General features: G+C 59.2%; 55 protein-coding genes, 1 tRNA gene and 2 pseudogenes (2 of these 58 running past the window's edge). 32 read left to right on the top strand and 26 right to left on the bottom strand.

What is annotated here, in order from left to right; all coding sequences use genetic code 11:
* Positions 1-1036: the 5' portion of a coenzyme-B sulfoethylthiotransferase subunit beta gene (gene mcrB, locus R6Y96_RS02980; protein ID WP_318622036.1), read on the bottom strand. The gene continues 269 nt to the left of window position 1, outside the view; only the first 1036 of its 1305 coding nucleotides appear in the window; its start codon is at positions 1034-1036; the stop codon falls past the left edge of the window.
* 1049 nt (positions 1037-2085) lie between these two features.
* On the opposite strand from mcrB, the gene R6Y96_RS02975 reads away from it, so the two are divergent.
* The 5 genes from R6Y96_RS02975 to R6Y96_RS02955 are packed head-to-tail and all read left to right on the top strand — an operon-like array spanning position 2086 to position 7605.
* Positions 2086-2502 carry a molybdopterin dinucleotide binding domain-containing protein gene (locus tag R6Y96_RS02975; protein WP_318622034.1) on the top strand — a complete coding sequence of 139 codons (417 nt, stop codon included), beginning with the start codon at positions 2086-2088 and terminating at the stop codon, positions 2500-2502.
* Entirely contained in the window at positions 2502-3872 is a 1371-nt protein-coding gene (locus tag R6Y96_RS02970) for a formylmethanofuran dehydrogenase subunit B (protein ID WP_214022632.1), read from the top strand. The genes R6Y96_RS02975 and R6Y96_RS02970 overlap by 1 nt, the downstream gene beginning before the upstream one ends.
* Positions 3873-3875: 3 nt before the next feature.
* Positions 3876-5582 carry a formylmethanofuran dehydrogenase subunit A gene (locus tag R6Y96_RS02965; protein ID WP_318622033.1) on the top strand — a complete coding sequence of 569 codons (1707 nt, stop codon included), beginning with the start codon at positions 3876-3878 and terminating at the stop codon, positions 5580-5582.
* 13 nt (positions 5583-5595) lie between these two features.
* Positions 5596-6396 carry a formylmethanofuran dehydrogenase subunit C gene (locus tag R6Y96_RS02960; protein ID WP_318622031.1) on the top strand — a complete coding sequence of 267 codons (801 nt, stop codon included), beginning with the start codon at positions 5596-5598 and terminating at the stop codon, positions 6394-6396.
* A gap of 33 nt (positions 6397-6429) precedes the next feature.
* Positions 6430-7605: a molybdopterin-binding protein gene (locus tag R6Y96_RS02955; protein ID WP_318622030.1), complete on the top strand. Its 1176-nt coding sequence runs from the start codon at positions 6430-6432 to the stop codon at positions 7603-7605.
* A 3-nt stretch (positions 7606-7608) separates the two neighbouring features.
* On the opposite strand, the gene R6Y96_RS02950 is transcribed toward R6Y96_RS02955, so the two are convergent.
* Positions 7609-8439 (bottom strand): hypothetical protein, encoded by an 831-nt coding sequence (locus R6Y96_RS02950; RefSeq protein ID WP_318622028.1) that lies wholly within the window; start codon positions 8437-8439, stop codon positions 7609-7611.
* A 111-nt stretch (positions 8440-8550) separates the two neighbouring features.
* Here R6Y96_RS02950 and R6Y96_RS02945 point away from each other — a divergent pair, with 111 nt between their 5' ends.
* From R6Y96_RS02945 to R6Y96_RS02905, 9 genes are all read left to right on the top strand, one after another.
* Positions 8551-9258: a ribonuclease III family protein gene (locus tag R6Y96_RS02945; protein ID WP_318622027.1), complete on the top strand. Its 708-nt coding sequence runs from the start codon at positions 8551-8553 to the stop codon at positions 9256-9258.
* A gap of 142 nt (positions 9259-9400) precedes the next feature.
* Positions 9401-9715 (top strand): DUF362 domain-containing protein, encoded by a 315-nt coding sequence (locus R6Y96_RS02940; protein WP_318622471.1) that lies wholly within the window; start codon positions 9401-9403, stop codon positions 9713-9715.
* 46 nt (positions 9716-9761) lie between these two features.
* Positions 9762-10313, top strand: coding sequence for a DUF362 domain-containing protein (locus R6Y96_RS02935; protein ID WP_318622026.1), 552 nt, complete (start codon positions 9762-9764; stop codon positions 10311-10313).
* A 93-nt stretch (positions 10314-10406) separates the two neighbouring features.
* Positions 10407-12257 carry an NADH-quinone oxidoreductase subunit 5 family protein gene (locus tag R6Y96_RS02930; RefSeq protein ID WP_318622025.1) on the top strand — a complete coding sequence of 617 codons (1851 nt, stop codon included), beginning with the start codon at positions 10407-10409 and terminating at the stop codon, positions 12255-12257.
* Positions 12254-13120 (top strand): respiratory chain complex I subunit 1 family protein, encoded by an 867-nt coding sequence (locus tag R6Y96_RS02925; protein WP_318622023.1) that lies wholly within the window; start codon positions 12254-12256, stop codon positions 13118-13120. The genes R6Y96_RS02930 and R6Y96_RS02925 overlap by 4 nt, the downstream gene beginning before the upstream one ends.
* A gap of 5 nt (positions 13121-13125) precedes the next feature.
* A complete protein-coding gene (locus R6Y96_RS02920) occupies positions 13126-13590 on the top strand; it encodes an NADH-quinone oxidoreductase subunit B family protein (protein WP_318622470.1) in 465 nt (154 codons plus the stop codon).
* Entirely contained in the window at positions 13587-13967 is a 381-nt protein-coding gene (locus R6Y96_RS02915; protein ID WP_318622021.1) for an NADH-quinone oxidoreductase subunit C, read from the top strand. The genes R6Y96_RS02920 and R6Y96_RS02915 overlap by 4 nt, the downstream gene beginning before the upstream one ends.
* Positions 13952-15031 (top strand): hydrogenase large subunit, encoded by a 1080-nt coding sequence (locus tag R6Y96_RS02910; protein ID WP_318622019.1) that lies wholly within the window; start codon positions 13952-13954, stop codon positions 15029-15031. Before R6Y96_RS02915 ends, R6Y96_RS02910 begins: the two co-directional genes overlap by 16 nt.
* Before the next feature lie 22 nt (positions 15032-15053).
* Positions 15054-15431 carry a 4Fe-4S dicluster domain-containing protein gene (locus R6Y96_RS02905; protein WP_318622018.1) on the top strand — a complete coding sequence of 126 codons (378 nt, stop codon included), beginning with the start codon at positions 15054-15056 and terminating at the stop codon, positions 15429-15431.
* A 42-nt stretch (positions 15432-15473) separates the two neighbouring features.
* Here R6Y96_RS02905 and R6Y96_RS02900 read toward each other — a convergent pair whose 3' ends face one another.
* Complete coding sequence (locus R6Y96_RS02900; RefSeq protein ID WP_318622017.1) at positions 15474-16211, bottom strand: YkgJ family cysteine cluster protein; 738 nt, start codon at positions 16209-16211, stop codon at positions 15474-15476.
* Positions 16212-16611: 400 nt separating this feature from the next.
* On the opposite strand from R6Y96_RS02900, the gene R6Y96_RS02895 reads away from it, so the two are divergent.
* A complete protein-coding gene (locus tag R6Y96_RS02895; RefSeq protein WP_318622016.1) occupies positions 16612-17544 on the top strand; it encodes a calcium/sodium antiporter in 933 nt (310 codons plus the stop codon).
* A gap of 143 nt (positions 17545-17687) precedes the next feature.
* Here the strand turns inward: R6Y96_RS02895 and R6Y96_RS02890 are convergent, their stop codons facing one another.
* Both R6Y96_RS02890 and R6Y96_RS02885 read right to left on the bottom strand, forming a co-directional pair.
* Positions 17688-20426 (bottom strand): cation-translocating P-type ATPase, encoded by a 2739-nt coding sequence (locus tag R6Y96_RS02890; RefSeq protein ID WP_318622015.1) that lies wholly within the window; start codon positions 20424-20426, stop codon positions 17688-17690.
* A 131-nt stretch (positions 20427-20557) separates the two neighbouring features.
* Positions 20558-20893: a cupin domain-containing protein gene (locus R6Y96_RS02885; RefSeq protein ID WP_214023362.1), complete on the bottom strand. Its 336-nt coding sequence runs from the start codon at positions 20891-20893 to the stop codon at positions 20558-20560.
* A 118-nt stretch (positions 20894-21011) separates the two neighbouring features.
* Between R6Y96_RS02885 and R6Y96_RS02880 the strand changes: the two genes are divergently transcribed.
* Both R6Y96_RS02880 and R6Y96_RS02875 read left to right on the top strand, forming a co-directional pair.
* Positions 21012-22130, top strand: a complete 1119-nt coding sequence (locus R6Y96_RS02880; protein ID WP_318622014.1) for a TIGR04084 family radical SAM/SPASM domain-containing protein — start codon at positions 21012-21014, stop codon at positions 22128-22130.
* Between the two features lie 58 nt (positions 22131-22188).
* On the top strand, positions 22189-22353 hold the full coding sequence (locus tag R6Y96_RS02875; RefSeq protein WP_214023360.1) for a hypothetical protein: 165 nt from the start codon (positions 22189-22191) through the stop codon (positions 22351-22353).
* Positions 22354-22380: 27 nt separating this feature from the next.
* Here R6Y96_RS02875 and R6Y96_RS02870 read toward each other — a convergent pair whose 3' ends face one another.
* From R6Y96_RS02870 to R6Y96_RS02830, 9 genes are all read right to left on the bottom strand, one after another.
* Positions 22381-22662 (bottom strand): hypothetical protein, encoded by a 282-nt coding sequence (locus R6Y96_RS02870; protein ID WP_318622013.1) that lies wholly within the window; start codon positions 22660-22662, stop codon positions 22381-22383.
* A 149-nt stretch (positions 22663-22811) separates the two neighbouring features.
* Positions 22812-23600, bottom strand: coding sequence for an ABC transporter ATP-binding protein (locus R6Y96_RS02865; RefSeq protein WP_318622012.1), 789 nt, complete (start codon positions 23598-23600; stop codon positions 22812-22814).
* The gene (locus R6Y96_RS02860; RefSeq protein ID WP_318622011.1) at positions 23600-24652 is read right to left on the bottom strand and encodes a FecCD family ABC transporter permease; all 1053 of its coding nucleotides are present in this window, start codon (positions 24650-24652) and stop codon (positions 23600-23602) included. The genes R6Y96_RS02865 and R6Y96_RS02860 overlap by 1 nt, the downstream gene beginning before the upstream one ends.
* 11 nt (positions 24653-24663) lie before the next feature.
* Positions 24664-25881: an ABC transporter substrate-binding protein gene (locus tag R6Y96_RS02855; protein ID WP_318622010.1), complete on the bottom strand. Its 1218-nt coding sequence runs from the start codon at positions 25879-25881 to the stop codon at positions 24664-24666.
* A complete protein-coding gene (locus R6Y96_RS02850; protein ID WP_318622009.1) occupies positions 25878-26396 on the bottom strand; it encodes a hypothetical protein in 519 nt (172 codons plus the stop codon). Before R6Y96_RS02850 ends, R6Y96_RS02855 begins: the two co-directional genes overlap by 4 nt.
* A gap of 480 nt (positions 26397-26876) precedes the next feature.
* Positions 26877-27044 carry a hypothetical protein gene (locus R6Y96_RS02845; RefSeq protein WP_318622008.1) on the bottom strand — a complete coding sequence of 56 codons (168 nt, stop codon included), beginning with the start codon at positions 27042-27044 and terminating at the stop codon, positions 26877-26879.
* Positions 27045-27438: 394 nt separating this feature from the next.
* Positions 27439-27511: transfer RNA gene (locus R6Y96_RS02840), tRNA-Asn, on the bottom strand.
* A 39-nt stretch (positions 27512-27550) separates the two neighbouring features.
* The gene (locus R6Y96_RS02835; RefSeq protein ID WP_318622007.1) at positions 27551-27850 is read right to left on the bottom strand and encodes a hypothetical protein; all 300 of its coding nucleotides are present in this window, start codon (positions 27848-27850) and stop codon (positions 27551-27553) included.
* A gap of 31 nt (positions 27851-27881) precedes the next feature.
* Entirely contained in the window at positions 27882-28115 is a 234-nt protein-coding gene (locus tag R6Y96_RS02830) for a hypothetical protein (protein ID WP_318622006.1), read from the bottom strand.
* Between the two features lie 34 nt (positions 28116-28149).
* Between R6Y96_RS02830 and R6Y96_RS02825 the strand changes: the two genes are divergently transcribed.
* From R6Y96_RS02825 to R6Y96_RS02810, 4 genes are read left to right on the top strand one after another with little or no spacing between them, the layout of a single operon-like run.
* A complete protein-coding gene (locus R6Y96_RS02825; RefSeq protein ID WP_318622005.1) occupies positions 28150-29304 on the top strand; it encodes a Xaa-Pro peptidase family protein in 1155 nt (384 codons plus the stop codon).
* Positions 29301-30182 (top strand): type II methionyl aminopeptidase, encoded by an 882-nt coding sequence (map, locus tag R6Y96_RS02820; protein ID WP_318622004.1) that lies wholly within the window; start codon positions 29301-29303, stop codon positions 30180-30182. Before R6Y96_RS02825 ends, map begins: the two co-directional genes overlap by 4 nt.
* Positions 30183-30226: 44 nt before the next feature.
* Positions 30227-31513: an ATP-binding protein gene (locus R6Y96_RS02815; RefSeq protein ID WP_318622003.1), complete on the top strand. Its 1287-nt coding sequence runs from the start codon at positions 30227-30229 to the stop codon at positions 31511-31513.
* 1 nt (position 31514) lies between these two features.
* Positions 31515-32240: an MBL fold metallo-hydrolase gene (locus R6Y96_RS02810; protein ID WP_318622002.1), complete on the top strand. Its 726-nt coding sequence runs from the start codon at positions 31515-31517 to the stop codon at positions 32238-32240.
* 297 nt (positions 32241-32537) lie between these two features.
* Here R6Y96_RS02810 and R6Y96_RS02805 read toward each other — a convergent pair whose 3' ends face one another.
* A complete protein-coding gene (locus tag R6Y96_RS02805; RefSeq protein WP_318622469.1) occupies positions 32538-33125 on the bottom strand; it encodes an IS66 family transposase in 588 nt (195 codons plus the stop codon).
* A 160-nt stretch (positions 33126-33285) separates the two neighbouring features.
* On the opposite strand from R6Y96_RS02805, the gene R6Y96_RS02800 reads away from it, so the two are divergent.
* Entirely contained in the window at positions 33286-34596 is a 1311-nt protein-coding gene (locus R6Y96_RS02800) for a serpin family protein (RefSeq protein WP_318622001.1), read from the top strand.
* A gap of 138 nt (positions 34597-34734) precedes the next feature.
* On the opposite strand, the gene R6Y96_RS02795 is transcribed toward R6Y96_RS02800, so the two are convergent.
* Positions 34735-35490 carry a TrmB family transcriptional regulator gene (locus tag R6Y96_RS02795; protein WP_318622000.1) on the bottom strand — a complete coding sequence of 252 codons (756 nt, stop codon included), beginning with the start codon at positions 35488-35490 and terminating at the stop codon, positions 34735-34737.
* 535 nt (positions 35491-36025) lie between these two features.
* On the opposite strand from R6Y96_RS02795, the gene R6Y96_RS02790 reads away from it, so the two are divergent.
* Together R6Y96_RS02790 and R6Y96_RS02785 are read left to right on the top strand one after the other, a co-directional pair.
* On the top strand, positions 36026-36364 hold the full coding sequence (locus R6Y96_RS02790) for a hypothetical protein (RefSeq protein ID WP_318621999.1): 339 nt from the start codon (positions 36026-36028) through the stop codon (positions 36362-36364).
* A complete protein-coding gene (locus R6Y96_RS02785) occupies positions 36361-38628 on the top strand; it encodes an efflux RND transporter permease subunit (protein WP_318621998.1) in 2268 nt (755 codons plus the stop codon). Before R6Y96_RS02790 ends, R6Y96_RS02785 begins: the two co-directional genes overlap by 4 nt.
* A 91-nt stretch (positions 38629-38719) precedes the next feature.
* Here the strand turns inward: R6Y96_RS02785 and R6Y96_RS02780 are convergent, their stop codons facing one another.
* The gene (locus tag R6Y96_RS02780) at positions 38720-39520 is read right to left on the bottom strand and encodes a 4Fe-4S binding protein (protein WP_404810323.1); all 801 of its coding nucleotides are present in this window, start codon (positions 39518-39520) and stop codon (positions 38720-38722) included.
* A 25-nt stretch (positions 39521-39545) separates the two neighbouring features.
* Positions 39546-39824 (bottom strand): ubiquitin-like small modifier protein 1, encoded by a 279-nt coding sequence (locus R6Y96_RS02775; protein WP_214022456.1) that lies wholly within the window; start codon positions 39822-39824, stop codon positions 39546-39548.
* A 109-nt stretch (positions 39825-39933) separates the two neighbouring features.
* Here R6Y96_RS02775 and R6Y96_RS02770 point away from each other — a divergent pair, with 109 nt between their 5' ends.
* From R6Y96_RS02770 to R6Y96_RS02750, 5 genes and pseudogenes are all read left to right on the top strand, one after another.
* A complete protein-coding gene (locus R6Y96_RS02770) occupies positions 39934-40257 on the top strand; it encodes a transcriptional regulator (RefSeq protein WP_318621997.1) in 324 nt (107 codons plus the stop codon).
* A complete protein-coding gene (gene larE / locus R6Y96_RS02765) occupies positions 40250-41089 on the top strand; it encodes an ATP-dependent sacrificial sulfur transferase LarE (protein WP_318622467.1) in 840 nt (279 codons plus the stop codon). The genes R6Y96_RS02770 and larE overlap by 8 nt, the downstream gene beginning before the upstream one ends.
* A gap of 85 nt (positions 41090-41174) precedes the next feature.
* Positions 41175-42164 (top strand): histone deacetylase family protein, encoded by a 990-nt coding sequence (locus tag R6Y96_RS02760; protein WP_318621996.1) that lies wholly within the window; start codon positions 41175-41177, stop codon positions 42162-42164.
* A gap of 450 nt (positions 42165-42614) precedes the next feature.
* A pseudogene (locus R6Y96_RS02755) lies at positions 42615-42809 on the top strand (energy-coupling factor transporter transmembrane component T); the annotation flags it as partial.
* 122 nt (positions 42810-42931) lie between these two features.
* A complete protein-coding gene (locus R6Y96_RS02750) occupies positions 42932-43330 on the top strand; it encodes a hypothetical protein (RefSeq protein ID WP_214022627.1) in 399 nt (132 codons plus the stop codon).
* Between the two features lie 4 nt (positions 43331-43334).
* Here R6Y96_RS02750 and R6Y96_RS02745 read toward each other — a convergent pair whose 3' ends face one another.
* From R6Y96_RS02745 to R6Y96_RS02715, 7 genes are all read right to left on the bottom strand, one after another.
* The gene (locus tag R6Y96_RS02745) at positions 43335-44036 is read right to left on the bottom strand and encodes a sugar phosphate isomerase/epimerase family protein (RefSeq protein ID WP_318621995.1); all 702 of its coding nucleotides are present in this window, start codon (positions 44034-44036) and stop codon (positions 43335-43337) included.
* Between the two features lie 55 nt (positions 44037-44091).
* Positions 44092-45207, bottom strand: coding sequence for a WD40 repeat domain-containing protein (locus R6Y96_RS02740; RefSeq protein ID WP_318621994.1), 1116 nt, complete (start codon positions 45205-45207; stop codon positions 44092-44094).
* Positions 45208-45237: 30 nt separating this feature from the next.
* Positions 45238-47226, bottom strand: coding sequence for a helical backbone metal receptor (locus R6Y96_RS02735; protein WP_318621993.1), 1989 nt, complete (start codon positions 47224-47226; stop codon positions 45238-45240).
* Entirely contained in the window at positions 47226-50918 is a 3693-nt protein-coding gene (locus R6Y96_RS02730; protein WP_318621992.1) for a DUF4430 domain-containing protein, read from the bottom strand. The genes R6Y96_RS02735 and R6Y96_RS02730 overlap by 1 nt, the downstream gene beginning before the upstream one ends.
* A 317-nt stretch (positions 50919-51235) precedes the next feature.
* On the bottom strand, positions 51236-52303 hold the full coding sequence (locus tag R6Y96_RS02725; protein WP_318621991.1) for an ABC transporter substrate-binding protein: 1068 nt from the start codon (positions 52301-52303) through the stop codon (positions 51236-51238).
* A gap of 70 nt (positions 52304-52373) precedes the next feature.
* Complete coding sequence (locus R6Y96_RS02720) at positions 52374-53630, bottom strand: ABC transporter ATP-binding protein (RefSeq protein WP_318621989.1); 1257 nt, start codon at positions 53628-53630, stop codon at positions 52374-52376.
* Positions 53627-54577, bottom strand: coding sequence for a FecCD family ABC transporter permease (locus R6Y96_RS02715; RefSeq protein WP_318621988.1), 951 nt, complete (start codon positions 54575-54577; stop codon positions 53627-53629). Before R6Y96_RS02715 ends, R6Y96_RS02720 begins: the two co-directional genes overlap by 4 nt.
* Positions 54578-54696: 119 nt before the next feature.
* On the opposite strand from R6Y96_RS02715, the gene R6Y96_RS02710 reads away from it, so the two are divergent.
* From R6Y96_RS02710 to R6Y96_RS10450, 3 genes are all read left to right on the top strand, one after another.
* Positions 54697-55662, top strand: coding sequence for an EF-Tu/IF-2/RF-3 family GTPase (locus tag R6Y96_RS02710; protein WP_318621986.1), 966 nt, complete (start codon positions 54697-54699; stop codon positions 55660-55662).
* A gap of 623 nt (positions 55663-56285) precedes the next feature.
* The gene (locus R6Y96_RS02705; protein ID WP_318621985.1) at positions 56286-56615 is read left to right on the top strand and encodes a hypothetical protein; all 330 of its coding nucleotides are present in this window, start codon (positions 56286-56288) and stop codon (positions 56613-56615) included.
* Positions 56616-56790: 175 nt separating this feature from the next.
* Positions 56791-57063, top strand: a complete 273-nt coding sequence (locus R6Y96_RS10450) for a hypothetical protein (protein WP_449814449.1) — start codon at positions 56791-56793, stop codon at positions 57061-57063.
* On the opposite strand, the pseudogene R6Y96_RS10445 reads toward R6Y96_RS10450, so the two are convergent.
* Positions 56971-57150 (bottom strand): annotated as a pseudogene (locus R6Y96_RS10445) (DUF4277 domain-containing protein); its annotated part runs 74 nt beyond the window's last position; the annotation flags it as partial. The gene R6Y96_RS10450 and the pseudogene R6Y96_RS10445 overlap by 93 nt on opposite strands.

The following is a 57150-nucleotide window of genomic DNA, read 5'->3' as shown; positions in this document are numbered from 1 at the left end:
CGGTGCTCGGGAGACCGGTCTCATGCTCGAGGAGATCGTTGAAGTAGAGGAGCGTCGACGAGACCGCCTGCGCAAACCGTCCGGCGCCACAGTTGACGATGGTGGCTGCCATGGTTCCTGCAGCGGCGTAGGCGTTCCAGAGCATCGGGTCCTTCGTCTCGTAGAACTGGAAGTAGCCGCCCTTCTTGCCGGGGGTGATAACCTTATCCTCGATGGCGCGTTCGACCAGGCTCTGGACGACGGTTCCGATCGTCCCATTCTCACCATTCGCCTTTACGAGGTCGTAGACCAGGTTGTTCGCGTTCAGGCCCTGGTATGCGTAGGCAAGCAACTGGGCGCGCTCAAACGGCCCAATGGCGGATCCCATCTCGAATATCCCGGCGGTCTCGAGGGTGGACGATAGCGCTGCACCCTGGAGAGCGTTCTTGTTGGTCATCATGACGACATGGTTGACCGGGATGTTGCGGAGCGCGTAGCCGATACCCTCATTGTTCTGCGGGATCGTGAGGATGGATGTGACAAGCGCACCCTCCATGTCCTGGGTGTGAGGATAACTGCCCCAGCAGGCCGCTTTGACGGTGGAGGCGTTAAACGCGTCGATGTTGAACTGATCAACGATCGCGAGCGTTGTCGCGGCTGCGACCGAGGTGATCGCGGCATCATATGTGGATGCATTGATCAGGCGTTTTGTCGGGACCTGGACAAGCAGGAGTTTACCCCCATTGAACTCCAGGATCTCGGTGTCGTCACCCTCCTCAACCTGGACCATCTCTTTGATCCTGCTGACGATCGCATCCTTATTCTCCATGATCGGGAGGTCAAGTTCTCTTCCCTTGATCTTGCCCTTTCCAAGTTTTCCTGTCCTGAGCGCATCCTGGATGCCGCCGAGGTTCACACTGATTGTTCTCTTGGTCAGGTCGATGATCTTACCTGTGGCCGGGTTAACCAGCGGGCTGATTCTGTCGAGGGTAACGCCGCTTTTGAGCAGTTTACCATCATCAGAATATAGATCGATTGTTTCTGTGTATTTAGCCATAGTATTTCATCCTTTTACCCTTGTTCAATACGTTCTGTTCATGCAGGATACGGCGGGGTAACGATCCGCGCCGGATTCTCCAAAGACCGCTACTCCACGTCCCAGAAGGGACTATAAGAGTAGATGAGATGTGTTAATAAAATTTGCGAAATAAGATAGATTTAACATTTAAAAAGTATTATTCATTTAAGATTTATTCTCATTGTTATATTTTAAAATCCTGATTTCTGGGTCTAAAATAATTAAATTGGATCATTTAAAAGAGTTTCTATCAAACCGGGTGTTGCAAGACGCAATATCTGGCATGCAGATGTAATACACATTAAATAATATTAAAATATATATAAATAGCAATAGTTCAGATAATAATCACAACTAGTGCTTAACGGCAACCAATCTCATAACTTTAGCCATAAAAATATATAATTTTACCTCTCAGGGCCGGTTTTTGAAAAAGAGGTCTTCTGACCCACCGTTATTGTGCCAAACAGAAAGCATCTCTATTATCATCGGGGGAGCGAGGGGCGTGAACTGCCCCGCGCCTGCCGGGCGGGGCTTCCCGGGGTTCTCGCAGAGGAACGGTGGAACTCGGGCAGGTTCATCCGGGAAACGAACGATCCTGACCCCCTCTGCCGGTGAACTGCCTGCAAACTATAAAGGAGGGGGCGAGGTGGAGGTGGTTTTCCGCTTTCATCCCCGCACAGTTTGGTCGGGGTCTTCCCAGTTCGCCGCCTCACCACCGCAGGATAAATCAAAAAACCTTAATGTAAATGATGTAACATATAATTACTTACATATGCGGAATGGTTAAATACAAACCATTACAAGCTATGATAAAACGATCCGCCCGGAAGTTTCGTTTCCCCCAAATAAGTGGGGCCCCACGTGAGGGAGGAGGACCCGCGTTCCGGGCACGGCAAATCCCGGTAAATCTTCCTGGTATCCAGGGGGCCTGATGAAAAGGGCATTATCGGGATCACCGTGCTCCACATGGCCATCTCACCGAAACTCCGGGAGACCGGCCGTACCAACTAAATCGAGGAAAAACTATGGCGAACAAGATTACGCTGAACATGATCACCCAGCGTTCCATCGAGGAAGGTGTCGCGATGGAAAAGGGCAAAACAACCCCGGAATACTTTGAGGCATGCTCGATCATCGAGATGCATGATGAAGACATCAAGGCGCTCGGCCTGGTTCCTAACCAGGTTGTGCGGGTGACAAGCGAGTGCGGGAGTGTGGTTGTCAAGGTCGTTAAGGGACGCCAGACTCTCTATCCTGGTCTTGCATTCATCCCGCAGGGTGTCTGGGCAAACCAGATCGTCCCACCAAGGACACAGGCAACCGGGGAACCCCAGTACAGCGGTTTTCCTGTGACGGTCGAGCCCGCTGCCAGGGGCGAGAGGCGCAAGAGCGCACTTGAACTTGTCCAGGGGGCCGTTGGAATGTGGAGAGGTGAAGAGTAATGCCAAAGAGAATCGAGAACGTCGGATGCCCATACTGCGGTGTCTGCTGTGACGACCTTGTCGTGACCGTATCGGACGATGGAAAAAAGATACTTGAGGTGGAGAATGCCTGTGCCATTGGCAACCAGATCTACCACCATGCAACAGACAGCGAGAGAGTCAAATTGCCCCGTCTCCGCCAGCCGGACGGCACCTACAAGGAGATCTCCTACGACGAGGCTATCGACTACGCGGCGAGAGTACTATACAACGCCAGGAAGCCCCTCATTTACGGGTTCGGATCGACCAACTGCGAGGGCATGGCCGCAGCGGCCAAGGTCGGCGAGAAAGCGGGTGCCATACTCGACAACTGCGCCTCCATATGTCACGGGAGTTCTCTTCTGGCCATATTCGACAACGGTTACCCGAGTTGCACCCTCGGGGAGGTCAAGAACCGGGCGGACGTCATCCTCTACTGGGGTGCAAACCCAGCCCATGCCCACCCGCGACACATGTCCCGCTACTCGATCTTCCCCCGTGGCTTCTTCACCGGCAAGGGCCACAAGAGCCGCAAGATCATCGTCATTGACCCCCGCTACACCGACACTGCCAGGGTGGCGGACATCTACCTCCAGGTGAAGCAGGGCTACGACTACGACCTCTTCGATGCGTTCCGCACAGTTGTGCGTGGCCACGAGATCCCCGAGGAAGTTGCCGGGATCAAGCGCGAGAAGATCCACGAAGTGGCCGAGATCATGAAAAACGCCCGGTTCGGTACCATATTCTATGGAATGGGACTCTGCCATACTGATGGCCGGAACCACAACATTGACATCGCCATCAGCCTGACGCGTGACCTCAATGACTTCACCAAGTGGACGATCATGGCCATGCGCGGTCACTACAACATCACCGGGCCAAACCAGGTCTGGTCGTGGCAGTATGGCTTCCCCTACTGTCTGGACCTCTCAAAGCGTGACATTGCCCACATGAACCCGGGTGAGACCAGTTCCATCGACCTTGCCATGCGCGGCGAGATAGATGCATTCTTCAACGTGGCGACCGACGCCGGTGCTCACTTCCCGATCGCGGCGGTCAAGGAACTCAGAAAACATCCCTGGATCACCATCGACCCCAACATATGCATGGCAAGCGAGATCTCTGACCTTCACATCCCGGTCGGCATCGTCGGTGTCGAGGTCCCCGGTATCGTCTATCGTATGGATAACGTCCCGATCCAGTACCGCAAGGTCATCGACCCGCCCGAGGGCGTTATCAGCGACGAGGAACTCTTCGAGCGGATCTACCAGAGGCTCTGTGACCTGGAGGCGGAAGATGCCGCGAAAGAGCGGGCTAAGACCACGCCGGAGGGAGTCCCCGCGGAGGATTGAGGCATGAGCGAATTTTTGATCAAGAACGGTTTTGTCTTTGACCCCCTGCAGGGGATCAAGGGCGACCGCATGGAGATCGCGGTCAGGGACGGCAAGATCGTGGAGACAGGCGCTCTGCGGCATCCGGAGACAATCGACGCATCCGGTATGACGGTGATGGGAGGCGGTATTGACATTCATGCCCACGTGGTCGGGCCGAAGGTGAATGTCGGCCGACTCTTCCGTCCGGAGGATAAACTATTCAAAAGTCCTCTGAAACGCTGCAGCCGCATGGAGATGGGTTTCTCCGTTCCCTCCACCTTCAAGGCCGGTTACGACTACGCACGTATGGGCTACGTCTTTGTCAACGAGGCGGCGATGCCGCCGCTCCACTCACCCCACGTCCACGAGGAGATCCGGGATACCCCGATCATCGACAACGCCGCGATGCCGGTCTTTGCTAACAACTGGTTCACCCTTGAATACCTCAAGAACCATGAGATCGAGAACAACGCAGCGTATACTGCCTGGCTACTCCGTGCAACCCGGGGGTTCGCCATCAAGGCCGTCAATCCCGGTGGAACCGAGGCCTGGGGATGGGGGCTGAACTGTGAGAACGTCCACGACCCTGTTCCGTACTTCGATATCACCCCGGCAGAGATAATCAAGGGTCTCATCGAGACAAACGAGCATCTCGGTCTCCCACACTCGGTGCACCTGCACTGCAACAACCTTGGCAACCCCGGCAACTATACCGACACGCTCGACTCACTCAAACTCGCCGAGGGATACACCCCGAAGAACAACTTCGGCCGTGAGCAAGTGCTCCACGCCACTCATCTCCAGTTCCACTCCTACGGCGGTGATTCATGGGGGAACTTCGAGTCGCGGGCACCTGAGGTCATCGACTACGTGAACTCCCACGACAACATCACCATCGACATCGGCCAGGTGACTCTCGATGAGACCACCACCATGACGGCGGACGGCCCGTTTGAGCACCACCTGCGTGCCTTAAACAACCTGAAGTGGGCAAACACCGACGTTGAACTCGAGACCGCTGCAGGCGTCGTGCCCTACATATACAGCCCGAAGGTTAAGGTCTGCACCATCCAGTGGGCGGTGGGCCTTGAGCTTGCCCTTCTCTCGAAGGACCTGATGCGGACGTTCGTCTCCACCGATCACCCGAACGCCGGGCCTTTTACTCGCTACCCACGGGTCATCACCTGGCTGATGAGCAGGGCTGCACGCGATGCGACCATGAAGACGTTCAAGTGGCTTGAGAAGACTATCGATGCAACCTCTATCGACAGCATCGACCGCGAGCTCGATCTCTACGAGATCGCGCAGATGACCCGTGCAGGGCCGGCAATGGCGCTCGGTATCAGCAACACCTACGGCGGGCTTGCACCCGGCATGGACGCTGATATCGCTATCTACCCCCTCAACCCGGAGAATATGCCCTCTGATCCGGCGGAGATCGAGAAGGCCTTCTCCCGCTGCGCCTGGCTTCTGAAAGACGGCGTTGTGACGGTCAGGGATGGCGAAGTCCTCACGGAGCCTGCAAAACGGACAGTCTGGGTCGATGTCAATGTCCCGGAGAATGCGCAGGTGCAGAGAGACATCTACGAGCACTTCCTCCGCCACTACAGCGTGAACCTTGACAACTACTCGCTCTTCGAGGAACACCTCTTCAACCCACGGGTGATCGAGGTCGATACGACACAATGAGGTGATGAGAAGCATGAAGACAGTAATCCTCACCATGACCAATCCCCCCGAGCTCTACCTTGAGGGGCAAAATATCACCCCGGACGCCTTTGCAGGCAAGACTGCAGCCGAGATAGCTGCCATAGACGTCTGGGAGGGCAAGTTGAAGAGCCCGCTCGGCAAGTACTTCACCGTTGAGGGCAACGGTGGTGCAACGGCGGCTGATACGAAGATCATACTCCGTGGAGACTGCTCCCGTCTCAAGAGAGTCGGTCAGCAGATGACTGCCGGTGAGATAGTCATCGAAGGCGACGCTGACATGTACATCGGTGGCTGGATGAAAGGCGGGAAGATCCATGTCAAAGGAAACGTCGACTCTTTCTGCGGCCTTGCCATGGAAGGCGGCGAACTTATCATCGACGGGAACGCAGGACACCACCTCGGATCATCTCCCCGTGGTGAGTGGCGCGGCATGCAGGGCGGAGTTATCCGGGTCGCCGGCAGCGTCGGGAACGATACGGCCACGTTCATGAACGGCGGAACGATCATCATCGGCGGCGATGCCGACATACACGTATCCACCCACGCCGAAGGCGGCACCGTCATCATCAAGGGGAACGCCAAAGGCCGGGTCGGCGGGCAGATGGTGAAAGGCAATATCTACGTCTTTGGAAAGATCGAGAATCCGCTCCCGGGATTCCAGCATATCGGGGAGGTCGAAGAGGAGGTCGACGGTACGAAGGCCCGCTTCATCCACTACATCGGGGATCTCGGCGAGCGCCACCCCGTCTCCAGAGGCAAGCCTGTGTATGGGAACATCTATACCAGGGTCTAACCTTTTTTTCTCCAGTATCGTGGGGGGGGTCGTGTGAGGCAACGCCTTAATCTGGCTCGATTTGCCGATGTACAGGAGTTGCTGCGCTCCGCTTTCCAGGCTGCCGGCCGGAGCATCCAGACTCCGGTTGCTGACGCCGCTGGACGGGTAACAGCAGCCCCGGTTTACTCACCACTGACAATTCCGGCAACGGATATTGCCGCAAGAGATGGTTTTGCCGTCAAAAGCCGTGAGACACTCGGTGCAAGTGGGAGAAACCCGGTGAGACTTCAGAATCCCAAAAGGGTGAATACCGGAAACGCAATCTCTCCCGGCTATGACGCGGTCGTCATGATCGAGGATGTCACCGGTGACGAAGGGGGATGGAGCACCGTGAAGGCGGCGCGCCCGGGTGAACATATCCATCCTGCGGGGGTCGAGGTCCGGCAGGGTGACCTGATCCTCCCGGCAGGGCACTGGATACGTCCCTGCGACATCGGCGTCCTCCTATCCTGCGGCGTTACCGGAGTGGAGGTGCTGGAGGTCAGGGTCGGGCTCATCCCGACGGGGAGTGAGGTGGTTCCTGCGGGTGAGATTCCGGGTCCCGGTGGCGTCATCGAGAGCAACACCGCCGTTGCAGCGGCGATGCTAGGTGAGGCCGGGGCAACATGCACCCGTTACGGGATCGTTGCTGACGACCCCGGGCTTCTGCGGGAGGCCATTGTACGCGGGATACGTGAAAACGACCTGCTTCTGGTCTCCGCAGGGTCATCGGCAGGCACCCGCGACTTCACCGCAGATGTAATCGGAGACCTTGGGGAGGTGCTCGTTCACGGGATAGCAATGAAACCTGGAAAACCGGCAATCGTCGGCAAAATCAACGGTAAACCGGTTATCGGGATCCCGGGCTACCCGATCGCCGCCATTACGGTCATACGGGAACTTGCCCTCCCCCTCCTCGCGGCGTGGGGTCTGGCCCCCCGGCCGCCGCAGCGTCTCAGCGCCCGCCTCACAGAGACGGTCACAGCAGACCCGGGATACGATGAGTTTGTTCTCCTCACCGTCTCCTGGAGCGGCGATCACTACACCGCTGCACCCCTGCCCCGCAGCTCCAGAACGCAGATGGCCCTGGTGCGTGCAAACGCCTTTCTGCATATACCCGCCGGTAGAGGCGGTGTAATACCCGAAGGCACGGTGGTCGAGGTGGAGGTGACAGGGCCACGCGTATAGATTTCACTCCTCACCATTCCCGCCGCCGGTCTCCACCAGGGTTCTGATACGCTCCCCAAGATAGGGCAGGTGCTCCTGGAACTCGCGTGCAACCAGGAAAGTCCGGACGGCGTCGCCCAGTCCACGGTGGGCGCCGAGGAGGTGGCGGTAGCCCTGCGGGACCGGGTACTGGAAATGGGCTGAGGAGATGATGGCGCCGTCGGTGGAGAACCCGATCAGGCAGGCCAGACGGTCCAGGGATAGAAACTGCTTCATCTTCAAACGTCGACGGATCTCCCGCTGCAGGTCGACAAACGCACAGCCGTCAGGGGAGAACCCGGCCGCGCGGAAGGCCCGCCTCTCCATACTCGCTGCAAAGACGATGATTGCTGTGGCCCCCTCCTTTGAAACGATCGATTCCAGGAAGTCTCGCAGGTCGCTGAACGCCTTCTGTGCCGTCATCTCTGCGGTCTCAACCTCGTCGTCGGGGAGCCGGTAGGAGTGGTCGTATGGCATTCCGCACTCACCCCGACTCAGGTTTGAGACGGTCGTCTCGACACCGGCCGTCCTGCCGCAGGGATCGGTCACCTTCTTCCAGATCTCGAGATCGAGGTCGTAGCGGAACTGCTCAGCCGCGTAAGAAAGACTCTCGTCCTCAGGTCGGTGCAGGACAGCACCGATCTCGATCGGCATCATCACCTCCCTGGAGGTGCCATATACGTAACCGAACTCTATGTCCATGTAGACATGCCTGCCTGCCGACTGCATCAGGTGCAGGATCTCTGCGGCGGGAGAGAAAAGGTTTCGCGGCCGGCCGGTCTCCAGCAAAGGTTTATCCTGCTGAACGAAAGTCATTCTATAGAAGAAGAGCGGGATTGCGCCTTCCGACAGATTACCATGAAACTCTCCGTCAACTGGCCCGGATCTCGTATCAGTAGACTTTTCTGGCGATCGCGCCACCTCCGTATGGATCCTCCAGGCCGCGATCGTGCAGAGGAACTACGTGCGCTTCTCGCCCGCCCCCCTTTCGAGGTAACCGGAATCACCGATGCTGCTATCCATCTCTATGACCGTGCGCTGACCCACCGGTCATATTCGAACGGTGGTGAGTATCCGGCAGCGGTGGCTGAGGACTACGAGAGGCTTGAGTTTCTCGGGAACTACATCCTTGATTTTATCATCGCCGAGCACCTCTACACCGGCTACGACCTCCAGCCAGGCGAGATGAACCGGAGGCTCCAGGTGACACGGAACACGAAACTTGCCGAGATCGTGCGGCTGCAGGGGCTCGGTATCGACCGCGCCGTCAGGCGGCGGGGGCAGGTGTTGACCGACTCGATCATCGCCGACGCTTTTGAGGCTCTGATCGGTGCGATCTACCTTGACCGTGGCCTCGATGCGGCCAGGAGCGTGGTGATCGCGATCTTTGAAGATGAGATAGCCGATTGCGACACAGACCGAAACTACCGAGGGAGGCTCCAGGAACACGTCTCAAGGAAGAACCTTGGTTACCTTGAGTATACCTTCCGCCAGACCGGTCCCGGGAGCTGCCCGACCTGGGTTGCCCGGGTGAGCGTCGGTGGGGTCCCATCCGGAGAAGGAGAGGCCCGGACGAAGCAGGCTGCGGCCATGATCGCGGCAAGGGAGGCGCTAATACGCCTCGGGAAGGGCTGAAAGTGCTGCAACCGTCCGGGAGGGACACACGAGTCGCTGTTGTCAGGTGCGAGGGTTACAGCCGGTCTGAGGTCGATGCTGCCGTCAGGCGCGCAATCGACCATTTTGGTGGTATTGGAAGGTTTGTTTCCACGGGGAGAAGATCCTCCTTAAGCCAAACCTTTTACATGGGCTTGAACCGGATCGGTGCGTCACAACCCACCCGGCGGTCGTCGCCGCTATCCCTCGCCTCCTCGTGGAGCACGGTTGCCGTGTTCTCATCGCAGACAGCCCGGGAGGCGGGGTAATCTACAGCGAAGCGAACCTTCGACGGGCTTACGCCCGTGCCGGGTATATGGCGGCGACGGAAGAGACCGGGGCCGCCCTTAACTATGATACCGGTTCAAGTAGCGTCTCCTTTCCTGAGGGAGCGGCGATGAGACAGTTCTCCATCATCACCCCTGGCCGTGGAGGCTGACGGGATCGTGGTCGTCTCAAAGGCCAAAACCCATATGTGGACCAGGATGACCGGCGCCACAAAAAACCTCTTTGGCATAATCCCGGGTCTCGAAAAACCGGTCTTTCACTCCAGGTTTCAGGACGAGCGGAGATCCGGGGAGATGCTTGTCGACCTCAACGAGTGCATGAGACCACGACTTCCGGTTGTGGATGCCGTCATGGGGATGGAAGGAGAAGGTCCCCGGGCGGGAACCCCCCGAAAGATCGGGGCAACCCTGGCCGGGAGCAAATACGCGGCCGTGGACACCATTCTTGCGCGGCTTACAGGGATCGAGCCCCTTGAGATCGGCTGCATAGCAAGCGCAGCCGAACGCGACCTCTTCAACCCTGCAGACGTCAGGACGGTCGGCGATGACCCTGCCGCCCTCGCTGTTCCCGACTTCCGGAAACCCTCTGCATATACTGGCGCCAGGGGTGGCGTCGGGCGGCGGGTTTCGCTCGCTCTCCTCCAGCGGTTCGGTAGAACCTATGCACCCCGGCCCGGTGTGATCAGCGGGGCGTGTATCGGCTGCCGGAAGTGCGAACGGATCTGCCCCGTGCCTATTTGGAATGATTAATTATGTAAGTGGAGCATACTTCCTTTGCGAGGGACAATAGTGCAGACGCTGCTCTTCCTTATCTTATTCCCCATCATCGCCGCATGTCTTTTGTTGTTCGTAAAACGAACGGCATTGCGCTACGTGGTGGTGGTCATCTCCGCTCTTGCCATCGGCGGGGCTACGATATACCTGCTGCTGCGGTATATCTCCGCGGGCGCGGTCTACTTTGCCGTGCCCTCGGGAACAGTCGACCCGCTCATGGTGATCATCGAGATGGGGCTTGCGCTCTTCATCATCTACATGGGTGTAAAGTTCAAGAACTACCTGGCAATCGCGCTGGCAGTCGTCCAGGCTGCTCTGGTGGTATATCTTGAAACGACGTATTCGGGAAGCCTTCATGTGGTCAACAACCTCTTCATCGACCAGTTCTCCATCATCATGGCCCTGATCATCGGGATCATCGGGAGTCTGATAGCCGTCTACTCGGTCAGGTACATGGAGACCTACCACCATCACCATCCGGAGGTGCGTGACCGGCAGAGGACGTTCTTCTTTGTCATATTCATCTTCCTGGCTGCGATGTTCGGCCTGGTCTTCTCCAACAACCTGATGTGGGTCTTCTTCTTCTGGGAGATCACAACGATCACATCGTTCCTGCTGATCGGCTACGCGGAGACCGAGGAGGCAACGAAGAACGCTTTCCTGGCGCTGGTGATGAACCTGCTTGGCGGAATAGCGTTCGTTGCGGCACTCATCATCCTTGCCGCCACCGAACCTTTGAGCGGGGGTATCGACCTTGCCGGGGTGCTCTCATCCGGCGATGCGGCGGTCATCCTGCTCCCGGCGGCGCTGATCGGGTTTGCCGGGATCACAAAGGCCGCACTGATGCCGTTCTCCTCCTGGCTGCTCGGGGCGATGGTGGCGCCAACCCCGGTCTCGGCCCTCCTCCACTCAAGCACCATGGTCAAGGCCGGTGTATACATCCTGGTCAGGTTCGCACCGGTCTTTGCGGGAACGCTTACCGGGTTCTCCATAGGGCTTGTGGGCGCCCTGACATTCGTCCTCGCGTCTGCGATCGCGATATCACAGAGCAACGCGAAACGGGTTCTCGCCTACTCGACGATCGCAAACCTCGGCCTTATAGCCGCATGTGCGGGTGTTGGAACATACATGCTTGTATGGGCTGCGATACTCCTGATCATATTCCACGCCATCGCAAAGGCGCTCCTCTTCCTCGGTACAGGGATGATCGAGCACAGGATCGGTAGCAGGGATATCGAGGATATGGAGGGTCTGATCGTCCGGATGCCCCGTATGGCTGTGATGATGTTCATCGGGATGGCCGGTATGTTCCTTGCGCCTTTCGGGATGCTGATCTCGAAATGGGCTGCGATCGAGGCTTTTGTCCAGGCCCCGTTCGGACTCATCTTCATAGCCCTCCTTGCCTACGGAAGCGCTGTCACAGTCTTTTTCTGGGCGAAGTGGATGGGCAAGCTGGTTGCGGTCACCCGTGAGCAGGAGCGGGTGGAGAGAGGTGTCCTGGAGGAGCCCTGGGCACCCCTCTACATCCTCACGGGTCTCGTGGTGGCGGCCACCCTCCTATTCCCGCTGATCTCATCTGTGCTGATTGAACCATACGTCCTTGCCATCTACGGGGCTACGGCACGCATGGCGCAGGCGAACGTCGCGATCATGCTCCTGATGATGGCCCTGCTTCTCGTGCTGCCGATCTCGTTCATGCTCTTCAAGAGGAGCGCAAAACACCTCCCCGCTTACATGGGCGGGAGACCGGCGACGGCAGACCGCCACTTTGCGGGCTCTCTTGGCCTCACCCGGGAGGCCCAGACCAGGAACTACTACCTGAACGACTACTTCGGCGAGGCAAAACTCTTCCGTCCAGGGTTGGCGGTCTGCACGGCGCTGATAATCATCTCCTGGATCCTTGCGGGGGTGGCGCTATGACCTGGGCATGGCTTATAGGAGCGGTCTTATTCCTTATCCTGGCGCCCCTGGCGGGTGGTCTCATCGCGGGAATTGACCGCAAGATAACCGCCAGGATGCAGGGGAGGGTCGGCCCGCCTCTCCTGCAGCCGTTCTACGATGTCGGCAAACTCTTCGAGAAGGAGCGCGTCGTCGTCACCACGGCGCAGAACTTCTACGTTCTTGCTTACCTCATCTTCATAGCCCTTGCCGGCGCGCTCTTCTTTGCGGGGGGTGACCTGCTGCTGACTATCTTTGCCTTCACACTCGCCCACGTCTTCCTTGTTCTCGGAGCCTATGCGGTTCACTCACCCTACAGCCACATCGGGGCGGAGCGCGAGCTGATCCAGGTGATGGCCTACGAGCCGATGGTCATCCTTGCGGCGGTCGGCCTCTACATGGTCGCAAACAGTTTCTACGTTGCCGATATCGCCGCAGTGGCCGTTCCGGCCATCCTCTACCTTCCCGGAGTCTTCCTCGGGCTTGCCATCATCCTCACAATCAAGCTCAGGAAGTCTCCGTTCGACATCTCGACATCGCACCACGCCCACCAGGAGATAGTAAAGGGGATCACGACGGAGTTCTCGGGCCCGACACTCGGGACGATCGAGATCGCCCACTGGTACGAGAACATATTCCTCCTCGGCCTGGTTTACCTCTTCTTCGCCTGGAACCCGGTGATCGGGGTGGTCGCGGTCGTGCTCACGTATCTTGTTGAGATCTTTGTAGATAACACCACGGCACGCGTGCGGTGGCAGGCAGCGCTTAAGACCGGGTGGTTCGCGGCGCTGATCGGGATCGTGAACCTGGCGATCCTCTCCTATATGATGATTGGAGGTGCATGAGTAGCATGGCATTCCTGAAGCGATCACCATGGATCCTTCACTACGATGCGTCGAGCTGTAACGGCTGCGATATCGAGGTGCTGGCGTGCCTCACCCCGCTCTACGATGTGGAGCGGTTCGGCATCATCAACACCGGGAACCCCAAGCACGCGGACATCCTGCTGATCACCGGCGGGGTCAACGAGCAGAACCGGCAGGTTGTGAAGAACCTCTATGAGCAGATGCCGGAGCCGAAAGTCGTCGTTGCGGTCGGTATATGCGCTGCATCGGGCGGCATATTCCGGGAGTGCTACAACATCGTTGGCGGAGTCGACAGAGTGATCCCCGTGGACGTCTACGTCCCCGGCTGCGCGGCAAGGCCGGAGCAGATCATCGATGGTGTCGTGAGGGCTCTCTCGATTCTGGAGGAGAAGCGAGCGAAGATGAAAGAGACGGCGCAGCATTCAGAAGAGGCGGGTGAGACCGCATGACGATACAGGAGGAGCAGACGATCATCGAGGTCGCGCTTCCGGATCTACTCCGGGAGGTCGAGAGGCTTCATGCCGATGGATACCGCCTTGTCCAGATCGGGTGTACGGATCTCGGCGGTGCTTACGAGATCAACTACTCGTTTGATAAGGGCTACCAGTTCAAGAACCTCCGGCTGAAGGTCGGGCCAGATACAGGGGTTCCAAGCATCTCCGGGATCTACTGGGGGGCGTTCGTCTACGAGAACGAGATGCACGACCTCTTTGGAATCCCTGTTTCCGGGATCAACATCGACTTTAAGGGGACATTCATCAGGACGGCTAAGAAGTATCCGTTCAGCATCACAAGGAAGGGGGAGGACGCATGCCAGAACGAATAATCGTGCCGTTCGGGCCGCAGCACCCTGTGCTGCCTGAGCCGATCCACATCGATCTCGTCCTTGAGGACGAGAAGGTGGTGGAGGCGATCCCATCCATCGGCTACATCCATCGTGGACTTGAGCAGCTCGTGCAGAAGCGCGAGTATCAGGAGTTCGTCTATGTGGCTGAAAGGATCTGCGGGATCTGCAGTTTCATTCACGGCCTCTGTTACTGCCAGGGCATCGAAAAGATCATGGAGATCGAGGTTCCCGACCGGGCACGCTACCTCCGGACGATCTGGTCAGAGTACTCCCGTCTTCACTCTCACCTCCTCTGGCTCGGGCTCTTTGCCGACTCAATGGGCTTTGAGAACCTCTTCATGCGTTCGTGGCAGCTCCGGGAGAAGGTGCTAGACGTGCTTGAGGACACGACCGGCGGCCGGGTCATCCAGGGCACCTGTAAGGTCGGCGGTGTCCGGCGGGATATAGTGCAGGAGAAACTCGACGAGATGCACCGCGGACTTGAGTCTTTCGAGGAGGAGTGCCGGGACCTCGGCGACGTCTTCTTAAACGACAATACGGTGAACTACCGCCTCAAGGGACTCGGGGTCATCTCAAAGGACGAGGCCTACGACCTTGGCGCTGTCGGCCCGACCGCGAGGGGAAGCGGTGTCGAGATGGACCACCGCGAGACCGGCTATGCGGCCTACGGTGATCTCGGTTTCAAACCGGTCATCGAGACCGCAGGCGACTGCTACGCCCGGTGTGCCGTAAGGGTCAGGGAGGTTTACGCGTCCATCGACCTGATCAGGCGCGCGATCGAGGAGATGCCGGAAGGCCCGATCGATGTGAAGGTCAAGGGAACGCCGGACGGGGAGTATTTCTCCCGTGCTGAGCAACCCCGCGGCGAGGTCGTTCACTACCTTCGGGGCAACGGGACAAAGCACCTGGTTCGCGACCGTATCAGGACACCGACGCTCGCGAACATCCCGCCGCTCGTCAAGATGCTCCCGGGTGTCCAGCTTGCGGATGTCCCGGTGGTTGTCCTCTCGATCGACCCCTGCATCGGCTGCATGGAGAGGTGAAGACGAAATGGGAATTTTTCAGATGACAAAGACGGTTCTCCGAAACCTTGCAGGAGGCCCGGCCACCCGGCGTTACCCCGCCGTACCGGCAAGGAAGAGTCCGATAACCCGGGGGCACGTCGTCTTCAACCCGGCCACGTGCCGTTCCTGTGGACTCTGCTCCAGGCGGTGCCCCTCGGGGGCGATCAACCTGGACAAAGAGGCCAACTTCTGGGAGATCGACCGCATGCGCTGCATCGCCTGCGGCGAGTGCGTGGAGGACTGTCCGTTCGACAGCCTCGCGATGGAGCAGGATTACATCCAGCCTGTCGTGGATCGTATGGTTGAGCGCTACACCATCACCTACGTGAAACCAGAGAAACCCGAGAAGAAACCAGATGAAGAGGGCAAGGGCGGCTAGGTCTCACACCGTTGGGGATCCGGGCCGGTGCTGGGTGCCGGCTCACCGCCCATAGAGATCGCGCCTGACCCGATGCTCCACAAACCGCCCGCGGTGGAAGACACGGACATCGACCAAGGCACCGTTGCGGAACTCCCGCATCAGGCGGTCGTATGTCCGCCGGACGTATCGCAGCCCCTCCCGTGCGAAGAGGTCGCGCAGGGCCTGCCGGAACCGGATCTCCTGGTTGAGGAACGCCGCCTCGTAGGCCACGGTCTCCCGAAAGATTCTGGCGCACTCAGCATCCTCGATCGGGTTGTTGTAGGTTCCATGCTCGTTAAGGCCGCTGATCTGCCGCCACTCGACGGCACCACTCTCGTCGGCCTCGCGGTGGAGCATATAGGGGTAGACCCGGCAGATGGAGAACCGCCGGTCGTAGATGCTGCACATGCCATCCTTGAGAAAGATACATGATCCGTCCGGTCTCGTCCTCAAGGCGTACCCCGAGACATAGAACCTCCCCTCCTGGTCGCAAGCATCGAAATACGGTGCAGGAATGACGGCGTCTGGCAGGATCTGGCGGACAATATCGGTGTCGTCCTCCAGCAGAAAGACATGGCCGTTAAACTCGCGGGTGCAGCACCGGCCGCAGCGGTCGCAGGAGAACCCTACGTCCCGGATGATCGCGATGAACTCGTCCTCCGGGAACTGGAGAAGCCGGTCTCGCTCCGCCTCAAGGGCGGCAATCTGTTCATCAAACGTGAACGTAACCCGGGCACCCCCCTTAACCCCGACAGTCAAGCCGGTTCTAGCAGCTATTTGGACGCCGGAGGGGATATCTCCTTCGGCAGATGCGAGTCATTCTTCATCGAGGGCATCGAACCGATACCTCCCTGGTTTGATAAACCTTCCGGGCACGGCTTCCCCCTGGCTATCGCCAGACACTTGCCCCCCTATGAAGGGGGCGGGAGGCCGCGGAGCTGCCAGGTGGTGGGGGGGTCGGCGAGAGACGTTTTCGAGGAGATGTTAGGGGCAGGCAGGGGAGTGGATGGTTCTGCTCCATCCCCATCAGCCTCTCCCTGATTGACGAACTCTCCATCGATACACCGTCCCGTCCGACCCTCTCAGGAACCGGGGCTTCGGAAACGTATTAATCGATCCAATTCAACCATTACCACCGCACGGGGCGTTTCCTGTGGTCGTGACATTCATCCTGTTCATCGTTGGTGTACTCCTCCTTGTCAAAGGGGCCGATCTCTTCGTGGGCGGCGGAAGTGATCTTGCAATCCGGCACCGGATCTCCCCCGCACTGATAGGGTCGACGATAATCGCCTTCGGCACCTCGCTACCCGAACTCGTTGTCAGCACGAGCGCTGCGGTAAAGGGAAACTCGGATATAGCGGTTGGAAACGTTCTCGGGAGCAACATAGCAAACATCGCTCTGGTTCTCGCGCTATGCACCCTCCTCCGCCCAGGCATCTTCGCCGCCTCCGAGAAGTCGCGCCACTTATTGATCCGCTACACCGCGCTGATGCTCGTTGCGACGGCGGTATTTGCACTTCTTGCCCTGGCAGGCACGCTTGACGCCTTTGCCGGTGTAGTTTTCCTCATCCTCTTTGTTGGAATCCTCACAGTTCTCCTGCGGGAGCAGCGTGAGGAGGAGGAGGGCGTCGAACTCAGGTCACACGGCTGGGTTGACGCCCTCTACATCTGTCTTGGGCTTGCCGCGGTCATCATCGGAGCGCAGCTGGTCGTCGACGGCGCTGTCGCGTTCGCGGAGGCCCTGGGGATCCCGGCGTTTGTCATCGGAGTCTCGGTCGTCGCTGTCGGCACCTCCTTTCCAGAACTTGCAACATCGGTAGTCGCCGCTGCAAAGGGGGTGGAAGCCATCTCGGTCGGCAACATCCTTGGAAGCAACATCTTTAACCTGCTCCTGGTACTCGGGATAAGCCTCCTCCTCGCCCCCGCCACGATAGGATCGCCTCTCGATATCATCGCTGTTGTACTCTTCTCTATCGCGGTCCTCCCCCTGCTCTTTGCCCGCCCCGCCGTCATTCGGGGCTGGTCGTGCATCCTGCTCCTTGGCTACGCCGCCTATATCGCATGGAGTTTTGGGGCTGTGCCGGTGGGGTGAGAGGAGTCGTCTCACAGTAAAACATGGCCTGATTCAGGGACCATCGGAGAGAGCACCTGGAACCGGCCGGTAATTCAACGGGGAGGGGGTTAAAGTGGGTGCACCTCTTCACCAGGTGCCCCCTACTCCCGCCTGCGGCCGGATCAATGATTCTCCTCCGGTTTGTGACGTGGCGGTCTGTGTTTTCTGACGGCCTTGAAGATCTCCATCACGATCATCACCGTTGAGGCAAGGGCAAGCAGGAAGACCCACTCTCCCAGGGATATCGGCTGCACCTGGAGCACGTTCTGGAAGAAGGGAATGTGGAGTGCGAGGATGTGTATGCCCTGCGCAGCAATGACGCCGGCAATCAAGAAGTAGTTGCGGCTGATAGGGACACGGAACGCGGAGAAGTACTCCGACCGGCAGTTGAAGGCGTGGATGTTCTCGAAGAGCACCATCAGCAGGACAAGCATGTTTCTGGCCGCGAACTCGTCCCAGCCGTTGCCGAGCATCCAGTGCCAGGCGCCAAGCGCCACCACCGCGATGACGGTGCCCGAGAGGAGCGTCTCCTCTATCATCAGGCGGTTGAAGATCCCCTCGTCGGGCTTTCGCGGCGGCCGTTTCATTACGTCGGGCTCCCCCCCCTCGAATGCGAGCGCCACATCCTGGATCCCGTTTGTCACCAGGTTCAGCCAGAGGAGTTGGACGGCAAAAAGCGGCAGCGGCAGACCCAGGGCCAGGGCGAGCATGAAGAGGAGAACCTCCGCAAACCCGGTCGAGATCAGGAGGTAGACAACTTTGCGGACGTTGTCGTAGGCGTAGCGCCCCTCCTCAATACCTGCAACGATCGAGGCGAAGTTATCATCGGCGATGATCAGCGATGCCGTGTCCTTGGCAACATCAGTCCCCGAGCCCATCGCGATCCCGATATTAGCGCTCCGGAGTGCCGGAGCGTCGTTTACGCCGTCCCCCGTGACCGCAACAAACGCCCCGCTCTCCCGGTAAGCCTCGACGATCCGGAGTTTCTGTAACGGTGTCACCCTTGCAAAGACACGGGCGCGCTTCGCCCGCTCGATAAGCCCGGGTGTGATCGAGTCGCCGGTATCGCCCATTTCCGCGCCGGTGATCACCTGATCCGGCGAATCGGCGATCTCCAGTTCCCGTGCAATGGCAAGGGCTGTTGCGGGGTGGTCGCCGGTCACCATCACCACATCTACCCCTGCCTCACGGCACCGTCGGACGGCATCCGGGACGTCGGGCCGGATCGGGTCGATGAACCCGACCAGGCCGAGGAGTTCAAGGGGAGGAACCTGCGGGTTCTCTCCAGAGATATCTCTCTCCTCCCGACCATGGGCCACAGCAAGCACCCGGTAGCCCTGTGAGGTCAGGAACTCGAGTTCCTCCTGCACGCCGTCAGGATCGAGGGGAAGACTCCTCTCTCCCCCGGTAGCCATACTCTGGCAGAACGGGAGGACGGTCTCAACGGCCCCCTTGACCGCTACCCGGATCCCCTCCCCATCACGGTACCAGACAGCAGCGTAGCGCCGCTCGGACTCAAACGGGATCTCGGCAACGGCTGGCGCACCCTCCCGGACGGTAGCGGGGTCAAGCCCGAGTTTGTATGCGAGTGCGAGAAACGCCACGTCGATTGCATCGCCATGATGTGTCCAGTTGCCATCGTCGGTCCGCTCCAGCGCCGCCTCGTTACAGATCGCCGCCGCCCGGGCAAGTTGTTCCAGTCTGGAGCGGCCGGGGCCGGCCACCGGATCGCCGTCTTCCTCGAGAACCTCACCCTCACCTGCGTAACCGGCCCCGGTTACGCTGAACCTCTCACCGGTGGGGAGGGCGATGACCCTGGCGGTCTGCTGGTTCACGGTGAGCGTCCCGGTCTTGTCGCTTGCGATCAGAGTGCAGCTTCCAAGACTCTCCACCGCTGCGAGGACCCGGACGATGACGTTGCGTGTTGCCATCCGCGACGCCGCGATCGAGAGAGCAACGGTCAGTGCGACCGGCAGCCCCTCGGGGATCGCCGAGACCGCCAGGGCGACGACAAGGAAGAAGACATCAAGGATAGGCATCCCCTGGCCGAGCACGATGATAGCAAGCACCCCTGTGGCAGCAAGGATGGCGATGGCAATCTTGCGCGAGAAGTCTTCCATGCGGATGATGAGCGGTGGTTTGCCGCCCTCTGACTCCGTGACGCTCTGTGCGATCTGGCCAATCTCTGTATTCTGGCCAGTCGAGACCACAACTCCCGTGCAGCGCCCGGTCATGACAGTGGTGCCGGCATACAGCATGCTCCGTCGATCGCTGGTGGGCAGCGACGCGTCCACGGGGTCGGGTGTCTTCTCGACCGCGTGGGACTCACCGGTCAGGAGCGACTCGTCGACGGTGAGTGACCGTGCTCTGATGATTCGGGTATCGGCGGGGACGCGGTCGCCGGACTCCAGGACGACACGGTCGCCTGGAACCAGGTCTTCGGCAGGCACAACCCTCTCCCGGCCGCCCCGTATCACGCGTGCATGGATCTTGAGTATCTCCTGCAGCGCTGCTGCACCCCTCTCTGCCTTCACCTCCTGAAAAGTTCCAATGACAGCGTTGAGCAGCAGAACGGCAAAGATGAAGATGGCATCGGTGAGATCGACGAAGAGGATAGAGATGATCCCGGCTGCAAGGAGAACGTAGATTAGCGGGCTCTTGAACTGGCGGAGGAAGACCTCAAATACAGTCAGTGGGCGCTTCTTAGGGAGGGCATTCTCGCCGAAGACCTCTTTTCGCCGGGCAACCTCCTCTTGGGTGAGGCCATCTGTCGATGATTCGAGCAGTCGTTCTACCTCGTCCACCTGGAGGGCGTGCCACGCGGTCGTCCGGCACTCATCTGGAGAGAGGTTTTTATACATTCTACTACCTCTTTGGTATGCGTTGGAGATTCGATGGTTGCGAGGATGCCCGGCCGTCCTACCGTCCCTGAAGGTATGATCTCTCTCAAAACTACATAAAAGCTTTCAGTCTGCGCTCACCCGGGAGTGGGTCAGGCATGGATCATCGTCAGCATCATCTTGAACTGCGTGATGGCCTGGACAGCGTGGGGCTTCCCGGCGGGCATTATGATCATCTCGCCCGCTGTAAGGGAGTAATCCGTGCCCGCGATGGTGATGAGAGCCTCTCCCTCAAGAACCTCCAGGACGGCGTCATAGGGAGCGGTGTGCTCCGAGAGGCCTTCGTCTGCATCGAAGGCAAAGATCGTTATGGTGCCTGCAGGGGTGTTTATGAGCATCCGGCTGACGATCGAGCCTGGCTGATAGGCAACCAGGCCGCGGGGGTCGATGACACGTTCGGTGAGTCTCTCGGTTTCAGTCTCCGACATAAGAGCCACTTTATCCTGCAGGCTCTTCTGCTTTGCGGCATGGAACGGGGAATGGGGAGCAGGACAGATCAAACCTCACCTTTTTCACGTATACACCCTGAATAATAAGAGACCTTTCGTGTACTACCATCTCATCCTGACCGATGCCTGCAACCTCTGCTGCACCTACTGCCGCGGAAAGGCGTTTGTCGTCGACTCCCCCGACCAACCCGGGATCTCCATCGACGAAGACCTGCCTGTTGACCTCGATATCGATCTCGATGACCTCTACCGGTTCCTGGCAAAGGATCCCGATCCGATACTCATCTTGTATGGCGGGGAACCCCTGCTCGCACCCGACCTGGTCAGCGAGATCGCCCGCAAAGCGCCTGTATCGGCGCTGATCCTGCACACCAACGGCACGCTCCTTGATGATCTCGAACCCGCCATCGCAAACCGGTTCGACACCATCCTGGTCTCGATCGACGGCCCGGAGAGCCTCACCGACGCCCACCGGGGCGAGGGGACGTTTGATCGGGTCATGAGAAACCTCCGCGGTCTCGTGGCCGGCGGGTTTGGAGGCGAACTGATCGCCAGGATGACCGTGACCGAGGATACTGATATCGTTGAGGCGGTCTGCTACCTTACGGAGAACGAGAGGTTCTCCTTCCCGGCAGTCCACTGGCAGATGGACGCAAATTTCTGGAACGACTACGGGATGCGAGACTACGCTGCATGGGTATCAGAAAGTTACAACCCTGGTATCCGCTCGCTTGTGGCCTTCTGGGTCGAGACGATGCGGCGGGAGGCACGGGTGCTCCGGTGGTACCCCTTCATTGACCCGATGGAGGACATGCTGCTCGGCCGGCCAGGCAAACTCCGGTGTGGTTGCGGCCACGCAAACTACAGCATCATGACCGACGGGCATATCGTTCCATGCCCAATAATGGTAGGGATGAAGGACTACTACGCCGGGCATATAGCGACAGCAGATCCCCTCCACCTGCCGGTTACCACTGTTGGGAGTCCCTGCACGGAGTGTGGTATCCTTGAGTTCTGCGGCGGCCGCTGCCTTTACTCAAACATCCTCCGACCCTGGCCGGAGGAGGGGCGGCGGGTCGTCTGCAGCACGGTGGAGAACCTCCATGCCGCTCTCTCAGCGGCGCTGCCGCATGTCAGATCGCTCATCCAGGACGGCAGAATCAGGCTGGAGGATTTCTCCCACCGGCGCTACAACAGTTGTGAGATCATACCCTGAGGGGGGCTCTCCAGGCGAAGATTCATCCGGATGAAAGGGGAACAACTGGAGTGAAAAGATGGCGGGACCCGGACAGATCCTTTGCAGGCTCGGACTCCATCGGTGGGGCCGGAAGCATGGCTACGATGACTACTCCTCAAACGTCATCGAGTGGGAGCAGCGGTGCGAACGCTGCGGGAAGAAGAAGCGCTGGATCGAGGTGAAGCGGGACCGGCGGAGATGAAGAATCATTCGCATCGGCCCGCGACGGTTATCCTGCGTCCTCTCTTCCCCCGAGATCCTCCTGCTGCTCCTCGATCCAGGCCCTGGTCCACATCTGGAGATCGCGTATGCTGGCAGACCCCTGCCGCTCGCGCATCGTTCTCAGGTGGTCTTCAAGTTCGTCTGCAAGGGAGAAGATCAGCGCTTCGGACTCTTCTTCTGATAACGGGCCTTCCGCCTCAAGGCGGGCGGTCCCGAGCTCGAGGAAGTGTTGTAACTCGCCTGTCACCTCCAGGATCCTGGGGAGATCCAGTCTGACTGTATACCCCATGAAGGGGGGTTGACGCACCCTGTAATAATTTAATCCATTTCGTTCTGGCTCCCCTGACTCTCCACGGTACCCCCCTATCGTCCCGGTCGTATCGCGGACCTGGGGGTGTTGTACTGCGCCACATCGTCGTTTTGGGGACGTATGGGCTATTATACGCCGCTTTCCAGGCACCCGGGGCGGAGGGGGACGATGTAAGGCGCCGGGAGGTCCCGTTTTACCACTGCCTCAATCCCGTAGACCGACCTGAGCATATCTTCGGTTAGCACTTCCGCCGGAGCCCCGCAGCCGTATATCGACCCGCCTTCGAGCACCAGAAGACGGTGGCAGTAAGTAGCCGCGAGATTGAGGTCGTGGAGAGCGATGACGATAGCAAGTCCCTTCTTATCGGCGAGGTCGCGCAGGATCTCCATCACCGCCATCTGGTGGCAGAGATCCAGGTTGCTGGTCGGTTCGTCGAGGAAGATAGCGTCTGTCTCCTGCACAAGCGCCCGTGCGATCATAACCCGCTGGCGCTCCCCGCCGGAGAGTTCGGCAACCCTCCGGAACGCGAGTTCCTCGAGATCGAGGAGGGTAAGCGCCTCAACCACCTTATCCTCGTCAGCAGGGCTCACCTTCCAGTTCAGGTATGGCCGCCTCCCCATCAGGACGGTCTCAAACACGGTTGCAGCGGTCCGGTTCCCGGCAGACTGCGGCACGTAGGCCATCGCCCGCGCAATCTCGCGCCGGTGCATGATGCGGATATCCCGACCATCGAGCATCACCCTCCCGCGTCTTGGAGATAGCATCCCGTTGATGCACCGGATGAGCGTTGTCTTCCCGCAGCCGTTCGGCCCCACAAGCCCGAGAACCTCCCCCCTCTCCACCGAGAAGGTGATTTCGTGGAGAACCTCCCGGTCACGGTAGGCAAACGAGAGATCTTCGACCGATATCAGCGGCATCAGGCATCCCTCCGGTGCAGGAAGAGGTAGATGAAGAACGGCACCCCGAGAAACGCGGTCACGATACCGACAGGGATGACCTGCGGTGCAAGGACGCTTCGGGCGATACTGTCTGCCGCCAGGAGAAGGAGAGCACCGATGAGACCGGATGCCGGAAGGAGCGTTCTGAAATCGCTACCTATGATCATGCGTGTGATGTGCGGCGCAACAAGCCCGATGAACCCGATCGTCCCGGTGAAACATATGATCACCGCTGTGATGAGCGAGGCGATAAGCATCATGACCATCATCGAACGCTCGACCGGCACCCCGAGACCGGCCGCCACCTCGTCACCCTCTGCCAGAGCGTTGAGGTCCCAGGCACGGTATACCAGGTAAGGGACGGTGCAGGCAAGGACAAGCGCGACGATCCCGAGTTTCAGCCAGGTTGACTTGTCAACCGACCCAAACATCCAGAATACCACTGCCTGGAGCTCTTCGCTGCTGCCGACGTACTGGAGGAGCGAGGTCACCGCCGAGAAGAGGTACATGAGCGCGATCCCGGCAAGGACCATCGTCTCCGAGCCCACTCCTCTGTATCGGGCCATCCCGTAGATGGCAAACGCGGCAAGCAGGGCAAAGAGGAAAGCGTTGCCTATGATGAGGTACTCCCCGCCGAGAACCCCGGCGCCCATGACTATCGCAACGGCTGCGCCGGTGGCCGCCGCCGAGGCGATACCGAGCGTGAATGGGCTTGCAAGTGGGTTTCGGAGGATCCCCTGCATCACCGAACCCGCCACCGCGAGCCCGAACCCGGCGCAGACCGCGAAGAGCACCCGGTGGAGCCGGTAGTCCCAGACGATGGTGATTGCAAGTTCCGGAGCACTGAACCTGCCGGGGAAGAGACCGGCCAGGATCGCGAGATAGGACTCAGCCACTCCGAGATCGGCCGACCCGAGGGTGACCGCTATCCCGATGAGGAGGATGAGTCCGAAGATGAGGGCAAGCATAAAGGCGGCGCGTGTCCTCTTCAGCCGCGCGTAGCCCTCGTAAAGACTGATATTCTGCTCCATGGCGATGGCTCCTATTCGGGGTAGACGAAACTTCCCATAGACGCGAGATCGAAATCGATCCCCTGGAACTCGCTTAAGTAACGCTGGTGGATGGCGTGCGGGTCGAGGTCGGCGAACCTGTCGGGGTAGAACCACTTCGCCAGGTAAGCCGTCCCGATGAAGTGCTGGGCACCGCCAAGGATATCCGAATGGATGACGTAGACCCGACCGTCCTTCACGGCGGAGATCCTGGACCAGCCGGGGCGTTCAAGCAGCGCCGACCTGATCTCGGCCAGCGCTTCTGTGTCGCGCCGGGCGTAGCCGCCGACGGCCAGGCCCTGCCCGGCCAGTTTCACGATCACCTGCGGGTCAGCGACGATGACCGCCTCAGGGTCGATGATGGGATACTCCCCGCTCTCGCCGGCAAAGGGGTTCAGCCCACCAGCGATCTCGATCTTCTCGTTATACCCGGATCCGGCCGCGACGGTCTTGTAGTCCGTCCAGTACTCGAAGTATACCCGGACACGCTCATCGACCGGTATATCTGCCGTGCCCTCCCGGATCCTGTCCATCGTCGACTCGTAGAATGAGGCAAACTCTTCTCCCTGCCAGGGTTCGTCTACGATCGCGGCGATCTTTCGGATCTCCTCCGGATAGGTTGCGGGCTTAAAGCAGTCGAACCTGAAAACCCGGATACCAGGACAGCTCGCCTCAAGCCTGCGCTGGATATCGTCGCAGGCCGATGTGCTGATACTCGCGTAGAGGAATACGGCGTCCGGCCGGAGGGAGACGACCCTCTCCATATCTGGCGACCAGATCGAACCGACGTTCGGTTTATCCTGGCATTCGGGGAAGAACGTGCTTTTCTCGTGGGTGTACTTGTCGACGGCCACAACCTTCTCCATATCGAACCCGACAGACCGCAGCGTCTCGAGAGCCTCACCGCTGAAGGTCACAACCCGGCGCAGGGGGCGGTAGAGCGTCAGGTCTCTTCCAGATGAGTCGGTGACCAGAAGCGGTTTTCCATCCCAGCGGGCGTAGACCCAGGCGGCGTCCAGGATGTCATCGCGGTCTATCTCTCCGGCACCACCCATGTAGGCGGCGTCGAGATAGGAGAGGGCTGCCGCGGTGTACTCGCTGAAGGTGAGGACGTCATCCCCATCGGCATCTCCCGGTATGCTGCCCTCAGCCGCCGATGCCGGGACGGCGAGGAGGAGGAGGAGAAGGATGAGGATGATACGCCGGTTCATCGCTGACCACCCCACCGCCGGGCGATGATGAGAGCAACTATCGCTGTAAGGAGGGCAAACGGCGGGGCGGCCTCCTGTGTCGGCCTCTCCTGCGGGGTGTTCTCTTCTTCTGTCTCGATACCGTCCACCGCGAGATGTGAGGCGGGGATGGTGCCGTTTGACTCGCCCAGGAAGTCTTCCCAGATGCCGGTTATATCCCCGCTGCCGGAGGAGGGCGCCCTGACCTTGTAGGTTATAAGGGTCTCGTTTATCAGCGCAAACGCGACCTGCCTGTCTCTGGCCAGGATGCGGTCAGCCGGGTGGTCGGTTCCCGCGAAGGTGTAGCCGGGCGGCAGAGTCTCCACGACGCCGCCGAGGGTGATCCCCTCGATAGAGAGCGAGACCTCAAAGACCTCGCCCGCCCCCGGCTCGGCGGTGGAGAGCGTCCGGGTGACCGTGGCGCCCCATGCTGCGGCCGGAACGAGCATTAGCAGCAGGATGAGGCAGATGAGCCGATCTGGCGGGGAGCCTCTCATAAGGTTTTGTTGTCGATCGAGTAATATGAATGTTTCCTATTGTGCTAACAAATCAGAAATTCAGTGTATTGGTGTATATCAGGGTTTCTCCGGTCTTGTTGGGGCTGACGGGTGACGTAGTATGACCCGGGGCTGCCTGACAATACAACATTGCCCGCCTACAACATCCATTCAAGCCCCATTGCGACGAGGAGCATCATCGCTGCCGCCGATAGCGAGATTATCGTCACCGCCCAGATCGCCAGACCAGGTAGAATCATGAAGAAGAGGCCAAACCGCTCCCAAGCAGCACCAGGATCCCTTCTGCAAACTGGCCGCTGTAGGCCTTGTCAGAGGCCATTGAAGAGGAGGGGGCCCTGCAACCCCACCGCCAGGTTCTTCAACATCCCTGCGTGAGAGAGATCCCAGCGTATCACGCAGCAGGTTCTTCAATGCGCCTGCTGAAGGTATCATATCCCCTCTGAGCCCGCTTTACCTACCCTATCGCCTGAACTCCTTCTCGATCCGAACACGGCGCCCGAGGGCTGCCTCGTACCACTCCTGCTGCTTTAAGGCCTGCTTCATATTCCTGATACGGTGTCTGATCCGCGTTCCTGTCACCGTGTCGACCAGCACCAGTCTCGCTATCTCAACCTCCTCCTTACACATCGAGATAGACCTCGATGTTTACGAACGTTTCCATTCGAGATCGCCGCGAGAGACCGGGACGGGTTCGGGTTCGGGTTCGTGGGTAGTTGACAGTTGTTTGCGCAAGGGCGGGCAGGTTGTGGGTATAGGAGATCGGTCGCACCATCTTGATATCTGTCTGTGGCTCCCCTCGCCAATGATGCTCTGGCAAAGGTTTCCGTCACAACCCTGGACGCGGTTCTGCACGCTGTAGTGCAGAACGCTGAAAGGGGAACCTCCGATGCACAAACAATGGTGAATGAACGTTGATCCGGATACTTTGCTCCGATAGACTGCAGGGTTATAGGGGTCTAGAGGGTGGTTTCTCCAGAACCAATGGAGGTGCCACAACAGGCAAAGATACCTAAAAGGAAAGCGCCGCCAACAGGACTCGAACCTGTGACATGCTGGTTAACAGCCAGCCACTCTACCAACTGAGTTATGGCGGCACCGGAACAGTTGCCCTATACAGTCTTGACTGAATCATATTAAACGTTACGGGAATTATTCTTCCGGATGGCCTGCAGGAGTTCAATCAGTTCGTCTACCTCATCATCAAGGCTGGAAAGAAGATCCGCTGCCAGGGGTGTTGCTACCGCACCTGCCGGCGAAGCGTGGATGTAACCCTCCTGTTCCAGGATCCGCAGTGAGTAGCGAACCCGGTGGTAGGGAAGACCCAGGATTTCAGAGAGCCTCATGATTCCGATGGGCTGATGCTCCACGACCACCCGGATAACCTCAAGATGCCTTGAGACGAGCTCGATCTCGGATTTGATCTTTGACAGCATGGTTGCCGCGCGGGCGAAATACCCACGCCCCTTATGGTTGTTCGCTCAGCCAGACCTTCATCCGGATATACCGCTTCCGGAACGATATGGAGACGACCGCTCCTGCAGCCAGGAGAAGAAGGCCAATCACAAGGCCGGGCGTCCCTTCGGGCGCAAACCGGAGGAGGACAAAGATGCCTATCGCGAAACAGAGTATGATGATGTTGAGCATGATTGTCAGCTTGGTGAACCTGGTCTTGAAATCCTTCTTCGTTGCCTCATCCATCACTCATACTTGAACGCGTGGAATAAAAGTACTTGTGGTATCCTCAGAGACTGATAGAACGAACTGGCTGGATTCGGCCATACAGGATGCTGGTGCGGCGGCATACGTGGCTTACGGCTCGTCTGCAGACGCCAATGTGCGTTACCTGACCCGGTTTCGCACCACCGACCCTGTGGTGTATGTCCACAAACCCGGGGAGCGCGGGTTGATCGTGGTCTCGCAGATGGAGTATGAACGTGCGGTGCGCGAATCGACGGCAGCGGTGGTCACCCGTGCCGACGTCGGGTTCCTCGACTGCATCAGGGCAGGGGAGTCCCGCTGGCGGGCGACAGCGCACGTGATCGCAGACATGGCCGGCGGCCCTCTCCTCGCCCCCTCTTTCTTCCCGTTTGCCCTCGCCAGGCACCTGGAGTCGTTTCAACCGGTCATACTCGACGAGAAAGGTGTTGTTGAGAGGATGAGGGCGGTCAAGACGCCGGAAGAGATCCAGTGGATACGCGGTGCCCAGCACGTTACCGAGGCTGCGATGGACAGGGGTATAGCGCTTATCCGTTCATCCGTCCCGAAAGATGGCCTCCTTTATCGGAATGGTGCACCCCTCACCTCCGAAGCCGTCAGAACGGAGATGCACACCACTCTCCTTGCTCATGGTTACCGTGGGATCGATACCATCGTCTCCTGCGGTCCTGACACCGCGCTTCCCCACCACCAGGGTAGGGGGCCGCTCCTGGAGGATGAACCCATTGTCATAGATATCTTCCCCCAGGACGAAAGAACCGGTTATCATGCCGACATGACACGCACGGTCGTGAAAGGCGAACCATCTCCGGCGATCAGGGAGATGTATGACGCTGTCAGGGCTGCAAAAGAACATGCGATATCGATGCTTCGTGCCGGTGCGCACGGCGCCGACCTGCATCGTGAGGTAGTGGAGTTCTTCCGCGACCGCGGATACGAGAGCAACATGCGGGGGTTCACCCACAGCCTCGGTCACGGCGTAGGGCTTGAGGTGCACGAAGATCCGTCCCTAGGTCCCGAGGGCGGGGAACTTTGCGCAGGCAACGTGGTCACCGTTGAGCCCGGGCTCTACTACCCGGGCATCGGCGGTGTCCGCCTTGAGGATATGGGCGTGGTTACAGAGACCGGGTTTGACCGGTTCACCCAATACGAAGAGAGGCTTACAGTATGAGCATGGATGACAGAGTCTGCGACGCCTACCGGGAAGCCGGGGCGCTGGCAAGGAAGGTCCTCCGCAGGGGGGCGGGGCTCGTGAAAGAGGGGGTCTCTCTCCTTGAAATGGTTGAAACGACGGAGAGAATGGTGGTTGAGGAGGGTGCACAACTTGCCTTCCCCTTAAACGTCTCCTTCAACGAGGCCGCAGCACACGACACCGCCATGCCGGGCGATGAACGGACCTTTGCCAGGGGAGACCTGATCAAGGTTGATCTCGGTGTCCACGTTGACGGCTATATCGCCGACACCGCGATGACCGTCGACCTCGGCAATCACGGCCCGCTCGTCGAGGCATCCCGTGCGGCCCTCGATGCAGCGATCGCCGCCGTTCGACCGGGGATTGCCGCTGGTGACCTGGGGACGATCATCCAGTCGAAGATCGAGGGGCATGGCTACAAACCGGTTGCAAACCTCACGGGGCACGGTCTTGAACGCTACGATCTACATGCAAAACCCATGATACCTAACATTGCCATGAACGGCGGGGCGATCCTTGTGGAGGGGATGGTCTTTGCAATCGAACCTTTTGCCACAACGGGATCGGGGAGGGTTGTAGAGGCGCCCAGGGTGGAGATCTATAAACAGGTTGCGGCCCGCCCCGCACGATTGCCGTCGGCCAAACGGATCCTCGAGATCGCCCGGCCGCGGCGAGGACTTCCGTTCTCGCGGCGCTGGGTGCCGGGGGACAAGGTCGATCTGGGGTTATCCACGCTGGTGCGAACCGGGGTCATTCACCCGTTCCCTGTTCTGCACGATATCCAGGGTTCGTTCGTCTCTCAGGCCGAACATACCCTGATAGTTACAGCGGATGGGTGTGAGGTCACCACCCGCTGAGTTATACTTATTGATGTCGCGTGCAAATATGTCAGTTCACAGATATGACCGGCGATACTGGTATGCGTGATCTCCTTGCTATCATGGAACTCCTGCTGACCGCTGAGATATTCAATCGGAACGAGAACCTCGACATCAACGATCTCCACCCGCTCACCCGAGAGTTTTTTGGGGTCGGGGTCGGCGGGAGCCCCGAGGTGAAAAGACCCCTGATCGTTAGCGAAGGGGCGATCAAGAAGGTTCTTGGCGTCCCGGAGACCGTCTGCCAGGCTGTTCGCGCCAACCCCTTCGTCGGTTACGAAGAGTTCGGGCAGCGCCTCCGCCTGCTCTCGCTCGATGCGGCGGCGGGATGGTTCATCAAAAGGGGCGGGAAGGATCGGATCGGGGAGAACCCCGTGCTTGCATTCTATTTTGAAGGGATGGACAGCATCGATCTCCGCTACCAGGACGTTCGGGCGAAGAACCCACGGTTTGAGGATACAAAGGAGTACATCGAGGCGAAGGTCTCCCGCGTCGTCGGGGAGAGTGAAGAGATGCGGGAGGCCCGCGATCTCATCATCATCAGCGCTCCGGCGGAGGTTGAGTACAATCTTGAAAAACTGGTCTGCACCCCCCGACAGGAGGAGGTCATCAAGAAGATCGGTGTCGCCCTCGAGCACCGTGATTTCTTAAAGCAGCATGGGATCTATGAGTTCGGCCGCCTCCTCTTCGTCGGTCCACCTGGCACCGGAAAGACGTCGCTTGCGCTTGCGATGTCCCCGGAACTCCATATGCCGGTTCTTGAGGTCCGCCTGGCAATGGTCACCTCCCAGTACCTTGGTGAGACCTCAAAGAACATCGACCGGATCTTTGAACTTGCAAAGAGGCTCGCTCCCTGTATTCTCTTCATTGACGAGTTCGATTTCGTCGCAAAGACCAGGGTCAGCGACGACCACGGCGCGATGAAGCGCGCGGTGAATATGCTCTTAAAGAACATCGACCAGATCAGTTTCGTGAGGAACGGTGTTCTCCTCATCGGGGCAACGAACCATCCCCACATCCTTGACGAAGCGGCCTGGCGACGTTTTGACGAGGTTGTGGAGTTCCCGCTTCCTGACCGGAAGATGAGGCAGGCGATCCTGGAGAAGGTTGCTGCCACGATCGAGTGCGACTGCGATTTTGCAGACATCGCCGCCAGGACGGAGGGGTTCTCGGGATCCGATCTGCGGATGATGATGAAAGAGGCTGTGATATCGGCGCTGATGGAAGGTCGGCACCGGATCAGCCCGGTGGATATCGAACAGGGGCTCCTCCGGGTCGAGGAGCGCAACCTCATCCGGGCCGGGCATTGAGATGCGGATCACGCTCCTCGGGACGGGGGATGCCATCGGGACGCCGAAGGTGGGTTGCAACTGCAAAAACTGCAGGGAGATGGTCGCAAGAGGGTGGTCGCGACTGCGGACATCCTTCATCATCGAGATCGGAGGCAAGCACATCCTTGTAGAGTCTTCACCCGACCTGCGGCAGCAGTTACTCCGGGTAGGTTCGCCTCATATCGATGCGGTCATCTGGTCGCACGGTCATTACGACCATTTTATCGGGTTCGGGGAGTTTTACAGGGTTCAAAAAGTGCCGCCGGCATACGCGGCTCCGCCGGTGATGGACTACTGTTCGGATTACCTCCACTTTCTCTCGTTTGAGAAGCATGCCGTCCCGGCCTTTGAGTCATTCGGCCTCTTTGGTCTCACCTTTACGTTCTTTCCTGTGAACCACCCGCCGGTCTACACCTGTGGCCTCCTCCTCGAGCATGATGACATGACGATCGCCTACACCAGCGATACGAGGGAGGATATACCGGCAGATAGCCGGGAACTCGTGGCGGGGAGAGAGATCGATCTCCTCTTTGTCGACGCCATCGCTCCCGAGGGGCACAATATCAGCAAGCACATGAACTACGCCGAAGCCGTCAGGTTCGCCGCCGATGTAGGCGCGAAGGACTATCGGTGCGTCCACATGAGCCACCTGGTTCCGCCGGGGATGCCGCACGCCGGGTATGATATGGAGAAGTTCTGCTGGTGATTATCCGGCTCTCCCCCTGCAGCCCGGGATATACGAAGGATAGGCCTCATAGGCGGCAGAAACCCTGCACGAATCGTTAACCTGGACCACGATCATAGGAGCGGTCATGCGGTCATCGCGGTCCTGGTCATCCAGGCGGAAGACCATCTCGGTGTAACTCGAATTGTAACAGGTCAGGTATACCTGTAAGCCGCAGTTGGTATGAAGGGTTCTCCCTCGAATGCTCTCCGGATGGCCGTGATTACCGACCCTCCATTCTTCCTCACTGTTGAGATATACCCCCGAACTCTGCAGAAGTTAGATGCCCCCTCCACACAACTGAGACGTCCCCGAGATCTTCTGCTGAACCTTAACCATCCTGATGTCACGCTCCGCAAGGTTGTTCGTAAAGGGCATCCTGAAATCGGTCATGAACCGGAGGATCTCTACACGATATCTCTGACACCGGTCAATGAGGTTCTCAGCAGGAGTTCGTCTCTTCCGACTACGTCTCCCTCCTTGAACCGGCAGAGGAGAGGAGGGGTTCTCTGCCTTCCCGTTCTCGAGGATCAGATCAAATCGTCTTTGAAACTCTTCGATCTCAATCGGTGTGAGAGAACCCGCTGATTCCGGGGCTCCATCAACAGCGGCGTAGATCTCAAGAAGGAGATCATGCATCTCATCAGACCAACGTTGACCGGCATTCTCCGATATCCCTTTGAGATCGCGGAGGATATGGGCATTACAGACCGCATGCTCGCATGCATACCCGAAGTATGGCGACCAGCAGTCATGGACCATGATCCCTTTGAACGCGGGAAGTACACCGATCGCATCCATCGCCGCCGATCCTCTTTTCGGATGATGACCATACAGCGTGAGGAGATCCGTACTGGTTGTATGCAGCCATTCTTGCCGTTCACCCGGAATCCGGTTTCATCAGCATGCAGAACGGCCCCGGTAACAGGCAGGCAAGCCGACCGCAACTGATGCACCCCCGGGAAGACTTAGAATTCCTTCGTCGTTAACGCCAGGTATAACTATGTCCCATGCCATATCACAGACCATGGACAGAAACGCCATCGGCCTGCTGCTTCTCGCAGGCATTATAGCACTCGGGTGCATCGCTGCCGGATGCACCGGGACGGAAGAGGCCGCGCCTGCGGATTCCACCCCTCCTGCCGGCGAGGGGACCGCGAGTCCGGATGATGTTGCAGAAAGCATCAGCAACGTCACGGATGGGAACAACCGGTTCGCGCTCGATCTCTACAGGCAGATCTCAAGCGACCCGGCATACGCTGGCAGGAACATCTTCTTCTCCCCCTACAGCATCTCTTCGGCGCTCGCGATCACCTACGAGGGCGCCCGCGGCACAACCGCAGACGAGATCAGGTCGGTGCTCAGCCTCCCCGCCGACGATACCATCCGGCGACAGGGGTTTGCCGCGCTCAACGCCGGCCTGAACAGGGGTAGCGACAACTACACCCTCCGCATTGCAAACGCCCTCTGGGCAGAGGAGACCCATCGGTTCCTCCCGGACTACACCGAGGTGGCGGAACAGTGGTATGGGGCAAACGTCACGAACCTTGACTTCGTGAGCGACGCCGAAGGCTCGCGGGAGACGATCAACCGGTGGGTGGAGGAGAAGACCGAAGATAGGATCCGCGACCTGCTCCCGCCGGGTTCGATCGACTCGATCACCCGTCTCGTGATCACAAACGCGATCTACTTCAAGGGAGACTGGGTCAGAGAGTTCAACCCGGATGAAACAACTGATGAAGAGTTCCGGGTTTCGCCTGAGAAGACTGTGACCGTCCCGATGATGCACATGACCGATGAGGAGGCCATCTATCCCTACACCGAGACCGATACCCTCCAGGTGCTCGAGATGCCCTACGCGCACGGGAACGAAACCGGGATATCCATGATCGTCCTCCTCCCGAAGGACGAGAACCTGACGGCATTGGAGGAGGCTCTTGACGCTGATACGATTGCAGAACTCCGGGATTCGCTGGTCGAGCAGCGGGTCAGGGTTGTCTTCCCGAAGTTCAGGCTTGAGACCGGCTACACACTCAGCCAGATTCTCGCGGATATGGGTATGCCAGCGGTCTTTTCCGTTGATGCCGACCTCTCGGGGATGGACGGCACAGATATGCTCTTCGTCAATGAGGTCTATCACAAAGCCTTCGTCGATGTGAACGAGGAGGGCACCGAGGCCGCAGCAGCGACGGGTGTGGTCGTGAGCATCAAGGGTGCACCCGGCGGCGACACCACGCCCGTATTCCGGGCGGATCACCCGTTCGTCTTCCTGATCGTCGAGAGGGATAACGGCACGATCCTCTTTGCGGGCCGGGTCGTGAACCCTGTGAGTCAGTAGTAAGGGCGGGGAACTATGGCCAACCTGGCTATAGTGTCCACTTTTTCCATGAAGAGAAGGCAGCGCCAGGGTTTGGGAAGGGAAACTAGGTGTAAAAGCATATCCGGGAACAAGAGGCGGTTTTCTGGCGGCGCCGGATCACGCCGCCTCTTCCAGCCGCTCGACGACCGTCTTCTGGAGATATCCGATGATCGGCATATCCGAGCCTATCACCGCGTGCCGGCCGGAACCGGCGGTGGCAATTACCAGGAAGTCCCGGCCGTCGACCAGGATCGTGCACTCGTCCTGCCTCAAGTCGATCAGGGACTCGTTCACCGGCGGCGTATTGAGAAGATCGATCACTGCCCCCCTGGCCTCGTAGATCGGGAGCTTGATCTCTGAGTAGTCCTCCTTTCTGCGTACAACGACGTACAGATCTATCCTCTTCTCAAGCGGTTTGATGGCCGCATAGTGTCTTCGGAGGAACTCCGGATTGTAACAGAGGATCACCATGCTCTTCTTCACCCGGCGAAATAGCGCTGATACATGGTTCTCGATCGCCCAGTCGCTCCGGAGGATGAAGAACGAGTCGGGAGGAAGACGCGGTTTGACCGAGAGTCTCTTCAGCGCCTCGCGGGTCAAATCGAGGCTGCGGATCTGGTCGTCCTTGAGCCGGTCAAAGACCAGATCGATATCGAGAACGTAGTAGGATGTGGGAGACCCCTCTTCAACCCCGATAAAACCCCGGCGCGCAAGGTCGTTTAAGATCTCGTAGATCCGCCCGCGGGGAACTCCGCTGATCTCGTGGAGGTCCCGTGCAGTCGCTTTCTGAAGCCCGACAAGCGTGGAATAGACGCGTGCCTCGTATTCGTTCATCCCCAGCGCACGCAGCCCAGCGACAACTTCAGCAGTCATTGCACCCCTGTTGGGTTGCAACACACTTATGGGTTGCGAAGAGAGATCACGTACACCGCTAGGAGAGTCGATCTCTCCCCGCCAGAGCATCTTTGATCAGGCAGCCGTCAGCACGCCCGGGATAACCCCTCCTTTCGCGAGGATGGCTGCCCCGGCATGCGATGGATGATACATAACAGAGCGCAGGGGCCGTATCACGCTTCGAGAGACCAGGAGAGAGACCCGTCAACAAGATCCCGGGCCTTAACCCGCGGCAGGGGCGGCGGGAATGCGCACGTCTGAAACCGGCGCTCATTCCGGATTTCTGTTCCCCATATAGCCTACCAGTAAACCCTCAACTTCCACAGCAGTTCCTTTGCACTGGATCGGTTCCTATTCGGGGTTGCAACAGGTTCATATCCAGTCCCCCGAAAACATTACCTCCAGCTGATGAACCATTTATGAGAGGAGAGACGTGAACTGCGCAACCACCTGTAACACAGGACTCAACCGTGGTTCCAGGGAACCACCCTGCAGACACCCGGCCCACCGTGAGATGTCCAGCAGTGAACCGCATATTGAGGAGACCGACCAGGTCTGGTTTGAAGCCGGATTTCTCCCGCCAGAGGAGCATCGGCTGGCCGTGGCCGTGCTCCACCACCTTGCCCTGGACGAAGACCCCGCAACCCCCCTGTTATCATCCACACTGAGCAGAGCAGCAGGAGCCACAGGATTTGAGAGTGGTTACTGGGTCTTCGACCCCTCAAAACTCCTCCGCATCGCATCGGAATACGGGATCGAACCAGACGGGATGAGCGAGACCGCGGTCGCCCATGCGGTGACTCTTGCGATCATAAATGAATACCGGGAGGAGATGGAGGGGGGGTGCAGGTGAAGAACCCTTACGAATGGCTTGCCAGCGCCATCAACAACCATACCTGGACGGTTGCAGGGGTCGCTGCAGCCGTATTTGTCCTGGCGCTCCTGGGTCTCTCGATGGTCTCGATGGAGACAGGTGAGGATACCTATCTTGACAAGACCACACCACGCGGAGCGCTCCTGGATCACTACATGGAGACCTACGGATCTGACGCGATCATGCTCCTCTACGAGGCAGACAACGTCAGGGACCCCGAGATCCTCAGGTATATAGACAACCTCCAGGAAGACCTCAGGAGCGAGCGGTATGTCGAGAGCGTATCCGGCGTTACCGACTTACTGAAACAGGCAAACGGTGGCGTCCTGCCGTCTTCAAAAGCGGAGATCGATGCGATCATTTCACAGGCTCCCCCTGAAGCGATCGAACAGATGATGCCCTCGGGGCTCATAACGATCGGGGTCATCAACCTTGAACCCGGTGTCGGCCTGGATACTCAGAAACAGGTCCTCGGAAACGTCAGGTCGACCATAGCCATCTCAAACCCCCCACCGGGCCTTACCATCACGGTCACCGGGAACCCGGCGTTCGCCCAGGACATGATGGAAGACATGGGGACAGAGACGGGCACACTGATCTTTGTGGCCATGGTTCTGATGATCGTTGCTGTGATGCTCCTCTTCTCGCACGTCCGCTACAGTCTTCTCCCCGTCGCGATCGTGGCCATCGGCCTGATCTCAACCTTCGGGTTGATGGGGCTATTCGGCATCCCGATCAGCATGGTGGTTGTCGGGGCTTTCCCGGTGCTAATAGGGATCGGGATAGACTATGCTGTCCAGTTCCACGCACGGTTCGATGATGAAGTCCGGCAGAAGACGATCCCTGAGGCCGTATGGGCCACCGTCACCCAGATGGGGCCCTCCGTCCTGATCGCGATGTCGGCAACGGCGCTAGGGTTCATCGCGATGTTCTTTGCCCCGGTCCCCATGGTGGCCGACTTCGGGATGGTCTGCGCCATCGGGATCGCCTCCTGCTACATTGCGGCGCTTGTAATCGTCCCGATCTTTGCGACCGTCACCCGCTACCGGCCAAAGAATGAGAAAACAACCACGGGAGACACCACCTCACAACCATCAGAGGAGGAGTCCCTCATGGAGCGGTATGACCGCTTCCTCGGCCGTCTGGCCTACACCATCGCAAAACACCCCATACCTGTAATCATGCTGTTTGCGGTGGTTGCGGCGGGAGGATTCTACCTTGACCAGAGCGTCCCTGTCAGTGCGGATGAGAAGACCTTCGTCCCGGATGACATGCCCGCTCTCATCTCCCTCGAGAAACTCATCAGGGTGATGGGATCGACGAGCACCATCCCGGTCGTTGTGAGCGCAGACGACGTCCTCTCCCCTGACACTCTCGCCTGGATCGATCGGTTCGGAGCTTACGAGATCGCGAACAACGACAAGATCACAGGGGCGATCAGCGTGGCCACCCTGGTCAGGGACTACAACGGCGGTGTGCTCCCCTCGACAGAGAGGGAGGTCGACACGGTCGTTGCCCGGATCCCGGAGTCGACCCTGAACCGCTACCTCAACGGGAAGATGGAGGCGGTGCTCGAGTTCTCGACGGTAGAAATGGAGATGAGCGTTGCCCGCGACCTTATCAAGAGGATGCAGGATGATGTTGCATGGAGCAACCCGCCGGCCGGCGTGACGGTGAAGATCACCGGCAGCCTGGAGATGTTTGCGGCCGTAATGGACGATATCAGCGAGTCCCGTGTGTATATGACAGTGCTCGGGTTTGCCTTCATCCTTGTCTTCCTGATCCTGGTCTACCGGAAATTCAGTGCCATCTCACCGATCATCCCGATCGTCTTCATTGTGGGCTGGAACGGAGGGATCATGTACATGCTCGGCCTGGATTACACCCCGCTGACCGCCGTCCTGGGGTCGATGACGATAGGCGTCGCATCAGAGTACACCGTTCTTATCATGGAGCGTTGCGAAGAAGAACTTGCCCGCGGCATGCCATTCCTCGAGGCTATCCAGACAGCCGTCCAGAAGATAGGGACGGCAATCACGGTCTCGGGGCTGACAACGGTCTTCGGGTTCTCCGCACTCATCGTCTCAAACTTCAACATCATCAGCAACTTCGGGATCGTGACCGTCCTCTCGGTGGCATTTTCGCTCCTGGGCGCGATCGTGGTGATGCCAGCTATCCTGGCGTTGATGTACCGCTTCACCGCGCGTTCCCGGGCCCCGGCCGGGATCGCAGCCCCCGAATGAGTCGGAAAAATCACCTCCCTCTCTTTTTGCCAGGTGGCAATGGGTCTCCCTGCCATGAAAAGCCCCGCGGACTGCCTCGTTGGCGGGGGCGCTAAAGCCCACCATACTTCTGCACGTGCTCCCTGGCCCGGAGATGACGTGGATCTTCAGCAGCAGCGCTGCGAGCGTAGTGCCGCCGATCCTCTCCCACCGGGCAGACCCTGATGCAGATCCCGCAGGGGGAGGTGTGGCGGCGGCCGAGTCGGGCGCTGTTTGCAGCACAGGCCGCGCTGTCGGTCAGACCGTCGGGGTAGTCCAGTTCATCGAGCGCACCCACGGGGCAGGAGTGGACACAGAGCATGCAACGGGTGCAAAGGTCTTCCGGAAACAGCGGATCGGCCGGGATCTCAGCTGTGGTGATAACGGAGGCAAACCGGACACGCGGGCCGTATTCCGGCGTGAGGATGGTGTTGTTCACGCCGAAAGTTCCAAGCCCGGCGAGGAAAGCGGCGTGGCGGTGTGAGAAGAATGCCACCGGGTTCTTCAGGAGCACCTCGATGCTTCCATAACCGTCCCGCGGGACGAAGACCGAGGGGTGGCCACGGTCGTTGAGGAAGGAAGCAAGCCGGTAGGTGTACTGGTCAAGCAGGGTGTTTACGGTTCTATAGAGTTCGTGGTAGTAGATCGAGGGTGCGGTCTCGATCACCGGGAGGTGGATCGGCAGGCCGATCACGATCACCGAGCGCGCGCCGGGAAAGATCGATTGGGGGTAGAAGTCTTCCGGCATCCAGGGGAGGAACGGCGGGTTCTCCCATCGCTCAGTGTTCGCGACCCTGACGAGGGGGATCTCCATCTTCCGGCACTGCTCGATGACAGCAGCCTTGAGGTCGTCGTTCATGGCTATCGAACACATATCTCCGGCCGGGGAAAAAGGTTCATCATCCTCCAGCAACCGGCGGGAAGAGGGCAATCTCGTCTCCATCCTCAAGGGCGAGAGACCCGATATCGTTCCTGTTTGCCCGTTTCCCGTTCAGCATCAGTATGACATGCGGCCGGAGTCTCCCCGTCTCATCGAAGACCGCAACGGCCTCGTCACCGGCACGTTCCCTGAGGACGGCGAGAACCGCTTCCATCTGCGCTCCGTCCGGGAGATCGATAGAGAACTCACTCCCCAGGATCTCCCTGAACCTGGCAAATGCCTTCACGCTGAGCCTCATATCCTCACCTCACCCGAACCATGCACAAAGGTATTTCTTCTCCTGGAGGCAGATTAACAATTGTTAACATCACTGGTGGTACTCTCGAACAACTACGAGTTATGGTATCATGAAACTTCCCTGCCAGTCGGTTGTATGGAACGTTCTGCCTGCACTTCGTGCCGCAATCGCGGAAGAGTTCATTGCTCTCGGGGTCTCCCGGATGGAGGCCGCCCGCCTCCTGGAGATGACGCCCCCGGCAATCTCCCATTACCGCACCGGTAAACGCGGTTACCGGATCGTCTTTGAGGGCGATGCAAGAGGCCCGCTAAGCCGGCTTGGCCGTTACCTCAAGGACAACCGGGTTGAAGACCTTGCATCCCGCATCTGTGAGATCTGCATACAGATCCGCGGGGAGAACCTGCTCGAGGGCTCGTGTGGCACGGATGCGTGAGGGGAGTGTGCCGATGGAGGCTGAGTGCGGCAGGGAGATGATCATCGGTGCCCTGATGAAGCACGAACGCCTGCTGATCGCCTTCTCCGGCGGCGTCGACAGCTCTCTTCTTGCGGCACTGGCCGTCCAGGCTCTGGGTCGGGAGCGCGTCCGCTGTGTTCTCCTGGACTCCCCCCTCATCCCCCGGCGGGAGGTCGAGAAGGCGAAAGAGACCGCCGCGGAACTCGGGCTTCCCCTGGAGGTTGTGGCGTTCCCGATCCTTGCAGACCCCACCTTCCGGGAAAACCGGGCTGACCGCTGTTACACCTGCAAGAAAGCGGCATTCCGGCTGCTCAAAGAGGTTGCCAGACTGGAGGGAATCGAGACGATCGCAGACGGGACGAACCTCTCCGACCTTGGCGAGTACCGCCCGGGGCTTGCCGCCAGCGATGAGGAGGGGATCTGTCACCCCCTTGCCGAGGCGGGCGCAACCAAAGAGGATATACGGAGGATCGCTCGCGAGTGCGGTCTCTCCTGCTGGAACAGACCGGCGGCAGCCTGTCTTGCCACCCGCATCCCCTACGGTAGCGAGGTAACAGAAGAGACGCTTGCAAGGGTTGAGGCGGCCGAGGACGCACTCTGCGACCGTGGTTTCTCAGGGGTGCGGGTCAGGGTGCACGGCAGCCTTGCCAGGATCGAGGTGCCGGAGGATGGGATGGCACGGCTATTTGAGGTGCGCCGCGATATAGCGGCGGAGTTTCGCCGGCTGGGGTTTGTCTACGTCACCCTTGACCTCGCCGGCTACCGCAGCGGGAGCATGGATGAGGCAAATGAACATCTGCACCGGCCCTGAACGCATCCGGGGCGCATCTGGAAGGCCTGATCTTCCGGGCAGATAAGATTCATATCGGGGGCCGCCAACCCACCATCGATCCGCCATGCCCTGCACGGTCGTGACAGGTGATGTCTTCTCAGGCCACGACGACCCCGGCCATCCCGAGTCGCAGGCACGCCTCGATGCCGCGCTGACCGGGGTGCCGGCCGGAACAGATTGCATCGCGCCGGTGAGAGCGGCACCCGGCGACCTCGCCCTGGTGCACACGGAGCGGCATATCGAGACCCTGCGGCAGCTCTGCCGCGCTCTCCCACCAGGACGCGCCCTCTACCTCGACCCGGACACCTACATCACCGCCGGGTCGTTCGACGCCGCCCTGTACGCGGCTGGGGGTGCGTGGCAGGCGGTGGAACGGGCGCTCGAGGGTGAGCACTGTTTTGCTCTAGTCCGACCACCGGGGCATCACGCCACACCGGATCGAGCAATGGGGTTCTGCCTCTTCAACAACATCGCTATCGCCGTGGCAAAGGCGCTCCGTGAGGTCGAGCGGGTTGCTATAGTGGACTGGGATGTGCACCACGGGAACGGGACGCAGGCGGCGTTTTACACCACGGATCGGGTTTTATACTGCTCGGTTCACCAGGCAGGGATCTTTCCCGGAACGGGGTGGCCGGAAGAACGGGGTGCCGGCCGGGGTGCCGGGTATACCATCAACCTGCCGGTTGTGGCAGGTTCAACCGGCGCCGACTACGCCATTGTCTTCCGGAGGGTATTTGCCCCGGCACTTGCAAGGTTCGAACCGGACGCTCTGGTGGTCTCGGCAGGGCAGGACGCGCTCTTTGATGACCCGCTCGCGTCGCTGCTCCTACGGCCAGAAGACTTCGGGGCGCTGACCGCGATGCTTCTTGAAGTATACGATGGGGCGCTCGCCCTCGTGCTCGAGGGTGGCTATAGCGTCTCGCACCCGGCGGCAATAGGATCTATCATCGCCGCTCTCGATGGGGCACGCTTCAACCCGGGGCCAGGTGAGCCGAAGGAGACCACCCGGCAACTTGTTGAGGCTTACGCCAGTGCCGGGCACGCCGTTCCTTGAGAAGGGGGTGAACAGGGTTTGCCGCCCCCCGGCCAGGCCGGTGCCTCTCCTCTTCTGGCGGCTGGCAGCAGAAGAAACAATCGGCTCTCGCGCGACGGGGACCTGGGGGGCACGGGTAGATGCGGTGGAGCACCCGGCGGTCTGCCAGGAGTCTTGAGACCCGATTCGAGGTCAACATCCCCAGGCTGCGCCCCGGCCTGATAATCGTTGCAATGGGCGACAGACCCCCCAGAAGCCTGTATCACCGCAGACCGCCTGAGCGTCTGGTGTCCGGGGGTGAGTGGGGGTTTTGTCAACTACCCACCCAATTTTGTCAACTACCCACCTAAAGGGGTGGGCCTCCTGCCTGTTTGATCGGTGAGAGAGATCTCCCAGTGGCACGCCAGGATATGGGAGCAGGTTTCCGTCGGTTTCAGGTTAGAGTCATTCTGAAAGTCCGGTCTCCCGGCCCTGGCACGGCGGTTCATCCCGAGCCTCCAGCTTGAGGCAAAACGGATCCACGAGGCGCAGCTCGCCCGCGCCTACAACCCCGGAAAGGGTGTTGCTGGGAAGGTAAGAGGGCTCTTTCCCATCATCATCCCGCTGGTCTCGAACGCCCTGGGGAAAGCAACGGTTCTCGGGCTGACCATTGACCTGCGGGGTTACCACTCGGGAAAACAGACACCGGTGCGTGAACTCTCTCCGGGAAGGGCTGATTACGCCGGGATCTGCTGCATGGGTGTTGCGGTCGTCGGGTATTTGGCCGTGCTGATCGCATAACAAGGAATATGCACGATGCTGCCCCACCGGGGGCGTTTGAGTTCTACCTTGGCGGGAGCGCCGGCCCCTCCCTCTATGTCAGACTCGTTGGCGGCCGGCTCCTCTACGAATGGGCATCCAACGGCAGTTATTCAGGAGTGATTATGGAGGCAACGCCCACCCCGGAGGAATGGGCGCGGTTCCGGGAGACCGTCGACCGCCTGGGTGTCAGGGAGTGGGAACCGCAGTACCTCTCCGCCCACTCCTGCTGCGACGTCACCTACTGGTACCTCAAGATAGAGTTAGACGGGCAAAAGATCGTCGTGCAGGGCGCAGACGCGTACCCGGCCTCAACCGGGCCCAACGTCTCAAAGGAGTTCAGGGAGTTTTTTCTGGCGGTGAAAAATCTGGTCGGGCTGGAGCCGTGAGCGTTCAGGGGGTGAGACGCTCCAGGTAATCGAGGCTTTGCTCGAACTGTTGAAACGAGACCGGTTCGAGAACTTTCGTGGCGCCCGCCGGGACGGCTGCCAGCACGCGACGAAAATCGATGTTCCCCTCACCGCATGCCAGGTGGTCATCCCGGTTGCCGCAGTTGTCGTGCAGGTGAACGTGGATCGCTCCCCCCAGTTCCAGGAATGTTTCCAGGTTGCCGTTTGCGTGGGCGTGGCCCACATCGAGGGCAAAACCCAGTCCAGTATCGGCAAGACGGCCGAGGAAATCCGGTTCCCTGAAGAAACAGACATCCCACGTCCCCATGTTCTCGACGGCAAACCTTACGTTTACCTCCTGCTGCATCGCGGCAAGGTCGTCAAGCGACCGATCGAGGGCCCGTTGTGCGGCACCGCGCCTTTCCTCCTCCCAGACGTGCCCGGGATGAATGACCAGTCTCACAGCGCCGATACGATCACAGACCTCCGCGAGGTCCCCGATGACCTGGATGGCCGCCTTCCGGAGGCGCTCGTTCTCGGATGCTATATTTATATCACCTGTAGGGGCGTGAACCGTATACTGCAGATCAAATGAATGGCAGGCTTCTTCAGATACGAAGAGGGAGTGAAGGCTGTCAGAGAGGATCTCCGCACAACCTGTGAGGCTGGAGATCGCATCCAGCGCCTCCTCAAGTGACCGGTCCATCAGGCACCAGGTTGAGCAGCCGATAGAATTCAGTGTGGGCATAGAGAACAAGGGCCTACCGTCCCTCTCTTCGCAACCAGATCAGGGCAGCAGCAGATGCAACCACAGCAACCGGCGTTGTCGGGGAGAGTGCCATCCCCTCCTGTTGTGAGGTTGTTTGCCCCTGAGGGGGTGCGACGCTGGTTTGAGATGGTTCGGCGGCAGCGGTGACGGCGTTAGATAAAGTATCATCCGGTGTCCCGCATGAGATGGTTTCTGGTTGCAGCACAAAGAACGATACACTCCCGTCGAACGCGCCGGTTAGAAATTGCATACTCGCAGATGGAGCGGAGACCGACCCGATATCCTCTTCTGTTGCGTACGTCCATATGTTCTCTCCGCTCCGGTTGAAGACTGCAACACCTCCGTTTGCCAGGAGAAGAGTCGAACCGTCTCTGGAGATCGCAACATCGACGATCCTCCCTGGCACCGAAGACTTCCAGAGGAGCTGTCCGTTTCGATTCAGGAGGATCACCTGCTGGCTGGATGCTGCGGCAACCGTCGATCCGTCGCGGGAGATGACCGCCTTGATTCCGCCATTACCCGTTCTGTACGTCCAGAGGAGGCGCCCATCCCCGCTGAGGAAGTATACATCACCCGCGGCCCCGCCGGCAACGGTACCCGTACCCCCGCCATCGACCGATACACTTTTGATCCGGTCTTCCGCCTCAAACGTCCAGGAGACGTTAGCGACCGTTCGCTCCTTGTTCAGGGAGAAGACACAGAGGCCGGCATCAGTTGCCGTGCAGATGGTCCGTCCGTCAGCGGTGAGAGCAACGTCCCGGATGCGGGAATCCGGTTTATAGCGCCATATGATGTTTCCTTCCCGGTCAAACAGCAGAAGATGGTCACCGGCGGCAACGACGCGTTCGCTGTCTGATGAGATGGCCACACTCTCGCCATGGGACACCGGGTAACGCCAGAGAACCGTAGCGTTCTGATCATAGACGTAGATATTCCATTCCGTGATGACAGGACTGTATAGACCATCCTCTGAGAGTGCAACCGCCATAACCGGGTCTCCAACCCCGGACAGCCAGACCTCGCTGCCGGATATCTCCTGCCCGGCAACCGGGTAGACGAGACTGCCGAGCGCAAGAACAGCAAGAACAGCAAGAACAGCAAAAAGCAAGGTAAGGGTTAGACTCTGCCGCACGCTGCATCACTTCCTGCCTCTTTCATGGACCAGGAGAAGAACAAGGAGCGCACAGGCAAGAGTGATCACGTTGAAACCCGGCGACCGGGCCACGGTGGTCTCTTTCGGGCTGACCGTCTCAAATTGGTCAGGGTGGAGAATGGCCGCCACCTCTTCCAGCGCGTCCACGATCCTCGGCCCTCCGCGGCTGACGGCGTCAGCATCGATGACGTAGACGCGGCCGTTCCTGACTGCGGTGAGTTCCTGCATCCGTGGTTCATTCATGAAGTAGTCATAGACGATATCGCGCCCCCTCTCACTCATACCGTCTCCGGAACTGACCAGGATGTAATCCGGATCCATGACGATAAACTCTTCAAGGCTGACGATACCCCATCCATCGACCTGATCGAATACGTTAACACCCCCGGCCATCCTGATCACCTCGTCCTGGAACGTATCCCTGCCGCTGACCCAGATCGGGTCGTACCAGACGACATGGGTGACCGATGGTTTTTCCTCCAGTGTCTCAGTCTTCCCGGTCACCGCCTCTACACGGGCCTGGAGTTCCCCAACGAGCGTCGAGGCCTCTTCCTCCTGGCCGGTCACCACACCGACAAGTTCGATGTCGTGCAGGACGTCTTCGACCGTCAGCGGGTTGAGGGAGACAACAGTTAGCCCCAGAGACCGCAGACGGTTGACAACATCCTCGGTATTCCCGAAAGCGGCGAGGACCAGATCCGGTTCCGCTGCGATCACCTTCTCGATGTTGGTGGTGCTGTAGCCGCCGACCTGGGGTTTATCTGCCGCTTCGGGAGGGTAGTTGCAGTAGTCGGTGACGGCGACCACGCGGTCCTCAAGCCCGAGAGCATAAAGTATCTCGGTGTTTGATGGGGCAAGCGATACGATCCTCTGCGGGGTTCCCCGGATGGTGATGATCTCCCCGAAGTCATCGGTTACTGTAACGGATCTCTGGCTGTTATCCATCACCACCGGAGCGGTTGTAACGGTTGGGATCGCGGTTGGGGTCGTGGCCAGGGGAACAGTCGTTGCGCGTGGTTCCTGGGTGGAGGATTGCGGCTGCTGAACCTGTGCAGATGTTATGGGGTAGGGCATTCCAAGGAGTGCAGGTATCGCGCTTGCCGTCATCCGGCAGGGACTGTCTGTAACGTAGGCGGTGTAGCGAAACGATCCATCTGGGTTCTGGAGCCCGAGGAGGTGCTCAACCACATCCCTCTCCCCCACCACCCACTCGGCGGGGTTGTCTCCTGCGGCGACGATACCCTGGATAACCCAGGCATCGGAGGCAGCGTTTGTAGCACTCGTCCCGCCGTAATGGAACCCGCCGTCATCCTGCTGCATTCCTTTCAGGTAGGCGAGGGCGTTCTGCACCACAGTCGCATCGCTGGAGACGCCTGCCGCTGCGAGGGCTTCAAGCGCGGCACCGGTATCGTCCGGGTCGCTTTCAGCACCCTGCGTCCAGGGAAATCCACCGTCGGTGTTCTGCCTGGCTATCAGCCATTCGGCCGACGAATCGGTATCTTCGCCGACCGAAGCCAGGGCTATGATCGTCCAGATGGTCGTGTAAACGTGATCTCCTGCCTGGCCATCAGGTTTTACCCGAGATTTCAGTTCCGTGACGTGGTCAGTCCCGCAAAAAGCGTGTGGATCCTCTCCGATCGCGACCAGAGTCAGGATGGTGCGGGCGATATCTACGGTTCCTCCTTTTGCCAGGATCTCGTCGTTCATCGAGCGGAGGTAGTCAAGGGTCGAGTTTCCTCCGTTCGCCCAGTTCCGCGGATCTTCGCCAGCAGCGACGGCTGCCATTATCACCCACGATGTCGTGCCTGGGCTGCTCTCGCGCCCGATCTCCCCGAAACCGCCGTCACTCTTCTGGCAACCACGGATATAATCAACCGAGGCCTGGATGCCGGGGTCATCCGTGTTCAGCGGATAAGCGCCGCACGAGACGACACAGAGGAGGAGGATGAAGAGGGTGAGACCGATCCGCTTCATCAGGTTCTCCTCCGCTTGATGATGAGGTATGCCGCTCCCACGAGCAGGATCGTGCACACACCGATAATGAGAAGCGGTGATGAGAGGGGCAGCTTTGCCGCTGTGTTGTGCATCTCTGGTGTGGTGGCAAGACTGCCCAGGGCGGTGGTCGGAGCGATCACCCCGGTCTCCTCCTCTCCTCCGGCCCCGGCGGCCGGGACCACCCCAACCGCCAGAAGGCCGAAAGTAGATAGACCGTTGGGAGATACTGCTTCGAAGATCAGGTTGCCATCTGCATCGCTCCCGGCTGGCCGGGTATCAAGTATGGTGCAGGTACCGTCCTCCGCAGACCGCGCGATCCTTATGGCATCCAGACCGCCGTGCTCATCCACCCACGCAGGGTTTATGGTCATCGTGATCACCGCTCCCGCGACATCTCTGCCGTTCTCCAGGTTGATCCGCGTGACGGTCATGCTGTAGGCAACTGCGGTGACATCTTTGCCATTCTCTGCCGAGGCGAGATGGAATTCGCGCGCTGTCTCTGCATCGGGGGTCTCATTCAGGGAGATCCTGATCTGGCCGTCCCCAGGGATGCCTGTGAGGTTTAGGTTTACTGATGCAGCGATAACGCCCGTAGTGCTGAAATTGGCCCTGACGGGGCCGACCGATGCCGTGACACGCTCTACCAGGCCCGCGGCCAGGCCACCTTTCTTATCGATGTTCCGGGCGGTGATGACCAGTTTTACACCTTCCCGGTTGATGATGACGGTGTTTCCTGATACGTTTACCTGTTCCGTGGATCTATCTCCTGCGGTGAGATCAATCGAGAAACTCTGACCCCATTCTCCGAGTTTAACTGTGGCCCCTGCCGGTAACCCGAGGGAGAACGAGAGGACCTCTCCTGGTTCACCGGTTCCCGTGGTCGTGGTGGTCGATGTGGAACCCGAACCGCCGGAACCGCTTCCTGATGAACCCGATCCGGAACCACCGGACGACGACCCCGGGGTCACGACCCTGATGAAGATGGTATCCCGCGAGGTTGCCGGGGTTGAACTCATACTCTCGCTCCAGAAGAAGACAACCTCATCGCCGTTCTGGACGGCATATGCGTTTGCACCGACGCCAGGGCTTTCACCGTTCACCTGGTACATCCAGCCCGCGGTCCCTTCGTTCGCCCTGCCCCGGATGGAGTCGATGAAGAGCGAGCCATACTCCTGGTAATAAGCGTCGTTGATGGTGTATGCGATCCCCGTTGCATCGAGGGCCCCCAGCGCGGTCTGTCGATCGACCGTGTAGGTCTTTCCACTGTTCGTAGGGGTGATGTTGAATGTGCCCGCTGCAAGGGTGACGCTGACCCAGGAGGGTGACGAATCGCCGCCGCCACCGCCATCTCCGCCACCACCGCCACCCGATGCCTGGATGGAGACGGTGATGTTGACTGCCGCACGGGCGGTTTCTGGCGATGAACCCCAGGGACCATACCAGTATGTGACGACGTCCCCCTCCCTGAGAGAGTAATCGGCGGCACCGACCTCTGCAGGCACCCCGTTGACCGAATAGAGCCAGGAGTCCCATGTAGTATCGTTGTAGGCGATACCGCCAATGGAGTAGAGGAACAGACCCCAGGTGGTCTCCTGGATTGTGTAGTTAAACCCGCCTTTCGTTGCGGCGGCATCGAGAGCCCCGAGCGCTGATGTCCGGTTGATGGTGTAGACGGCACTCTCGTTGTTGAACGGCGTGACCTCGAAGGTCTGGCCGTCTGTCAGGCTGACAGTTCCCTCCCACGCAAAGTCGCGAAGGGTGACGTCGATAATGACGGCGTAATCGGCCTGGTCTATGAGCGGGGCATACGTGTCTGGATCCGCGGGGCAGTAGTAGAAGGCGAGCCTGTCGCCGTCTGCGAGGGTGTTCGCTCCGAGCCCTGCGGATGCCGCCGCACCGTTGATGAAGATGCTCCATGACCGCGCGTTCTCCTCTGTCCAGTCCTCGTTTGCGATGCCGGCGATATCCTCGAGCAGGAACGACCCATAAGATGCGTACCAGGCATCGGAGGCGTTGAAGGTAAAGTTCCCGCGAACTGCGGCGGCATCGAGAGCCCCGAGGTCAGTGGTGCGGTTAATCGTGTACGAGGCACTTTCGTTGTTCGGGGGGACGAACTGGAAGGTCTCACCTTCTATCAAGGTCACCGTCCCGTTCCATAGCGTGGTGACCGATGCAGGAGGCAGCGGGATGGAGACGGTAATGTTGACCGCCGCACGGGCGGTTTCTGGCGATGAACCCCAGGGACCATACCAGCAGGTGACAAGATCCCCATCCTTGAGAGAGTAATCGGCGGCACCGACCTCTGCAGGCACCCCGTTGACCGAATAGAGCCAGGAGTCCCATGTAGTATCGTTGTAGGCGATACCGCCGATGGAATAGAGGAACAGACCCCAGGTGGTCTCCTGGATTGTGTAGTTAAACCCGCCTTTCGTTGCGGCGGCATCGAGAGCCCCGAGCGCTGATGTCCGGTTGATGGTGTAGACGGCACTCTCGTTGTTGAACGGCGTGACCTCGAAGGTCTGGCCGTCTGTCAGGCTGACAGTTCCGCTCCATCCGGTAAACGCAGGTTCCGGTACCTCTCCTTCCCCGAAGGCGTAGAAGCGGTTGTTCTCGGCTCCGATGTAGAGAACACCGCCCGATACAGCGGGAGATGATGTGTAGAACGCAGAGAACGTCCCGTCGCCAGGGGCTTCGAGGGAGTATGACCAGACCGGTTCGCCGGTCTCGGCGTCCACCGCATACAGGGTTCCTGTCTCCTCGTTTGTCGCGGCGTAGACGAGGTTGCCGGCAACAACCGGTGCAACGTTTACCTCTTTTGCCTGGAAATGCCATTCCTCCTCACCGGTCGAGGCGTCCAGGCAGTGGAGGCCATCATAAGCCCCTACATAGATATAACCGTCAGCAATGACAGGGGTCGACATCGTCCCGGTCACGGAACTGTTCCAGCGCTCTGTGCCTGTGCTGCCGTCGAGGGCGTAGCACCGCGACGAGGTGGTGAAGTAAACTGTTCCGTCCGCTCCGATGACCGGCGAAGACTTTACCGATCCCCCCTGATTAAATCTCCAGATGGCGGTCTGCGCTGCAGGGTCGATGCAGAAGATCTGGCTCCTGTTTCCTGCGCAGTAGATCTTTCCATCGTAGCCTGCAGGAGAGGTGAAGTAGATCACACCCTTACCCGTTTCAAATCTCCAGGCTTCGGTACCATCAGGATCGAAGGCATGCAGCACGCCATCTGAAGCAGAGAGGGCGTAGATTTTTCCTTCGTAGACAAGAGGCGATGACGAGAGCCCAAAATAGCCGGTGGTGTCGATCCGATCGCTCACCCAGAGTGTATCTCCCGTCTCTTCATCGATGCAGTAGAGACGTCCATCGGTCCCGCCGAGGTAGACATAACCGTCAGCGACGGCGACCCCCGAGACGGAACCAACGCTGACGCCGCCAAGTTCATTCGTCCAGACCTCCACCCCGGTGACGGCGTCATAGCAGACAAGCCCCATCGGGTTGGCTTCGCCGAAGTTCATATCAGGCCAGGTCGGGACGAAGACTTTTCCGTTATACACCGCAGGTGAACCATCGGCCCATTCAGCGGTCTCCGCAATCCAGAGGAGGGCATCTGTCTGCGGCCCTTCTTCGGGGACGTAGCCGGTCCGCTGCTGATCGTAGTGGAACATTGGATATGATGCACTCGCCACCCCAACGAGCAGTAACAAAAGGACAATAGATCCCGCAAAGGGGAGCAACCGTTTAGGCCTCATAGTACAAGTACACTTTATCTAAATTAATAAAACTTTGCAAATTTAATTTTATATAACTACATATAATTTGCTTATGTAACCAAACCTCAACCTGGCTCCTGGAGGTCACCAGGCATCTCTACGGGCTATTATAAGTTGATAAACAGAGAAAATGTGGGACTTTGCAGCACCCCTCGAACAGGAACTCTCGCGCTAAATATTGGCCCCCCCGCCCGGGTCAAACTATTTCGAACCTACCGATCCCTCCAGAGCAGGATTACAGCAAACAGGGCAGAAACGATCGGGATCAGACCAAATCCCCCTGACTCTGGCGCATTGGTGGTCTTCGGAACGGTCGGCGCCGGGGTTTCCCCGTGGAGAATGGCCGCCACCTCTTCCAGCGCGTCCACGATCCTCGGCCCTCCGCGGCTGACTACATCGGCATCGACGACGTAGACGCGGCCTTCCCTGACCGCATCAAGGTTCTGGAGGCGGGGTTCGTTCACGATGTAGTTGTAGACGGCATCGTAACCCTCCTGGCCCATACCGCTGCCAGAACTGACCAGGATACAATCGGGGTCGGTGGTGATGAACTCCTCGAGGCTTACGATACTCCAGCCTTCAAGCGAACCAAACGCATTCATCCCCCCGGCCAGCGTTATGACCTCGTCCTGGAACGTATCACTGCCGCTGACCCACAGTGGGTCATACCAGATGACATGGGCAACAGAAGGGCGTTCTGTGAGGTTTCCAGTCCCTGCAACCACTGCATCGATGCGCGCCCGAAGTTCGTCGACAAGCGCCGAGGCCTCCGCCTCATTGCCGGTCACCCTGCCGAGAAACTCGATGTCATGCAGAACGTCCTCGATCGCCTGGGGATCGAGTGTGACAACGGTCAGCCCCAGCGAGCGCAGCCGATCGATGATCTCTTCCGTATTGGCAGGCGCGGCAAGGATGAGATCCGGGTTCATCACGATCACCTTCTCGATGTTGACCGTGCTGAACCCACCAACCGTTGGTTTACCGGCTGTTTCCGGAGGGTAGTCACAGTAGTCGGTGACGGCGACCACACGATCCTCAAGCCCGATGGCATACAGTATCTCGGTGTTGGAGGGCGCAAGCGATACGATCCTCTGCGGGGTTCCTTCTATGACGACGGTCTCCCCGAGATCGTCGGTCAGCGTTACGCTTCGGCCGCCATCGGCCGTTTCCATCGCTACTGGTGGCACGCCGGGGGTCGGAGGCACAGCACCCGCTGCAGCGGCGAGAAGCAAGAGCAGTATGAGAAACGATACAGGAGGTATCAGGCGTATGGGTCGCATAACCATCAATAGACTCCCATTGAGCGTAATGATTTTCCCGGACCGGCGACCCAATGCAGCGGGTGCGGGGTCACTCCCGACCGATCTGCTGCTGCGAGAGGAGGGTGATGAGAACCTCCGCTCCCCCGACCCTCACCGCCCCCCGCGCCTCAATCTCCGCAAGAACCTTATCCGCCTCGCCCCCGGTGCAGTCCTCCATCCGGACGCTGCCGTTCCCGGAGTAGAGAAAGAGGGGTTTTTCAGGGTAATCGAGCAGCACACGAATGTTGTCGAGGTTTCCGGGACCTATAGGCATTGCCGTCACGACGATGGCATCCGCCCGGTCAAGCCACTCCCTGACGGCCGCAAGGGATGCCGTGGTTATGCCGTGAAACGGCGGTTCTGCAACGACGGGGATACCAAGGTGCACGGCCGTTCCGTAATCCGTGTCCAGGACGTTTAGGACGCCGCAGGTTACCGTGAACCCCGCAGCACGGAGCAGGTAAAGTATATCAGACCCTGTCCCCCCACCGCAGACGAGATGCACCCGCCGGTTCACCCCGGCACCCGTGGTTTTGGTGTAGACCGGCAGGACATAGGGTCTCCCGGTCAGAGGGTGTGGCCTGACAAGCGTCTCCATCCCGAAGATCTCGCGGATGTTCTCGCATGTGAGGACGTCCGCAGGCGCCCCGGTGGCGTAGACCTTCCGGTCTTTGAGGAGCAGCAGTCGATCACAGTAGTACGCAGCCAGGTTGAGGTCGTGGAAGACGCTGACCACCGCGATACCCCCGGCCAGGTCACGGATGATGTTAAGGATCTCAACCTGGTGGCTGACATCCAGGTTCGATGTCGCCTCGTCGAGCAGGAGGATCTCTGGCTCCTGTGCAAGCGCCCGGGCTATGAGCACCCTCTGGCGCTCCCCACCGCTGATATCGTGCACCGATGCGCCAGCCAGGTGCGCGACGTTTGCAAGGCGCATGGCGCGCTCACAGATCTCCACGTCCCGTGCCGTCTCGGAGGCAAGCCTCCCGATGTGGGGGTGCCTGCCCATCATGACGACATCACGCACCGTGTAGTCGAAACCAATCGATATGTCCTGCGGGACGACCGCAACCCGGCGCGCAAGTTCACGGTGCCCCAGGGTATCCAGGTCGTGGCTGTCAAGAAGAATCTCCCCACGGTCCCTTGCAACAACCCGGCTCATCGCCCTGAGCAGTGTCGTCTTCCCCGATCCGTTCGGTCCGATGATCCCGAGGATCTCGCCCTTATCTACATGGAACGAGATCTCCTCCAGGATCTTCTTTGCCCCGTAGGATACGTCGACACCGATGATCTCGATAGGTTTCATGCTCTCATCCGGCTCCGCAGGAGGTATATGAAGAAAGGTGCACCGAAACATGCGGTTATGATCCCGACCGGCATGTCGTTTGTAAACGTCCGGGTAAGGGTGTCTGACCAGAGAAGGAGGATGGCCCCGGCAAGCGCGGCCGCCGGGATGAGGAGGCGGTGGTCTGGCCCGACGATAAGACGCATGAGATGCGGCGTGATCAGCCCGATGAACCCTATCGATCCAGCCACTGCAACGGCTATCCCTGTCACGAACGCGCTCAGGGCAAGGAGGATCCCTTTCACCTGCTCGACGTTCACCCCGAGATGGATCGCATCCTCCTCGTTCAATGAGAGAACGTTTAGGTCCCGTGCGAAGAGGTAGATCCCTCCACACCCCATCAGGATGGGGAGAGATATGAAGAAGTCGTTCCAGGATACGTTCCAGAATCCGCCCATCAGCCAGAACATGATCTGGTGGAGGCTCCGCCCTGCGGTATACATCAAAAAGGAGAGGAGAGCTGAAAGAAGCGTTGAGAGAGCGACACCGGAGAGGAGGAGCGTCTCGACCGGGACCTTCCCGCCGCTCCGGGCGATGAAGTAGACGGTGAAGGTTGCGGCGATCGCCCCAAGGAACGCGAGTACTGGACGGCCGCTGCCGGCGAGGAGGACGATTGCAATCGTGGCCCCGAGCGCCCCCCCAGAGGAGGTGCCGATGATGTACGGGTCTGCCATGGGGTTCCGGAAGAGTCCCTGCATTGTCGTGCCCGCCACGGCAAGCCCGCAACCGACCAGCGCCGCGGTGAAGACGCGGGGAAGACGGACGTCCCAGAAGATCATCCAGGTGTTCGGTGAAGAGAGGAGAGTTTTAAGCGGGATGCCTGCGGGCCCGAGAGTGACTGCACAGCCCGCGCTGATGATAAGGGCGCAGATGAGTGCCAGGATGGTTAGCGGTGCCGTCCTCCGCATAGGTATGGTATAAAAATTAAGTTTACTTTGTAAAAATCTATTTGGGTTGAAAGGGGGTATGCCCATCCCAACCGGATGGAGCAAAACTCATAGCCCGCAAGAGCGAAGAGATCTGGCATATGGGCAACCTGAATGTTGCCGTGCTCGGCCCCGCGGGTTACGCAAAGGACCTCGGGAAGAAGGGCACGGAGTCCGATATCATCTTTTATAACCTGAAGAAAGGCGAGGATACCGTCACCTTAATCGAGCCTGCGCGCTACCCGGAGCGCCTGGCTCCGCTCTTTTACGCTGCGTCGATGGCTGACGAGGCCCTCGTAGTGGTGAGTGAGATCACCGCGATCTTCGGGGAGTGGGTGCTCATGCTCGATGAGGCAGGGGTGGAGCATGGCAGCATAATACTCAAAAACTACCTCACCCCTGCGGATCTTGCACCGCTGCTCCGGGGGACGGTGCTCGAAGGCTACGAGTTCGTCGACGACGACCCTATAGCGCTTCGTGAACGGCTGATCGCCAGGGCGCACGCCCGTAGACCCGTCCCGCCAGAGCCAGGCGCCACTGGAACGGTGACCATAGATCACCACTTCAACGTCCGCGGAATAGGGACAGTCATCCTCGGCGGCGTTGTGCGGGGCGGTATCAGGAAACACGATACCATGACGGTCTATCCCGGAGAACGCGTGGTCACGGTGCGCTCGATCCAGAAGCACGATGACGACTTTGATTGGGCCGCAGAGGGCGACCGTGTGGGGCTCGCGCTCAAGAACATCGAGTCCGGCGACCTCGATCGCGGCTACGTCCTATCAACTGATCCCGCCATCCGCGTCGGGACGGGACTCAAAGCGCGGGCAACCCTGGTCAGGTACTGGCCGGCGCCTATTGCGCGCGGCATGGTGCTCCACCTCGGCCACTGGATGCAGTTCATACCGGCGCGGGTCGAGGCGGTGCAGGACGACGGGGACTGGCGAAGACCGATGCTTACGCTTGCGCTTGAGAAAGACCTTGTCTACCTCCCGGATGACAGGGCGGTGCTCCACTATCTCGAGGGCGGGAAACTCAGGATCGCCGGACATATTGAACTCTCATGAGCAGCGGCAATAGGAGAGCAAAAGTTCTTTTTTTGCACGAACAATTTTGGAACCCCTCAAAATCGCCCCCATCAAACATCTCTCGTAGACCAGCGCACCACCCGGCGCTCAATGAGAGGCGGGCAGTGAGTGGTGATTGCCCCGTGAAAGCCGTGTCCGGGATCAGATCTAAATTTCTGGAAGAAATCACTGTCATGTTGTTACGCGGGTTAAGCGATGGTTCGCCAGAACAGGAGCAAGGAGCACCGTCAGGTACATAGACCGGTGAACCGCAGCGCCCGGGAACCGCTATCGCCGGGCGCAGGCGGGGAAGGGGTTCAACAAACCCGGTTTTTCTCGTATCGAATGTTTCCCCGGGCACTGCCCGGCATGACAGCGGATCCGGGATTGACCGGACGGCAAAAACCGGGATGGCGAGACCGTCGGGGATTGGTGTTATATATATTTGATGATGTAGCACTTAATCTTAAGAATGATAAATTAGATAATACCCGCCGTCCTATCTCTGCCCGACGGGCGGTTGCAGGACACCGAAAAGCCATGGCCACCTCACCGGGCTCCCGGAGTTCATCGCCGGCGCCTGCCGAATCGCTCTGCCGGTGGCGGGGCGAATGTGATTGATCATGAAGAAATACATTCGATCCGAGAAAGTCGAGATCTTCCTTGACACCGACCACGATGCCTGCATATACTACGCAGCGCGGGGAAGGCCTGGCGGGGCATATGCGCGGGGCAAAGACCTCTACCTGCACGAAGAGGACGGGGTTCCTGATATCTACTACATCCACTCCTGGTCGATGGAGCCTGGCGAGAAGGAACTGCTCCAGCCGGTCTCCATTCTCGCAGCTGAGGAGTTCCTGGAGATGCGGGGGCTCATGCTCACCGCATATCCTGAGACGAAGGGGAGCCTGGCGTTGCGGTCATACGGTTACGGCATCGCGGAAGAGTTCTGAGACCTCACGTTACCGGGCGTGGGCAAGGCCCGCCCACGCCCGGACTGCGCCCATCTTTTGCTACAAAAAAGAGATTATTTAACATTAATTGCATCCTATTCTAAAGTATGTTATATGTTATATCCAGCACGGAGGAACGTCCTTTCCGTTCACTGCCATCGTCGGCCAAGAGACGATGAAGCGTACACTCCTTCTCAACGCCGTCAACCCTGGCATCGGCGGCGTTACTCATCCGTGGCGAGAAATGGACCGCAAAGTCCACTGCTGTCAGGGGCTTGCCGATGTGCTCCCCGAGATCGATCTGGTCAGCGGCTGCCCATACAGTTGCGATCCAGCCGGCGATGGCGGCCTATCTACGACCGAGCACATCATCGGTGTGGTGTTTGCACTGGATATCCTCTCCGAGGGGGCGTTCAATCGCGATGCCATCAAAGAATTCGGGGAATAGGTAGAGACGGCGTTTTATGAATCCAAGACCGTTGAGAACCATGACCTTGAGAATCTGGGAGTGGCTGAGATGGTGATGACGGGTCCT

It is taken from the genome of Methanoculleus receptaculi (assembly GCF_033472595.1).
Classification (GTDB): Archaea; Halobacteriota; Methanomicrobia; order Methanomicrobiales; family Methanoculleaceae; genus Methanoculleus; species Methanoculleus receptaculi.
The sequence above is the reverse complement of the archived record's forward strand: the minus strand, read 5'-3'. Positions and strand labels throughout refer to the sequence as shown.

Bases quoted from the DNA above. Each gene is read 5' to 3' on its own strand.
- R6Y96_RS02975 (WP_318622034.1), top strand. From the start codon at position 2,086: ATGGCGAACAAGATTACGCTGAACATGATCACCCAGCGTTCCATCGAG.
- R6Y96_RS02970 (WP_214022632.1), top strand. From the start codon at position 2,502: ATGCCAAAGAGAATCGAGAACGTCGGATGCCCATACTGCGGTGTCTGC.
- R6Y96_RS02965 (WP_318622033.1), top strand. From the start codon at position 3,876: ATGAGCGAATTTTTGATCAAGAACGGTTTTGTCTTTGACCCCCTGCAG.
- R6Y96_RS02960 (WP_318622031.1), top strand. From the start codon at position 5,596: ATGAAGACAGTAATCCTCACCATGACCAATCCCCCCGAGCTCTACCTT.
- R6Y96_RS02950 (WP_318622028.1), bottom strand. From the start codon at position 8,439: ATGACTTTCGTTCAGCAGGATAAACCTTTGCTGGAGACCGGCCGGCCG.
- R6Y96_RS02945 (WP_318622027.1), top strand. From the start codon at position 8,551: ATGGATCCTCCAGGCCGCGATCGTGCAGAGGAACTACGTGCGCTTCTC.
- R6Y96_RS02935 (WP_318622026.1), top strand. From the start codon at position 9,762: ATGACCGGCGCCACAAAAAACCTCTTTGGCATAATCCCGGGTCTCGAA.
- R6Y96_RS02925 (WP_318622023.1), top strand. From the start codon at position 12,254: ATGACCTGGGCATGGCTTATAGGAGCGGTCTTATTCCTTATCCTGGCG.
- R6Y96_RS02920 (WP_318622470.1), top strand. From the start codon at position 13,126: ATGGCATTCCTGAAGCGATCACCATGGATCCTTCACTACGATGCGTCG.
- R6Y96_RS02915 (WP_318622021.1), top strand. From the start codon at position 13,587: ATGACGATACAGGAGGAGCAGACGATCATCGAGGTCGCGCTTCCGGAT.
- R6Y96_RS02910 (WP_318622019.1), top strand. From the start codon at position 13,952: ATGCCAGAACGAATAATCGTGCCGTTCGGGCCGCAGCACCCTGTGCTG.
- R6Y96_RS02905 (WP_318622018.1), top strand. From the start codon at position 15,054: ATGACAAAGACGGTTCTCCGAAACCTTGCAGGAGGCCCGGCCACCCGG.
- R6Y96_RS02890 (WP_318622015.1), bottom strand. From the start codon at position 20,426: ATGTATAAAAACCTCTCTCCAGATGAGTGCCGGACGACCGCGTGGCAC.
- R6Y96_RS02885 (WP_214023362.1), bottom strand. From the start codon at position 20,893: ATGTCGGAGACTGAAACCGAGAGACTCACCGAACGTGTCATCGACCCC.
- R6Y96_RS02875 (WP_214023360.1), top strand. From the start codon at position 22,189: ATGGCGGGACCCGGACAGATCCTTTGCAGGCTCGGACTCCATCGGTGG.
- R6Y96_RS02870 (WP_318622013.1), bottom strand. From the start codon at position 22,662: ATGGGGTATACAGTCAGACTGGATCTCCCCAGGATCCTGGAGGTGACA.
- R6Y96_RS02865 (WP_318622012.1), bottom strand. From the start codon at position 23,600: ATGCCGCTGATATCGGTCGAAGATCTCTCGTTTGCCTACCGTGACCGG.
- R6Y96_RS02860 (WP_318622011.1), bottom strand. From the start codon at position 24,652: ATGGAGCAGAATATCAGTCTTTACGAGGGCTACGCGCGGCTGAAGAGG.
- R6Y96_RS02855 (WP_318622010.1), bottom strand. From the start codon at position 25,881: ATGAACCGGCGTATCATCCTCATCCTTCTCCTCCTCCTCCTCGCCGTC.
- R6Y96_RS02850 (WP_318622009.1), bottom strand. From the start codon at position 26,396: ATGAGAGGCTCCCCGCCAGATCGGCTCATCTGCCTCATCCTGCTGCTA.
- R6Y96_RS02845 (WP_318622008.1), bottom strand. From the start codon at position 27,044: ATGTGTAAGGAGGAGGTTGAGATAGCGAGACTGGTGCTGGTCGACACG.
- R6Y96_RS02835 (WP_318622007.1), bottom strand. From the start codon at position 27,850: ATGCTGTCAAAGATCAAATCCGAGATCGAGCTCGTCTCAAGGCATCTT.
- R6Y96_RS02830 (WP_318622006.1), bottom strand. From the start codon at position 28,115: ATGGATGAGGCAACGAAGAAGGATTTCAAGACCAGGTTCACCAAGCTG.
- map (WP_318622004.1), top strand. From the start codon at position 29,301: ATGAGCATGGATGACAGAGTCTGCGACGCCTACCGGGAAGCCGGGGCG.
- R6Y96_RS02815 (WP_318622003.1), top strand. From the start codon at position 30,227: ATGACCGGCGATACTGGTATGCGTGATCTCCTTGCTATCATGGAACTC.
- R6Y96_RS02810 (WP_318622002.1), top strand. From the start codon at position 31,515: ATGCGGATCACGCTCCTCGGGACGGGGGATGCCATCGGGACGCCGAAG.
- R6Y96_RS02800 (WP_318622001.1), top strand. From the start codon at position 33,286: ATGGACAGAAACGCCATCGGCCTGCTGCTTCTCGCAGGCATTATAGCA.
- R6Y96_RS02795 (WP_318622000.1), bottom strand. From the start codon at position 35,490: ATGACTGCTGAAGTTGTCGCTGGGCTGCGTGCGCTGGGGATGAACGAA.
- R6Y96_RS02790 (WP_318621999.1), top strand. From the start codon at position 36,026: ATGTCCAGCAGTGAACCGCATATTGAGGAGACCGACCAGGTCTGGTTT.
- R6Y96_RS02780 (WP_404810323.1), bottom strand. From the start codon at position 39,520: ATGTGTTCGATAGCCATGAACGACGACCTCAAGGCTGCTGTCATCGAG.
- R6Y96_RS02775 (WP_214022456.1), bottom strand. From the start codon at position 39,824: ATGAGGCTCAGCGTGAAGGCATTTGCCAGGTTCAGGGAGATCCTGGGG.
- R6Y96_RS02770 (WP_318621997.1), top strand. From the start codon at position 39,934: ATGAAACTTCCCTGCCAGTCGGTTGTATGGAACGTTCTGCCTGCACTT.
- larE (WP_318622467.1), top strand. From the start codon at position 40,250: ATGCGTGAGGGGAGTGTGCCGATGGAGGCTGAGTGCGGCAGGGAGATG.
- R6Y96_RS02760 (WP_318621996.1), top strand. From the start codon at position 41,175: ATGCCCTGCACGGTCGTGACAGGTGATGTCTTCTCAGGCCACGACGAC.
- R6Y96_RS02750 (WP_214022627.1), top strand. From the start codon at position 42,932: ATGCACGATGCTGCCCCACCGGGGGCGTTTGAGTTCTACCTTGGCGGG.
- R6Y96_RS02745 (WP_318621995.1), bottom strand. From the start codon at position 44,036: ATGGACCGGTCACTTGAGGAGGCGCTGGATGCGATCTCCAGCCTCACA.
- R6Y96_RS02735 (WP_318621993.1), bottom strand. From the start codon at position 47,226: ATGAAGCGGATCGGTCTCACCCTCTTCATCCTCCTCCTCTGTGTCGTC.
- R6Y96_RS02730 (WP_318621992.1), bottom strand. From the start codon at position 50,918: ATGTTCCACTACGATCAGCAGCGGACCGGCTACGTCCCCGAAGAAGGG.
- R6Y96_RS02725 (WP_318621991.1), bottom strand. From the start codon at position 52,303: ATGCGACCCATACGCCTGATACCTCCTGTATCGTTTCTCATACTGCTC.
- R6Y96_RS02720 (WP_318621989.1), bottom strand. From the start codon at position 53,630: ATGAAACCTATCGAGATCATCGGTGTCGACGTATCCTACGGGGCAAAG.
- R6Y96_RS02715 (WP_318621988.1), bottom strand. From the start codon at position 54,577: ATGCGGAGGACGGCACCGCTAACCATCCTGGCACTCATCTGCGCCCTT.
- R6Y96_RS02710 (WP_318621986.1), top strand. From the start codon at position 54,697: ATGGGCAACCTGAATGTTGCCGTGCTCGGCCCCGCGGGTTACGCAAAG.
- R6Y96_RS02705 (WP_318621985.1), top strand. From the start codon at position 56,286: ATGAAGAAATACATTCGATCCGAGAAAGTCGAGATCTTCCTTGACACC.
- R6Y96_RS10450 (WP_449814449.1), top strand. From the start codon at position 56,791: ATGAAGCGTACACTCCTTCTCAACGCCGTCAACCCTGGCATCGGCGGC.